Annotated in this window: 53 protein-coding genes (1 of these 53 only partly in view); 25 read left to right on the forward strand and 28 right to left on the reverse strand. The window is 66.4% G+C overall.

Features of this window, described 5'->3' with window-relative positions:
• Positions 1-449, reverse strand: a 449-nt coding sequence (locus KHO22_RS16110) for a transposase (protein ID WP_211948158.1), incomplete at its 3' end; no start/stop codon positions are given.
• Positions 450-543: 94 nt separating this feature from the next.
• Here KHO22_RS16110 and KHO22_RS16115 point away from each other — a divergent pair.
• Positions 544-1,767 (forward strand): MFS transporter, encoded by a 1,224-nt coding sequence (locus KHO22_RS16115; protein WP_211948159.1) that lies wholly within the window; start codon positions 544-546, stop codon positions 1,765-1,767.
• Between the two features lie 6 nt (positions 1,768-1,773).
• Here the strand turns inward: KHO22_RS16115 and chrA are convergent, their stop codons facing one another.
• The gene (chrA, locus tag KHO22_RS16120) at positions 1,774-3,033 is read right to left on the reverse strand and encodes a chromate efflux transporter (RefSeq protein ID WP_211948160.1); all 1,260 of its coding nucleotides are present in this window, start codon (positions 3,031-3,033) and stop codon (positions 1,774-1,776) included.
• Between the two features lie 229 nt (positions 3,034-3,262).
• Between chrA and KHO22_RS16125 the strand changes: the two genes are divergently transcribed.
• A complete protein-coding gene (locus KHO22_RS16125) occupies positions 3,263-4,819 on the forward strand; it encodes a methyl-accepting chemotaxis protein (RefSeq protein ID WP_211948161.1) in 1,557 nt (518 codons plus the stop codon).
• A gap of 131 nt (positions 4,820-4,950) precedes the next feature.
• Positions 4,951-5,202 carry a GlsB/YeaQ/YmgE family stress response membrane protein gene (locus KHO22_RS16130; RefSeq protein WP_211948162.1) on the forward strand — a complete coding sequence of 84 codons (252 nt, stop codon included), beginning with the start codon at positions 4,951-4,953 and terminating at the stop codon, positions 5,200-5,202.
• On the opposite strand, the gene KHO22_RS16135 is transcribed toward KHO22_RS16130, so the two are convergent.
• Entirely contained in the window at positions 5,175-8,333 is a 3,159-nt protein-coding gene (locus KHO22_RS16135) for a transglycosylase domain-containing protein (protein WP_211948163.1), read from the reverse strand. The genes KHO22_RS16130 and KHO22_RS16135 overlap by 28 nt on opposite strands.
• 208 nt (positions 8,334-8,541) lie before the next feature.
• Positions 8,542-9,591 carry an aldo/keto reductase gene (locus KHO22_RS16140; RefSeq protein WP_230426894.1) on the reverse strand — a complete coding sequence of 350 codons (1,050 nt, stop codon included), beginning with the start codon at positions 9,589-9,591 and terminating at the stop codon, positions 8,542-8,544.
• Positions 9,592-10,158: 567 nt separating this feature from the next.
• Here KHO22_RS16140 and KHO22_RS16145 point away from each other — a divergent pair.
• The 4 genes from KHO22_RS16145 to KHO22_RS16160 all read left to right on the forward strand — a co-directional run bounded on the left by KHO22_RS16145 (position 10,159) and on the right by KHO22_RS16160 (position 16,551).
• The gene (locus tag KHO22_RS16145) at positions 10,159-11,508 is read left to right on the forward strand and encodes an HlyD family secretion protein (RefSeq protein WP_211948164.1); all 1,350 of its coding nucleotides are present in this window, start codon (positions 10,159-10,161) and stop codon (positions 11,506-11,508) included.
• Positions 11,509-11,641: 133 nt separating this feature from the next.
• Positions 11,642-12,934, forward strand: a complete 1,293-nt coding sequence (locus KHO22_RS16150; RefSeq protein ID WP_420839611.1) for a hypothetical protein — start codon at positions 11,642-11,644, stop codon at positions 12,932-12,934.
• A gap of 2 nt (positions 12,935-12,936) precedes the next feature.
• Entirely contained in the window at positions 12,937-14,916 is a 1,980-nt protein-coding gene (locus KHO22_RS16155) for a glycosyltransferase (protein WP_211948165.1), read from the forward strand.
• A 6-nt stretch (positions 14,917-14,922) separates the two neighbouring features.
• Positions 14,923-16,551: an efflux transporter outer membrane subunit gene (locus tag KHO22_RS16160; RefSeq protein WP_211948166.1), complete on the forward strand. Its 1,629-nt coding sequence runs from the start codon at positions 14,923-14,925 to the stop codon at positions 16,549-16,551.
• 88 nt (positions 16,552-16,639) lie between these two features.
• On the opposite strand, the gene KHO22_RS16165 is transcribed toward KHO22_RS16160, so the two are convergent.
• On the reverse strand, positions 16,640-16,894 hold the full coding sequence (locus KHO22_RS16165) for a hypothetical protein (protein WP_211948167.1): 255 nt from the start codon (positions 16,892-16,894) through the stop codon (positions 16,640-16,642).
• A 399-nt stretch (positions 16,895-17,293) separates the two neighbouring features.
• Here KHO22_RS16165 and KHO22_RS16170 point away from each other — a divergent pair, with 399 nt between their 5' ends.
• Positions 17,294-17,707: a YybH family protein gene (locus KHO22_RS16170; protein WP_211948168.1), complete on the forward strand. Its 414-nt coding sequence runs from the start codon at positions 17,294-17,296 to the stop codon at positions 17,705-17,707.
• An 18-nt stretch (positions 17,708-17,725) separates the two neighbouring features.
• Here the strand turns inward: KHO22_RS16170 and KHO22_RS16175 are convergent, their stop codons facing one another.
• Positions 17,726-18,433 carry an intradiol ring-cleavage dioxygenase gene (locus KHO22_RS16175; RefSeq protein WP_211948169.1) on the reverse strand — a complete coding sequence of 236 codons (708 nt, stop codon included), beginning with the start codon at positions 18,431-18,433 and terminating at the stop codon, positions 17,726-17,728.
• Positions 18,434-18,613: 180 nt separating this feature from the next.
• Here KHO22_RS16175 and KHO22_RS16180 point away from each other — a divergent pair, with 180 nt between their 5' ends.
• On the forward strand, positions 18,614-18,937 hold the full coding sequence (locus KHO22_RS16180; RefSeq protein WP_211948170.1) for a BrnT family toxin: 324 nt from the start codon (positions 18,614-18,616) through the stop codon (positions 18,935-18,937).
• Positions 18,867-19,133 carry a BrnA antitoxin family protein gene (locus tag KHO22_RS16185; protein ID WP_211948171.1) on the forward strand — a complete coding sequence of 89 codons (267 nt, stop codon included), beginning with the start codon at positions 18,867-18,869 and terminating at the stop codon, positions 19,131-19,133. The genes KHO22_RS16180 and KHO22_RS16185 overlap by 71 nt, the downstream gene beginning before the upstream one ends.
• 217 nt (positions 19,134-19,350) lie before the next feature.
• On the opposite strand, the gene argG is transcribed toward KHO22_RS16185, so the two are convergent.
• Positions 19,351-20,676 carry an argininosuccinate synthase gene (gene argG / locus KHO22_RS16190; protein ID WP_211948172.1) on the reverse strand — a complete coding sequence of 442 codons (1,326 nt, stop codon included), beginning with the start codon at positions 20,674-20,676 and terminating at the stop codon, positions 19,351-19,353.
• A 270-nt stretch (positions 20,677-20,946) separates the two neighbouring features.
• Between argG and KHO22_RS16195 the strand changes: the two genes are divergently transcribed.
• From KHO22_RS16195 to KHO22_RS16205, 3 genes are read left to right on the forward strand one after another with little or no spacing between them, the layout of a single operon-like run.
• Positions 20,947-22,104 (forward strand): CaiB/BaiF CoA transferase family protein, encoded by a 1,158-nt coding sequence (locus KHO22_RS16195; protein ID WP_211948173.1) that lies wholly within the window; start codon positions 20,947-20,949, stop codon positions 22,102-22,104.
• A gap of 47 nt (positions 22,105-22,151) precedes the next feature.
• Positions 22,152-23,120 (forward strand): Bug family tripartite tricarboxylate transporter substrate binding protein, encoded by a 969-nt coding sequence (locus KHO22_RS16200; RefSeq protein ID WP_211948174.1) that lies wholly within the window; start codon positions 22,152-22,154, stop codon positions 23,118-23,120.
• Positions 23,121-23,133: 13 nt separating this feature from the next.
• The gene (locus KHO22_RS16205) at positions 23,134-23,928 is read left to right on the forward strand and encodes an enoyl-CoA hydratase (protein WP_211948175.1); all 795 of its coding nucleotides are present in this window, start codon (positions 23,134-23,136) and stop codon (positions 23,926-23,928) included.
• Between the two features lie 34 nt (positions 23,929-23,962).
• On the opposite strand, the gene KHO22_RS16210 is transcribed toward KHO22_RS16205, so the two are convergent.
• Complete coding sequence (locus KHO22_RS16210) at positions 23,963-24,898, reverse strand: LysR family transcriptional regulator (protein WP_211948176.1); 936 nt, start codon at positions 24,896-24,898, stop codon at positions 23,963-23,965.
• A 258-nt stretch (positions 24,899-25,156) separates the two neighbouring features.
• Here KHO22_RS16210 and KHO22_RS16215 point away from each other — a divergent pair, with 258 nt between their 5' ends.
• The 3 genes from KHO22_RS16215 to KHO22_RS16225 all read left to right on the forward strand — a co-directional run bounded on the left by KHO22_RS16215 (position 25,157) and on the right by KHO22_RS16225 (position 26,591).
• A complete protein-coding gene (locus KHO22_RS16215; RefSeq protein WP_211948177.1) occupies positions 25,157-25,594 on the forward strand; it encodes a VOC family protein in 438 nt (145 codons plus the stop codon).
• A gap of 103 nt (positions 25,595-25,697) precedes the next feature.
• Positions 25,698-25,901, forward strand: coding sequence for a SlyX family protein (locus tag KHO22_RS16220; protein ID WP_211948178.1), 204 nt, complete (start codon positions 25,698-25,700; stop codon positions 25,899-25,901).
• Positions 25,902-26,018: 117 nt separating this feature from the next.
• Positions 26,019-26,591: a DUF1439 domain-containing protein gene (locus KHO22_RS16225; protein WP_211948179.1), complete on the forward strand. Its 573-nt coding sequence runs from the start codon at positions 26,019-26,021 to the stop codon at positions 26,589-26,591.
• Positions 26,592-26,684: 93 nt separating this feature from the next.
• Here the strand turns inward: KHO22_RS16225 and KHO22_RS16230 are convergent, their stop codons facing one another.
• The 5 genes from KHO22_RS16230 to KHO22_RS16250 form a co-directional block, all read right to left on the reverse strand.
• Positions 26,685-27,584 carry a DMT family transporter gene (locus KHO22_RS16230; protein WP_211948180.1) on the reverse strand — a complete coding sequence of 300 codons (900 nt, stop codon included), beginning with the start codon at positions 27,582-27,584 and terminating at the stop codon, positions 26,685-26,687.
• A 344-nt stretch (positions 27,585-27,928) separates the two neighbouring features.
• Positions 27,929-28,750: an NAD-dependent protein deacetylase gene (locus KHO22_RS16235; RefSeq protein ID WP_211948181.1), complete on the reverse strand. Its 822-nt coding sequence runs from the start codon at positions 28,748-28,750 to the stop codon at positions 27,929-27,931.
• A complete protein-coding gene (locus KHO22_RS16240) occupies positions 28,747-28,944 on the reverse strand; it encodes an oxidoreductase-like domain-containing protein (protein ID WP_230426896.1) in 198 nt (65 codons plus the stop codon). The genes KHO22_RS16235 and KHO22_RS16240 overlap by 4 nt, the downstream gene beginning before the upstream one ends.
• A 153-nt stretch (positions 28,945-29,097) precedes the next feature.
• Positions 29,098-29,424 carry a hypothetical protein gene (locus KHO22_RS16245; protein WP_211948182.1) on the reverse strand — a complete coding sequence of 109 codons (327 nt, stop codon included), beginning with the start codon at positions 29,422-29,424 and terminating at the stop codon, positions 29,098-29,100.
• 42 nt (positions 29,425-29,466) lie between these two features.
• The gene (locus KHO22_RS16250) at positions 29,467-29,703 is read right to left on the reverse strand and encodes a hypothetical protein (protein WP_211948183.1); all 237 of its coding nucleotides are present in this window, start codon (positions 29,701-29,703) and stop codon (positions 29,467-29,469) included.
• Positions 29,704-29,946: 243 nt separating this feature from the next.
• Here KHO22_RS16250 and KHO22_RS16255 point away from each other — a divergent pair, with 243 nt between their 5' ends.
• Positions 29,947-32,241 carry a patatin-like phospholipase family protein gene (locus KHO22_RS16255; RefSeq protein WP_211948184.1) on the forward strand — a complete coding sequence of 765 codons (2,295 nt, stop codon included), beginning with the start codon at positions 29,947-29,949 and terminating at the stop codon, positions 32,239-32,241.
• Positions 32,242-32,540: 299 nt separating this feature from the next.
• The gene (locus KHO22_RS16260; RefSeq protein WP_211948185.1) at positions 32,541-34,478 is read left to right on the forward strand and encodes a putative Ig domain-containing protein; all 1,938 of its coding nucleotides are present in this window, start codon (positions 32,541-32,543) and stop codon (positions 34,476-34,478) included.
• A 51-nt stretch (positions 34,479-34,529) separates the two neighbouring features.
• Here the strand turns inward: KHO22_RS16260 and KHO22_RS16265 are convergent, their stop codons facing one another.
• Both KHO22_RS16265 and KHO22_RS16270 read right to left on the reverse strand, forming a co-directional pair.
• A complete protein-coding gene (locus KHO22_RS16265; protein ID WP_211948186.1) occupies positions 34,530-35,219 on the reverse strand; it encodes a potassium channel family protein in 690 nt (229 codons plus the stop codon).
• 19 nt (positions 35,220-35,238) lie between these two features.
• Positions 35,239-35,916, reverse strand: coding sequence for a carbonic anhydrase (locus KHO22_RS16270; RefSeq protein ID WP_211948187.1), 678 nt, complete (start codon positions 35,914-35,916; stop codon positions 35,239-35,241).
• Positions 35,917-36,295: 379 nt separating this feature from the next.
• Between KHO22_RS16270 and KHO22_RS16275 the strand changes: the two genes are divergently transcribed.
• Positions 36,296-37,051 carry a hypothetical protein gene (locus tag KHO22_RS16275; protein WP_211948188.1) on the forward strand — a complete coding sequence of 252 codons (756 nt, stop codon included), beginning with the start codon at positions 36,296-36,298 and terminating at the stop codon, positions 37,049-37,051.
• Between the two features lie 39 nt (positions 37,052-37,090).
• On the opposite strand, the gene KHO22_RS16280 is transcribed toward KHO22_RS16275, so the two are convergent.
• On the reverse strand, positions 37,091-38,536 hold the full coding sequence (locus tag KHO22_RS16280) for an IS1182 family transposase (protein WP_211948189.1): 1,446 nt from the start codon (positions 38,534-38,536) through the stop codon (positions 37,091-37,093).
• 36 nt (positions 38,537-38,572) lie between these two features.
• On the opposite strand from KHO22_RS16280, the gene KHO22_RS16285 reads away from it, so the two are divergent.
• Positions 38,573-38,758, forward strand: coding sequence for a hypothetical protein (locus KHO22_RS16285; protein ID WP_211948190.1), 186 nt, complete (start codon positions 38,573-38,575; stop codon positions 38,756-38,758).
• A gap of 145 nt (positions 38,759-38,903) precedes the next feature.
• On the opposite strand, the gene KHO22_RS16290 is transcribed toward KHO22_RS16285, so the two are convergent.
• The 12 genes from KHO22_RS16290 to KHO22_RS16345 form a co-directional block, all read right to left on the reverse strand.
• Entirely contained in the window at positions 38,904-40,463 is a 1,560-nt protein-coding gene (locus KHO22_RS16290; RefSeq protein WP_211948191.1) for a sensor domain-containing diguanylate cyclase, read from the reverse strand.
• Between the two features lie 380 nt (positions 40,464-40,843).
• Positions 40,844-41,284, reverse strand: a complete 441-nt coding sequence (locus KHO22_RS16295; protein WP_211948192.1) for a MaoC family dehydratase — start codon at positions 41,282-41,284, stop codon at positions 40,844-40,846.
• Positions 41,285-41,491: 207 nt separating this feature from the next.
• On the reverse strand, positions 41,492-42,556 hold the full coding sequence (locus KHO22_RS16300) for a phosphotransferase (RefSeq protein WP_211948193.1): 1,065 nt from the start codon (positions 42,554-42,556) through the stop codon (positions 41,492-41,494).
• Positions 42,549-43,745, reverse strand: coding sequence for an acyl-CoA dehydrogenase family protein (locus KHO22_RS16305; RefSeq protein WP_211948194.1), 1,197 nt, complete (start codon positions 43,743-43,745; stop codon positions 42,549-42,551). The genes KHO22_RS16300 and KHO22_RS16305 overlap by 8 nt, the downstream gene beginning before the upstream one ends.
• An 11-nt stretch (positions 43,746-43,756) precedes the next feature.
• Positions 43,757-44,548, reverse strand: a complete 792-nt coding sequence (locus KHO22_RS16310) for an SDR family NAD(P)-dependent oxidoreductase (protein WP_211948195.1) — start codon at positions 44,546-44,548, stop codon at positions 43,757-43,759.
• Positions 44,549-44,592: 44 nt separating this feature from the next.
• Positions 44,593-46,059 (reverse strand): NAD(P)(+) transhydrogenase (Re/Si-specific) subunit beta, encoded by a 1,467-nt coding sequence (locus tag KHO22_RS16315; RefSeq protein WP_211948196.1) that lies wholly within the window; start codon positions 46,057-46,059, stop codon positions 44,593-44,595.
• A complete protein-coding gene (locus KHO22_RS16320; protein WP_211948197.1) occupies positions 46,056-46,412 on the reverse strand; it encodes an NAD(P) transhydrogenase subunit alpha part 2 in 357 nt (118 codons plus the stop codon). Before KHO22_RS16320 ends, KHO22_RS16315 begins: the two co-directional genes overlap by 4 nt.
• A gap of 10 nt (positions 46,413-46,422) precedes the next feature.
• A complete protein-coding gene (locus KHO22_RS16325; protein ID WP_211948198.1) occupies positions 46,423-47,541 on the reverse strand; it encodes a Re/Si-specific NAD(P)(+) transhydrogenase subunit alpha in 1,119 nt (372 codons plus the stop codon).
• Positions 47,542-47,652: 111 nt separating this feature from the next.
• Entirely contained in the window at positions 47,653-48,447 is a 795-nt protein-coding gene (locus KHO22_RS16330; RefSeq protein ID WP_211948347.1) for a TauD/TfdA dioxygenase family protein, read from the reverse strand.
• Between the two features lie 27 nt (positions 48,448-48,474).
• Positions 48,475-49,446, reverse strand: a complete 972-nt coding sequence (locus KHO22_RS16335) for a zinc-binding dehydrogenase (RefSeq protein WP_211948199.1) — start codon at positions 49,444-49,446, stop codon at positions 48,475-48,477.
• Between the two features lie 64 nt (positions 49,447-49,510).
• The gene (locus KHO22_RS16340) at positions 49,511-49,876 is read right to left on the reverse strand and encodes a hypothetical protein (protein WP_211948200.1); all 366 of its coding nucleotides are present in this window, start codon (positions 49,874-49,876) and stop codon (positions 49,511-49,513) included.
• On the reverse strand, positions 49,866-50,327 hold the full coding sequence (locus tag KHO22_RS16345; protein WP_211948201.1) for a hypothetical protein: 462 nt from the start codon (positions 50,325-50,327) through the stop codon (positions 49,866-49,868). The genes KHO22_RS16340 and KHO22_RS16345 overlap by 11 nt, the downstream gene beginning before the upstream one ends.
• A gap of 207 nt (positions 50,328-50,534) precedes the next feature.
• Here KHO22_RS16345 and KHO22_RS16350 point away from each other — a divergent pair, with 207 nt between their 5' ends.
• The 5 genes from KHO22_RS16350 to KHO22_RS16370 form a co-directional block, all read left to right on the forward strand.
• On the forward strand, positions 50,535-50,825 hold the full coding sequence (locus tag KHO22_RS16350) for a UxaA family hydrolase (RefSeq protein ID WP_211948202.1): 291 nt from the start codon (positions 50,535-50,537) through the stop codon (positions 50,823-50,825).
• A gap of 5 nt (positions 50,826-50,830) precedes the next feature.
• Positions 50,831-51,985 carry a UxaA family hydrolase gene (locus KHO22_RS16355; RefSeq protein ID WP_211948203.1) on the forward strand — a complete coding sequence of 385 codons (1,155 nt, stop codon included), beginning with the start codon at positions 50,831-50,833 and terminating at the stop codon, positions 51,983-51,985.
• Between the two features lie 6 nt (positions 51,986-51,991).
• Complete coding sequence (locus KHO22_RS16360; RefSeq protein ID WP_211948204.1) at positions 51,992-52,696, forward strand: GntR family transcriptional regulator; 705 nt, start codon at positions 51,992-51,994, stop codon at positions 52,694-52,696.
• Positions 52,693-53,727, forward strand: coding sequence for an Ldh family oxidoreductase (locus tag KHO22_RS16365; protein WP_211948205.1), 1,035 nt, complete (start codon positions 52,693-52,695; stop codon positions 53,725-53,727). Before KHO22_RS16360 ends, KHO22_RS16365 begins: the two co-directional genes overlap by 4 nt.
• A gap of 98 nt (positions 53,728-53,825) precedes the next feature.
• Positions 53,826-56,976: the 5' portion of an indolepyruvate ferredoxin oxidoreductase family protein gene (locus tag KHO22_RS16370; RefSeq protein WP_211948206.1), read on the forward strand. 416 nt of this gene lie beyond the right edge of the window; only the first 3,151 of its 3,567 coding nucleotides appear in the window; it begins with the start codon at positions 53,826-53,828; its stop codon lies off the right edge, out of view.

Consider the following 56,976-nt stretch of genomic DNA (forward strand, 5'->3'; position numbering starts at 1 on the left):
GTGGCATCCACGATCGTGCCGCTGTTGAGCTTTACGCCCCTGGTTTGCAGCACCCGGCCAACTTCGGCAAACAGCTTCTCACCCAGCTTATGCTCTTCGAGCAGGTGGCGGAAGTTGAGCATCGTCGTGGCATCAGGCACCGACTCGCACCCCAGGTCGATGCGTGCAAAGCCGCGCAGGCTCGGAATGTCATACAGCGCCTCTTCGCAGGCCTCGTCGGCCAGATTGAACCAATGCTGGATGAAATGGATCCGCAGCATGCGCTCAAGGCCGATCGGCGGACGGCCGTTGCCGCGTTTCGGGTAGTACGGCTCGACCACAGCGCACAGATCGACCCAAGGCACGATCGCATTCATCGTTTCGAGAAACTCTTCGCGCCTCGTGCGTTTGCGACGTGTCTCGAATCCCGCGCCCTGATCGGCTGCCACTGCCAGCGTCATCTGCTTCATCGTCTGGTTCTGCCTTTCCCGTCGAATTTCCTACCTATAACGCTTCGCGTCCCTTAGCGGTGGACTTATTCAGCTTTGCCTTAGAGGCGTGCCGATGCGAGCCGCCCTTGCCGACGTCGTCCTGCCGCGGGGTGCCGACCCCGTTGCCCTGACGCTGCTGGCGGGCCGCGCCCTGCGCGGCATCTGCGATGGCTTTGTCGCCGTCCTGCTGCCGGCCTACCTGCTGGCGCTCGGCTTCGATCCGCTCGCGGTCGGGCTGATCGGCAGTGCCACGCTGGCGGGGTCAGCACTGGCGACGATCCTGGTCGGCATGCTCGGGCACCGCTATCCGCTGCGGCGCATGCTGACGCTGGCCGCGGCGCTGATGGTGGCGACCGGCATCGGCTTTGCCGGGCTGTCCTCGCTGTGGCCGCTGGTGATCGTCGCCTTTGTCGGCACGATCAATCCCGGCTCGGGCGATGTCAGCCTGTTCCTGCCGCTGGAGCACGCACGCCTGGCGGATGCGGCCGGCCCGCAGGCGCGCACCGCGCTGTTTGCGCGCTACAGCCTGAGCGGTTCGCTGGCATCGGCCTTCGGTGCGCTGGCGGCGGCGCTGCCGGGCTGGGTGGCGGGGCACGGCATGCTTGCGCCACTCGGGGCCATGCGCGCGATGTTCCTGCTGTACGCGCTGGTGGGAGGCGCGTTGTGGTGGCTCTATGGCCGCTTGCCCGCGCGCGACCCGCATGCGGATGCCCCGCGCGTGCCGCTGGGCGCATCGCGCGGCATCGTCATGCGCCTGGCGTTGCTGTTCAGCGTGGACGCCTTCGCCGGCGGGCTCGTGGTCAACGCCCTGCTGTCGCTCTGGCTGATGCAGCGCTTCGGCCTGTCGCCGGGCGACGCGGGCCGCTTCTTCTTCTGGGCCGGGCTGTTGTCGGCGGGCTCGCAGCTCGTGGCCGTGCCGCTGGCGCGCCGCTTCGGCCTGCTGAACACCATGGTGTTCACGCACATCCCGTCCAGCCTGTGCCTGATCGCGGCGGCCATGGCCCCGGCGCTGGTGCCCGCGCTGGCCCTGCTGCTGGCCCGCAGCGCGCTGTCCCAGATGGATGTACCGACCCGCACTGCCTACGTGATGGCGGTGGTAACGCCACCCGAGCGGCCGGCGGCGGCCAGCCTGACGGCAGTGCCGAGAAGCCTGGCCGCCGCGCTGGGGCCCACCCTGGCGGGAGCGATGCTGGCCGCGGGCTGGGCTGCCGCCCCGCTGGTGGCCTGCGGCCTGCTCAAGATCGGCTATGACCTTGCCCTGCTGCGGGCATTCCGGCGCGTCGAGCCCGAGCGGTAGCCGGCACTACAGCCCTGCCGCCCACCCTGCGACAGCGGCCACCGCCACCACCAGCCACGGCGGCAGCCGCCAGAACACCAGTGCCACCAGCGCGACCACGGCCAGCCCGAAATCGAGCGGCGCGTGGACCGCGCTGGTCCAGACCGGCTGGTACAGCGCGGCCAGCAGCAGGCCGACCACTCCGGCGTTCACGCCGCCCAGCGCTGCCTGGGCACGGCGGCTGCGGCGCAGGCTTTCCCAGAACGGCAGCACGCCGACCACCAGCAGCATGCCGGGCAGGAAGATGGCCACCAGGCACAGCAACCCGCCGGCCCAGCCGGACGGCTCGATGTCCATGGCCGCGCCGAGGAAGGCGGCGAACGTGAACAGCGGCCCGGGCATGGCCTGCACCACGCCGTAGCCGGCCAGGAAGGCATCGCGCCCGACCCACCCGGTGGGTACCACCGCCGCGTCGAGCAGGGGCAGCACCACGTGGCCGCCGCCGAAGACCAGCGCCCCGGCGCGGAAGAACGCATCGAGCATCTGCAGGCCACCCGCGCCCGCGCCCGCGTGCCGCGCAAGCAGTGGCAGGCCGGCCATCAGCACGGCAAAGAGCACCAGGGCGGCAAGGCCCGCGCGGTGGCTCACGGGCATCGGCAAGGGATCGTGCGCGTGGCCGGCTTGCGGGCGGATCAGCACGAGGCCGGCGATCGCCGTGGCGGCAATGACCGCGACCTGGATCCACGGCCCGGGCACCGCGACAGCCAGGCACGCCGCCATCGCCATGAGTGTCACCCGCAGCGTGTCCGGGCACAGGCTGCGCGCCATGCCCCAGAATGCCTGCGCCACCACCGCCACGGCCACCAGCTTGAGGCCATGCAGCAGCCCCGCCGGAACGCCGGCGCCCCACGCCGACAGTCCCTGCGCGAACAGGATCATGGCCACTGCCGACGGCAGCGTGAAGCCGGTCCATGCCGCGAGCGCGCCGGCATAACCGGCGCGCGACAGCCCGAGTGCCAGCCCCACCTGGCTGCTGGCCGGGCCGGGCAGGAACTGGCACAGACCAACGAGATCGGCGTAGGCACGCTCGCTCATCCAGCGCCTGCGCGTGACGAACTCCTCGCGAAAGTACGCCAGGTGCGCCACCGGTCCGCCGAACGAGGTCAGTCCGAGCCGCAGGAACACCAGGAAGACCGACAGCGCACCGTGATGGTGCGTGCCGCTGTCACCGTCGCTGCTCTCCACTGCATCGGATTGCGTCATCGGGTCGCGTGGCGCCGCTGCCATGCCCTCTCCTTGCCGGAATGTTTGCGATCCGCGCGCCGCGGACCGACGCCGATTGTAGCGAGGCCCGGAGGCTTTGCCGTGACGATGCCGGCACTTCCGGACAAACCGAATCAACCCTGCAGGGTTCAGGGGAGGTTTTACCCCAATCAAGTTAGACACGGGCGTGCCGATATGGCGGTGACGGACGCCATAAGTCCGACTACACCGTGCAAAGGGAGGAATGAAAGCAATGCTGCAGAACTTGAGTCTGAGGAAGAAGCTCTTGCTGCCACTGGTGCTGAGCTGGGTGTGCCTGCTCGGCATCACGCTGTGGAATGCATGGCAGATGCGCGCGTTGCGCCTGGAGGAGCGCCGCCTGGACCTGGTCCATGTCACCGACACCGCCATGTCGGTGGCAGCCGAGTACGAAGCACAGGCCAGGGCCGGCAAGATGCCGCAGGCCGAAGCCCAGCAGCAGGCGCTGGAACGCGTGCGCGCCATGCGCTTTGGCGCCGACGGCTACTTCACGCTGATGCGCTCGGACACCGAAGTGCTGATGCATCCGTTCAAGCCCGAGATGAACGGCAAGAAGATGGAGGACATGAAGGACGCCAACGGCACCTACCTGTTCCGCGAGATGGCCGACATCGCCAAAGGTCCCGGCAAGGGCTTCGTCGAATACCTGTGGGCCAAGCCCGGCGCCGAAGAACCGCAGCCCAAGCTCAGCTACGTGGCCAACTTCCGGCCGTGGGAATGGAACTTCATCGGCGGGCTGTACCTGGACGACATCCGCGCCGAGTTCCGCCTCGCACTGTACAAGGCGCTCGCCCTGCTGCTCGGCGTGGGCGCGCTGATGACGGTGGTCATGCTGCGCGTGGCAGGCAGCCTGCAGAAGCAGCTCGGCGGAGAGCCCGCGCTCACCTCGCTGATTGCCGCACGCATTGCCGAGGGCAACCTGGCCACCGCGGTCGACGTGCGTCCCGGCGACGAGCACAGCGTGCTGTTCGCCATGCAGCAGATGCAGTCGCGCCTGACTGGCGCGATCGGCAGCATCCGCGGCTCGGCTGACTCGATCGCCGGCGCGGCCAAGCAGATTGCCGCGGGCAACTCCGACCTGTCGCGCCGCAGCGAGGAACAGGCGGCTTCGCTGGAGGAAACCGCGGCCAGCATGGAGCAGCTCACCAGCACCGTGCGCCAGAGCGCCGACAACGCCCGCCAGGCCAGCCGCCTGGCCGAGGGCGCGTCGGAGATCGCCGTGCGCGGCGGCGGCATCGTCAGCCAGGTGGTGACGACCATGGGCGACATCAAGCAAGCGTCGGGCAAGGTGGTCGACATCATTGCCGTGATCGAGGGCATCGCGTTCCAGACCAATATCCTGGCGCTGAACGCCGCGGTGGAAGCCGCGCGCGCCGGCGAGCAGGGCCGCGGCTTCGCCGTGGTGGCCGGCGAGGTGCGCACGCTGGCGCAGCGCAGCGCCACGGCCGCCAAGGAGATCAAGGCGCTGATCGGCAACTCGGCGCAGCGCGTGGAAGACGGCGCCGTACTGGTGGAGGGCGCCGGCAAGGCGATGGACGAGATCGTCGAGGCGGTCAAGCGCGTCACCGACCTGATGGGCGAAATGCGGGCGGCGACCGAGGAACAGACCGCCGGCATCGAGCAGGTCAACCAGGCGGTATCGCAGATGGACCAGATGGCGCAGCAGAATGCCGCGCTGGTCGAAGAAGCCGCGGCGGCCGCGTCCTCGCTGGAAGACCAGGCCGCCGCCCTGCACCACGCGGTGGGCCAGTTCAGGCTCGCAGGTGGCTGAGCGGCTGAGCGGCTAACGACCTGTAACAGTGCGGCCATGCCACCTGCCATGGCCGCGTGTATCATGAATCGCAGCGGACTGCGTTAGCGGACTAGCGCCGCCGCGATCCCTTCCACACGCAGGAGCAGATCATGATGGCATTCCTTGGCACCGTGTTCGTTGGCCTCATCGTGGGACTGATCGCTCGGGCCATCAAGCCAGGCGACGACAAGATGGGCTGGATCATGACGATCGTGCTGGGCATTCTGGGCTCGGTGGTGGCCGGGTTCGTGGGCCGCTCGATGGGCTGGTACCAGCCGGGCCAGCCTGTCGGCTGGATCGCGTCGGTGATCGGCGCGATCGTGCTGCTCGTGCTCTACGGCATGGTGCGCCGCAGAGGCTGATCGATCTTCACGACGTCGGCCGAGGCGGTCGCGCCTTCCGGCGGCGGCGCCTGGGCCTCGCTGCGCGGCAGGTGGATCTCCTGCGACCAGTCACGGCAGCGCAGCAGCGCCTGTTCACCGCCCGGCACTGCCATGGACGCCACCTGCGGCGCCAGGTAGCGCAGCACCCGTACCGCCAGCGCGCTGGTGAAGCTGTAGCGCGCGGCATAAGGCTCCCTCACGTTGAGGGTCACGGTGCCAAAGAAGCGCTCGCCGAGCGTGAAGACGAACGTGGCCGAACGGTTGACCGAACGCGACGAGATCAGCCGCCCGCCGGGGCCATAGGTCTGGAAGCGCTGGTCGCCGGTACCGGTCTTGCCGGCGATGGCGATCGGCTTGCCACCCTTGCCCGGCGCCACGAATGCTCCGGCAATCGACTTGGCCGTGCCGCGCTCGACCACGTCCAGCATCGAACGCCGCACCAGCGCCGTGATCTCCGGTGCCAGCAGGCGCTTGCCCGGCTCGGGCTGCAGCACGTAGCGGCTCTCATAGGGTGTATTGGCGGCGAAGTCCAGGCTGCGCACGGTCGCGGTCTGCGTCGCCATGCCGTCGTTCAGGATGATGCCGGCCAGTTCCGCGAGTGCGGCCGGGCGGTCACCGGACGCGCCGATCGCGGTGGCGTACGAAGGCGTCAGCGAATCGAACGGGTAGCCGAGCCGATGCCAGCGCCTGGCGATACGCTCGAAGGCCTCCTGCTCCAGCAGCGTGCGGATGCGGTTGTCCTGCCCGTACTTGCTGTGCGAGCGGAACAGCCAGCGGTACACGTACTGGCGCTGGTCCTTGCTGGCGCCCAGGATCTGCGACAGCGTGGCGTCCGGGTTCTTGCCCATGTACTCCACCATCCACAGTTCGAGCGGATGGACGCGCGACAGGTAGCCACGGTCATTGAGGTTGAACTTGTCCTGGCCGTACTTGCGGTACAGCGCCGCCAGGTCCTCGCCAGCGAGCTGCTTGGCCGTCATGTGCGTGCGAATGATGCGCTCGAAACTTTCCTCGTCGAGGTCCGGGCGCACGCTGAGCAGCGTCACCGACATGCGCACCGCCGTATAGTGCGGCGTGCTCACGCGCACGCGCCCGAGCAGCGTGGCCAGGCGCTGGTCGGCGTCCTTGCCGCGGTAGCGCTGGTAGAAACCCGTCATGTAGGCGCTGCCTTCCTGGTCGGCAAAGCGTTCCAGGTAGACGCGCCGTTCGGGTGCGTTGCGGTCTTCGAAAATATCGCTCATGTCCACGTTGCTGCCGTGGAACAGCTCATAGCGCACGATGTCGCGCATCATGCGGATGAACACCAGGTTGACCGAGTGCTGGAAGCCCACGCGCACGGTCATGATGCGCTCGCCTTCCCACTTCTCGAAGTTGGTGAAGCTCTGCAACCCCCCGCCGGTGTAGAAGCCCTCGCCGGCGCTGCCCGAATACTTGCGTTCCATGGCGGCGTCCAGCATGGCCGCCAGCGTGCGGTCCTGCGGCGCGCGCGCCTTGGAAAGGTAATCGATCGCCCAGCGGCTCAGGGCGTCCTGCCTGGCCACCTTCACGCCGGCCAGTTCTTCCTTGCTCATGCCGGCATAGCGCGCATGCAATTCGCTGAGTATCTCCAGGTAGGTCACCAGGGTGCGCAGCTTGGCCGTGGAGCCCAGGTTGAGCCGGGCGCCGCTGTTGATGTCGAACGGCTGGTCGATATTGTCGGCCTGCACGCGCACCACGCTGGCATTGCCCACGCGCTCGAACAGCGTGAAGCTCGCCATCAGCTTGGACGGATCGTCCTGGTCGCGCAGCAGGTTGTGGCCGTACAGCCCCATGGCACGCGCGACGTTCTTGTCGCTCATGCGCAGGAGCGTATCGGTGACGACGCGCTGGGCCTCGCGGTTGATGGTGCTGTCCACGGTCACGTCCAGGCGGTCCATGTCGTAGCGGCTGTCCACGCCGGTCAGGCGCCCGATGTCGGCCCGCACGCGGTTGACCGCCTTGCGCGTCACGAACGGCTCCCGGTCGGGCCTGGCCGGCGGTGCGGCCTTGTCCAGCGACTGCCGCAGTGCAGCGTCGCGCAGTTCGGGCGTAATGATGCCGTTGGCGGCCAGCAGGCGCAGGTAGCTGCCGGTGAGCGCGTCGAGATTGGTATCGTCGCGCCGCAGGTGGTAGGACGGGCGGCGCTGCGAGATGACCAGCGACAGGGCGCGCTTGTAGGCCTGGGCCTGACGGTCGGTCGGCGCGCGCGGGTCCATCTCTTTCATCAGGCGGTTGGCTTCGCCAAAGTCCTCGCCGTACCAGACCCAGAGCGCATCGCCGATGCCATTGACTTCGCCGAACCCGATCCGCGCGGACAGCGGCACGGTATTGAGGTAGTCCAGGACGATGCGTTCGCGCGCACGCTGCGTATCGGGTCCGTCCAGGTAGGCGCGCAGCGACGCGGACGCCATCTGCCGGAACTTCTCCGGAATGGACTGGGTCCGGCCTTCGGGCGAGTGCCGGTATTTTTCGATCTGCGTGGCAAGCGTACTGCCGCCCGGCGAGTCGTGCGAATGGTCGGCCAGCCGGATCGCCCGGTCGATCACGGCGCGCGACAGGCGCTTCCAGTCCAGCGCCGGATTCATGCTCGGGTATTCGGGATTGAGCAGGCCCTGGTTCTCGACGTACAGCAGTGAACTCACCAGCACCGGGGGCACTGCGGCGAAATCGTCGTACTGGCGCTGCGGATAACGCTCGAACGCCAGCGTCATGCCATTGCAGTCGCGCAGCACCAGGCCGGCCTGGTTCTTTTCACGGTAAGGCGGGAAGATGCCCTGGTCCATCAGGCGGACCATTTCGGGCGACATGCGCGCCTGTTCGGCGGGCACGAAGCCGCGCTCGCCAAGCCGTTGCGCAAACAGCGGCAGCCGGCCATAACCCATGCGGTCGTCGTACGGTCCGGAATGCGGGAAGCGGATGCTGTCGCTTGCGCCGGGCTGCACCTCGTAGGTCAGCTGGCTGGCAAAGCGACCCAGATAGCGCGCCTGCCATTGCGAATTGCGCACTTCATTGGAAACAAGGCTATAAACGACATATCCGCCCCCACAGAGGGCGACTGCCAAGCCAGCGAAGATCCAGCCACGTCGTGCCACGTTTTGGCCATCCCGTTCTACCGGCACCCTCGGCGCGGTCTTCACGCCGGTCCCAAGTGCAAGGGTGGCGGGCCGCTGCCGTGAACCCGCCTAGCTCAATATTAGTAGGAACACGCGCGCGGCGCTGCCTGTGCGTGGCCTCTTGCGCGGCTGTTGCCACAAAGCATCGCCGGCATCGGGCCACGCATCGTCCACTTGCGCGCTGGTGTCAGGCGGATGGCGCTTCGGCGACGCGTACCGGCCGGCCGCCGAACGGGTAGTTCGGGTCGTTGTAGCCATGCGTCGAGGCATGGCCCGGCGGGACGAGATCGTCGACCATGGCCTCTTCTTCCGGCGAAATGGTCACGTTCAGCGCGCCGAAATAATCTTCGAACTGGGCCAGCGTGCGCGGCCCGGCGATCACGGACGAAATGATCGGATTGGCCAGCACCCAGGCCGTGGCGAACTGTCCCGGCGTGAGCCCGCGCGCCTCGGCATGCACCTTGAGCTGCTGCGCGATCCGCAGCGATTCCTCGCGGAATTCGGTTTCCATCATGCGGCGGTCGGCGCGGCCCGCGCGCGTGCCGGTGGCGGGCGCCTGGCCCGGCAGGTATTTGCCGGTCAGCACACCGCGCGCAATCGGACTGTACGGCACCACACCGAGTCCGTAGTGCTCGCACGCCGGCAGGATTTCCACTTCCGGCATGCGGTTGAGCAGGTTGTAGTACGGCTGGCACGCCACGGGACGCGGCACGCCGAGCTGGTCGCACAGCCGCGCGATCTCCGCAATGCGCCAGCCGCGGAAGTTCGACACGGCCCAGTAGCGGATCTTGCCCGCACGCACGAGGTCACCCACGGCGCGCACCGCTTCCTCGAGGTTCTCGCCCGCGTAGTCGCGATGCAGGTAGAGGACATCGAGATAGTCCGTAGCCAGGCGGCGCAGGCTTTCCTCGACTTCGCGCAGGATCCACACGCGCGAATAGTGCGAATGGTTGGGACCCGGCCGCATCGGATTGCCCAGCTTGGTGGCCAGCACCCAATCGTGCCGGCCGCCTGTCAGCAGGCGTCCTACCATCTGCTCGGATGCGCCCTTGCTGTAGACGTCCGCGGTGTCGATGAAGTTCACGCCGTGTTCGCGCGCGCTGCCGACAATGCGCGCCGCTTCGGCTTCGTCGGTCTGGTCGGCGAACATCATGGTGCCCAGGCACAGTGCCGAGACCTTGAGGTTGCTGGCGCCAAGGCGGCGGTATGGCATGTCGGGCGTGGCAATGGCAGGCATGAAAAGTTCCCTGTTGCTTGGATCGATGTCCGGATTGGTGATATTCGCGGCAGTGCGCCGGCCTTGCATTCTGCCGCGATTGCGGCAATCGCGCAGACAGTCGATACGAAATATCCATCGCATCCGCGCAGCCGATGTCCGCGATGAATCGCGCCGGCGATCTGCGCCGCGATAAGTGGTGTGACATGCAGCCCTTACACATTTTTACAGCATATAGGCGGCAACTTGCATAGCCTTGAAACGCTCCGGGCAGCAACGTGGCAATGCAACATGTCCGGGGATCAATGGCGTTTCGCGCCTCGCCGGCGTTTCGCGCCTCGCTCTTCCTGCTCGCAAAATTCACTGCGGTGATGGCGCGGGCAACTCCAGGACCGGCTTGCCCGGTCCGATACGCAGGTCCGTCTCGTGCCGATACAGGCTCCGGGACGCGATGCATAAAAAATGTGTTGGGGGATGACGACTGCGCTTGCGCGCCAGCCTTCGGGCCACGCGCGGGGAGAGCGCTTGCCCATGCTGCCCGGTGCCTGCCGAGGCGGCACGGACCAGCTTTTTTTGCCAGAGGAAACCATGGACAAGAAGCCCGAGAAGCCGGACCCGAAATCCACGAGCCTGTTGCCGACGAAGATGCTGCAGTCGCGTCTGTCGCGGCAGGAAGAAGCCCTGGTGCGCCGACGAAGCCGCGAGATCGGCCTGCGTCCGCTATGGCAGATCGCCCCGCGCCTGGCCAGCTACGGGATGGTCGCGTTCATCATCTGGATCATCCTGTCGGTGATGTTTCCGCCCGTGTTCAACCGGTCTTCGGAACGCGCCGTCGTCAACAGCCCCGTGAATCTCGTGACCACGCCCGTCGAAGGCGTCATCACCCGCCAGGCGGTCGCGGTGGGCGGCACGTTCGCGGCCGGAGAGCCGCTGATGACGCTGCAGAACTCCAACCTCGACCGCGCGTTGCTGACGGAGCTGACCGGCAAGCAGCTCGACAACCAGACCCGCCTCGAAGCAGCCAAGGCCAAGCTGGCCGCGGACCAGACCCGGCTGGCATCGACCGGCCAGGACATCCAGCGCTATCAGTCGGCGGCGCAGCGTGAACACTCGGCGCGCGTCAAGGGCATTGAAGCGAAGCTGGCCGTCGCGCGCCAGCAGATCGACCAGCAGGAAGACGTGGTCAACCGCAACCAGGCCATGCAATGGGCCGGCGCGGTCAGCGAGGCTTATACCGATGCCTCGCGCAACCAGCTGACCGTGCTGTCGGGCCAGCGCGATGCCATCCAGGCGGAGCTGGAGAGCGCGCGCGGCAGCAGCGAGGCGGCGCGCAGCAAGGTCTACATGAGCAGCGCGGACGGCGCCGTCGGTGCGCTCGTGCAGCGCCAGGATGAACTGCGCGCCAGCATTACGCAGCTGCAGTCTGAGATCACCCAGCTCCAGGAGTATGGCGAATCCGTCGACAAGATGGTCCGCACCGAACAGGACCGGCTGGAGCGCGTGTCCAACCTGGAAATCAAGGCCTATGCGGGCGGCGTGGTCGAAGACGTGCTCGCGCCTCCGGGCACGCGCGTCGCGGCGGGCGCCACGCTGATGCGCACGACCAACTGCAGCCAACCGCGCGTGGTCGCGGTGTTCCCGCGCAGCCTGAGCAAGGACCTGCTGCCCGGCGCACGCGTCACGGTGAATGTCGATGGCGTGGCCACCCCGGTGCCGGGCTCCGTCGCCGAAGTCCTGCCGCGCGCGCCGGATGGCGACCAGGCACGCTACTTCGTGCCGTTCCCGCCGATCGAGAAGAACGAGGTGTACCTGATCGCCCGCCTCGACAAGCCGCTGCCGGACCTTCGCGCGACCGGCACGCACCAGACCGACCGCTGCGCGCTGGGCCACTGGGCCAAGGTCAGCCTGAACCGCTCCTGGCTGCGCAGCCTGATCTGATCCGATCAACCAGGGTAGAACGAGCGCCCGCAGGATGGAGTTCACCGTGCAGCGTTATCCGATTCCACGCTTGCCTGCCTGCAGTCCGCCGCGCCGTGGCAACCGCCGCGGCCGGCTGCTGGCAGCGGCGCTGATGGCTTGCTCCGCATTGAGCACGGCCATGGCAGCGCCTCCCACCCCTTCCGCCCCGCCGGCACGCGAGCAGCTGCTGCGCGACGGCTGCAAGGCGCTGGCCGCGCGCGTGGCCGCCGTGCCGGGCAAGGGCCCGGTGATGGTCGGCAGCTACGAGCCCGCCCCCGGCGGCGAGCCACTGCCGCCACCGCTGCAGCAATCGGCCTTTGTCTACGACAATGCGCTGGCAGGCGTAGCGCTGATCGCGTGCGGCCAGCCCGACGCCGCGCGCCGCATCGCCGACGGCGTGGTGGCGGGCGTCACGCGTGACCGGCACTACCACGACGGCCGCGTACGCAATGCCTATCGCGCCGGCGCCGTACCGGACGGACCGGTGCCGATGCCGGGCTGGTGGGACGCGCCGAGCAAGCGCTGGTTCGAGGACGCCTACCAGGTCGGCACCGCAACGGGCAACGTCGCGTGGGCGGCGCTGCTGCTGCTGGCCACCTACGAATCCACCCATGAGCGCCGCTACCTCGACTCCGCCGCGACGCTGATGGCCTGGGTCGACAAGCAGACCTACGGCAGCGAGAGCCCGGCTGGCTATATCGGCGGCTTCTTCGGGCATGAACCGACGCCGCGGCGCCAGGGCTGGAAATCGACCGAACACAATGTCGATGCCTATGCCGCGTTCCACTGGCTCGCCTTGCGCACCAGCGACCCGCGCTGGGACACGGCCGCGCAGCGCGCGCGCCGCTTCGTCGAGGCGATGTGGCAAGCGGGCGAGGGCCGCTTCGCCATCGGCACGCGCGATGACGGGCACTCGCTCAACGGCGAGCCGTCGGCACTCGATGCCTCGCTGTGGCCGCTGATCGCGGTGCCCGAGTCGGCGGCGTCGTGGCGGCGCGCGCTGGACTGGGCGCGCGCGCACCACACGGTGGGCGGCGGCTATGGCTTCAAGGCGCGGCCCGACGGCGTATGGACCGAGGGCACGGGCCAGGCTGCGCTGGTGCTGCGCGCCAGCGGCCGCGACGACGAGACCCGTTCACTGTGGCCGCTGCTGCTGGCGCAGCGCGCGCCGTCCGGCATGCTGTTCGCCACGCCGCAACCACGCATCAGCACCGGCCTGTCGATCGGCCCGGATTCGACCACCGAGGATTTCTACTACTTCCACCTGCCACACCTGGGCGCGACTGCCTGGGCCGTGCTGGCGGCCGCCGGCTGGAACCCGTTCCAGCCCGGCGGCGCCTGCCCGGCCTGCAGGACCGGCACCGCACAGGCGCAGGCCCCACCCGACGACATCCGCAGGGAGTGACGATGTTCGCCTACTTTCTTGAAAACCGCATGCTGGTAGAGATCAACGCCGGCGCCTTCCTGATCGCGGTGCTGTGCCTGCGCGGCGACCGCCACCGCGCCACCGACCGGTGGCTGTTCGGCGCCGCGGCGGCGGTGCTGCTGATGGTCTACTACGTGTGGCGCTTCTCGCAGACGCTGCCCGAATTGCGCATGGATTTCCCGAGCCTGTGGGCGCATGTGTTCTTCGGCTTCGAGACGCTGACCATCGCCTATACGCTGATCTCCATTGTCACGCTCACGCGTACGTCGGATCACAGCGCCGACGCCGACGCCAGCGAAGCCGCGCTGCGGCGCAACCGCCGGGCGCCCGCGGTGGACATCTTCATCGCCACCTACAACGAAGGCCTGGAGGTGCTCGAGAAGACCATCGTCTCGGCGCAGGCGATCGACTACCCGAACTTCCGCGTCTGGGTGCTCGACGATACGCGGCGCGACTGGCTGAAGGACTACTGCAAGCGCGTCGGCGTCAACTACGTGACGCGGCCCGACAACACCCATGCCAAGGCCGGCAACCTCAACAACGGCCTGCAGCACAGCACGGCGCAGCCGGATGGGGGCGCGCCGTTCATCATGGTGCTGGACGCGGACTTCGCGCCCAACCGCAATATCCTGCTGCGCACCGTCGGCCTGTTCAGGGACCCGCAGGTCGGCGTGGTGCAGACACCGCAGTTCTACTACAACGCCGACCCCATCCAGTACAACCTGCGCTCGACCGAATGCTGGGTCGACGAGCAGCGCGCCTTCTTCGACATCATGCAGCCGGCCAAGGACGCGTGGGGCACGGCGTTCTGCATCGGCACCTCGTTCGTGGTGCGGCGCGAGGCGCTGGAAGCCATCGGCGGCTTCCCGACCGGCACCGTCACGGAAGACATCCACCTGACGTACCGGCTCATGCCGCACGGCTACGTCACTCGCTGGCTCAACGAACGGCTGAGCGTGGGCCTGTCCGCCGAGGGCCTGCCCGAATACATCAGCCAACGCAGCCGCTGGGGCCTGGGCACGATCCAGGTGGCGCTGACCGCCGACGGGCCGCTGCGCGGGCGCGGCTACACAGGCTTGCAGCGCCTGCACTATGTGCACGGCCTGCTGCACTGGATCAGCCGGCCGTTCACGCTGATGCTGCTGGCCGGACCGCTGCTGTACTGGTACCTGGACGTGCCCACGCTGTATGGCGATCCGCTGCAGTTCCTGGCCTACGGCGTGCCGGCCCTGTTGCTGTACTGGGCCTACAGCATCTGGGTGACGGGTTCGCGCGCGATGCCGATCTTTACTGAAGTCACGCAGATCGTCGCCGCGGCCGCGGTCACCGCCACACTGGCCAGCGCGGTGATCAAGCCCTTCGGCCGGCCATTCAAGGTCACCAACAAGGGACTCGACCGCTCGAAGGTGGTCGTGCACGGCAAGTTCGCCGCGCTCTATGGCGCGCTGTTCGTGCTGGCCGGCATGGGGCTGGCACGCGCCGTGGCAGCCGATGCCGGCGCGCAGGGGGTGGCGTTCAACGTCATGTGGACCGTCGTATCGATGGTGCTTTACCTGGCGTCGCTGCTGGTCTGCTTCGAGCTGCCGCGGCCGCGCAAGGAAGAGCGCTTTCCGTACCAGGCACGCGCCCTGCTTCGGCTGCACGGTACGGATGGCACGGCACGCGAGTTCGCCGGCGTCACGCGGGACCTCTCCTGCAACGGAGCGGCACTGCTGTGCCCGCACGCGGCAGCCGCACCGGACGGTGCCGAGGGCGCCTTCTGGCTGGCGCCACTGGGCTGGGTGCCATGCCGCGTCGCCCGCACGCGCAAGGGGCTCATCGGCGTGGCGCTGCGGCCCGACATGGCCGCCCGGCACCGCCTGATCCGCCTGCTGTTCAGCGAACCCGCCCACAACATCGCATACCAGGGCCGCCCTCGCGTCGCCATCGCGCAACTGCTGCGCCGCGCCTTTGCCGGTTGACCACGGATGAACTCTATGAAATCACGACAGATGCGGACCTTCTTCCCTTTGCGGCGCATTGCGGCGGCCACTGTTCCCCTTGCCCTCGCGGCCTGCACGCTGGAGCCCACCTATCAGCGGCCCGACCAGCCGGTGCCCAATGCCTGGCCTACCGGACCTGCCTATGCCCAGGGCACGGGCGCTCAGGCGCAGGCGCAGGGACAGGGACAGGGACAGCAGACGCCAGCCCGGACGCAAACGGAAACGCAGACGCCCGCAGCCAGCCTCGGCTGGGAAGACTTCTTCACCGATGCGCGCCTGCGCCGGCTGATTGAATTGTCTCTGGCGAACAACCGCGACCTGCGCATGGCGACACTGGCCATCGACCAGGCGCGCGCGCAGTACCGCATCCAGCGCGCGGCGCAGTTCCCGTCGATCAACGCCAGTGCAGGCATGGTGGCATCGCGCGTGCCCGGCACGTTGCGCGCGCCGGGACAGCCATCGGTCCTCCATGCCTACACGGCCGGCGTTGGCTTCAATGCCTTCGAACTCGATGTATTCGGCCGCGTGCGCAGCCTCAAGCATGAGGCGCTGGAACAATACCTGGCGGTGCAGGAAGTGCGCCGCAGCGCGCAGATCAGCCTGGTGGCGGAAGTCGCGAGTGCCTACCTGACGCTGCAGGCCGACAAGGAACTGCTGAAGATCTCGCAGGAGACGTTCGACGTGCAGCAGTCCGCCGTGCAGATGGTCGAGCGCAGCAAGCGTGCCGGCGGCATGGCGCAGATCGACATGCACCGCGCGCAGACGCAGCTCGAAACGGCGCGCGTGGGCGTGGAGCAGTACACACGCCAGGTCGCACAGGACGAGAACGCACTGGCGGTGCTGGTGGGCACGCAATTGCCGGAAGACCTGCCGCCGCCACAGCCGTTCGAGAACACCTCATTCGTCGCCGAGCTGCCGGCCGGCCTGCCGTCGGCGCTGCTTGAGCAAAGGCCCGACATCATGGCCGCCGAGCACCAGCTCAAAGCCGCCAATGCCGACATCGGCGCGGCCCGTGCGGCGTTCTTCCCGAGCATCTCGCTGACGGCGGCGATCGGCGTGGCCAGCGCCGCACTGTCCGGACTGTTCTCGGGCGGCATGGCATGGGCGTTCGCTCCGTCGATCACCATGCCGATCTTCAACGGCGGTGCCAACCAGGCCAGGCTCGATGCGTCCAGGGTGCAAAAGGACATCAACGTCGCCGCATATGAAAAGACGATCCAGCAGGCCTTCCGCGAAGTCGCCGACGGACTCGCCGCGCGCGGGACGTACGATCGCGAAGCCGCGGCGCAGGAAACGCTCGCGCGCGAGATCGGCGAGACGCGGCGCTTGTCGGAAATGCGGTTCCGCAATGGCGTGGATGACTACTTCCCGGTCTTCGACGCGCAGCGCCAGCTTTATTCGGCGCAGCAGTCGCTGGTCACCATCCGGCTTGCGCGGCTGACCAGCCGCGTCGATCTCTACAAGGCACTGGGTGGAGGCTGGTCACAGCGTACGGCAACGGCGGATACGTCGGCCCCGCAGTCGGCCCCGCAGTCGGCCCCGCGATCGGCCCCACAATCGGCAACGCCGGTGGCAGCCGGCGTGACTGTCGGGACCGGCACGGCTTCCCGTTAGACAGCGCAGAGACCATGCAAAGCGGGCACCGGCGAAAATCGCCGGTGCCCGCCGTGACAGATCGTCTGTGCCGTTAGCTCACGCCATTTCAATAGCGCGGAGCGGTGGATGACGTACCACCTGAGGTGGCGCCACTGGACGAGCCCGCCCCGGACGACGTGCCCGGCGCCATGCCATAACCTCGCGGACGCCCACCCGAGTTGTCTGTGACCGAGCCCGAGCCCGACACCGTGCCGGAACCCGAACCCGACCCCGAACCGGTCGCCGTGCCGGTCGCGCTGCAACCTGCCAGCGTGCCAAGGGTGGTTGCCACCATCATGCAAACCAGTATCTTCTTGCTCATGCTTACCTCCATCAAAGCCATGGCAACCGGCCGGCAGGCCTGGCTCAACCCGGGCCTGCCCTTCGCGCCGGTCCTGTGTTGGACCAAGGCAACTGCCATACCAGCACAAGCGCCGGCTCCAGATCCCGCATATGTGCTTTGCCTTGCCTCTTGCGGGTCAAGTCATGCTTCCGCACGCAACGTAATAACTGCCTTCGATGTAGAAAATTCATCATGTGCGTGACGCCGTGGCGGCAAAGGCGCGCAGAGGGACGATCTTCCGAACCGGAGGCGCCGGTACATACCTTGCATCGCAAACAAGACCGGTTCGGCGGCAAAGCGGCATCGGTGACGGACCCGTCCGCCAGATGCACTACCATGCCCAGCTTGACCGTGCACCGAGGCACCAGCGAGGCAAACATGAATTCCGCAGACGACGAACGCGCCATCCGTGAACTGGTACAGAACTGGTTCTCCGCCAGCCAGCGCGGCGATACCGACACCGTGTTGAGCCTGATGACAGACGACGTCGTCTTCATGGTTCCCGGACAGGAGCCCTTCGGCAAGCGCGCGTTCGCGCAGGCCTCGGCGGGCATGAAATCCGTGCGGATGGAGGGCAGCTACGACATCCGCGAAGTGCAGGTGATGGGCGACTGGGCCTACCTGCGCAACTTCATCGAACTGACCGTGACCCCGCCCGGTGGCGAGGCGGTGCACCGCTCCGGCTATACGCTCACGCTGTTGCGCCGGGAAGCCGACGGCAACTGGCGGCTTTGCCGCGATGCCAACCTGCTCGCGGGCAGCGCGCCGGCCGCACCGAAGGACACGGAATAGGCCCCCAGGCAGATCCCGCTACAGGGAGGATCTCGCGCCCCTGCCCTGGGCGGCACCGCGCGCAATCCCCACGACGAACTCCCCATCCAGCCCTTCCGCCGCACTGCGTACCCGCACCAGCGGCGGCGCGCTGCCTGCGATCGGATCCTGCGCGTTCACGCGCGTCGGCACCCCGCGCGCGCGGTACGCCGGATGGCTGCCCAGCACCTCGCGATTGAGTGCATCGCTGAAGTAGAGCTGGCTGGTCAGCACCTCGGTGTTCGCCAGCAGCACCTTGAAGTGGATATGCACGGCACGCGGCCGGTACCAGCCGGGATAGATGGTGACAAAGGCCGCTGCACCGTCAGCACCGGTCCGCTGCACGCCGCGCAGGAAGCGCGTGGCATCGCGTGGTCCGTCTTCCCCGCTGTAGCTCCCGTCGGCATCGCAATGCCAGATGCTGACCAGCGCGCCTGGCACCGCGGCACAGCCGCGGTCTGCGTCGACAAGGGTCAGCCGCAGACGCAGCGGCTGGCCGGGACGGCCGTCACGGATGTCGCTGCGCAGCTGCGCATCGCCGAGATAGAAGGGGCCTTCGGTGGCTGCCGGGGTCAGCAGGCAGGCGGCAGGCGCGCTCTGCGCCGCGCTGGCGGTCCGCAGGCCGGCCATGGCCGCAAGGCCGCCAATCTCGCCGAGGAAATGGCGGCGCGTGGTCTTTGCGGGGCGGTCGGGAGGCGATGTGGTCATGTGAGGCTCCCCTCGGGCATGGTCACACCAGTCTATGCGCCCGAACATTCAGACAGAAGCCCCTGTCGTGACCAGACGTCGGGCCTTATGCTCCTGCGGGGCCTGGGCCTTGAGGATCACAAATGCCGAGTGGCCTGGAATTCGTTGCACCATACATTTTATGTAGCTACAATAAATAGCATGCACACGACCTACGATCCTGGCAAGGACGTGGCCAACAAGATCAAGCACGGTGTATCGCTGGCGCTGGCTGTTGCCATCGACTGGTCCGCGGTCTGGTGTGCTCCGGACAACCGCCGGGATTACGGCGAGTTGCGCGAAATCGGCTACGCGGCGATCGATTGCCGCCTCTACTGCGTGGTGTTTACGCAGCGCGGCAACATTGTCCGGGTAATCAGCCTGCGCAAGGCAAACAACCGCGAGATCGAACGCTATGAGCAAGCTACTTCGAAATACCCCTCAGGAAGAGGCAGCGATTGCGCGTGGGATCGCAGCCGACACTGACACCTTCGTCCCCGGCGACGAGCAGTTCGAGCAGATGAAGCCACGGCGCGGCCGCCCGAAGCTGGAGGTACGCAAGGAGCTCGTCAGCGTCCGCTACGACGTCGAGGTCCTGGAAGCTTTCCGCGCCATGGGCGACGGGTGGCAGACACGCATGAACGACGCCCTGCGCGACTGGCTGCGCACGCATCGGCCATAGCCCCCCTCGGATGGCCCTTCTTGGGCGGCCATGGCCGGCGCCACGCAGAATTGACCAATTCGCCCTGGCTGTTATGCCTGTGTTGACACAGATGGCGCCTTGATTTCGGATGGCGGGCTGGCTTGAGGGCTATCTGAAGAACAAAAAAACCGGCACCCCAGAGTGCCGGTTTTTTCATGCCGCTGCGTCATCGCGCAGCACCATCACAGCCGCCCGATCAGTCTTCCAGCTTCGGCAGCGAAGCACTGACCGACGACGTCAGCAGCCCCGCCTTCGCATACGTCTGCAGCTTCTCGCGGGTATCCACGATATCCAGCGTACGCATGGTCAGCTGGCCGATACGGTCCAGCGGGGTGAACATCGACTCGCCCTTTTCCATGGTCAGCCGTTCCGGCTTGTAGGTCAGGTTCGGCGACGTGGTATTGACGATCGAGTAGTCATTGCCGCGACGCAGTTCGATGGTGACTTCGCCGGTGACGGCGCCAGCCACCCAGCGCTGCGCGGTTTCGCGCAGCATGATGGCCTGCGGGTCGAACCAGCGGCCCTGGTACAGCAGGCGGCCCAGGCGGCGGCCGTTGTCGCGGTACTGCTCGATGGTGTCTTCGTTGTGGATGCCGGTGATCAGGCGCTCGTAGGCGATGAACAGCAGCGCCAGGCCCGGGGCTTCGTAGATGCCGCGGCTCTTGGCTTCGATGATGCGGTTCTCGATCTGGTCGCTCATGCCCAGGCCATGGCGGCCGCCGATGCGGTTGGCTTCCATGAACAGGTCGACGGCGTTGGCGAAGGTCTTGCCGTTCAGCGCGACCGGCTGGCCTTCTTCGAAGCGCACGGTGACTTCCTCGCGCTTGACTTCGACGTCGTCGCGCCAGAACTGCACGCCCATGATCGGCTGCACGATGCGGATGCCCGAGTCCAGGTGCTCAAGGTCCTTGGCCTCGTGCGTGGCGCCCAGCATGTTGGAGTCGGTGGAGTACGCCTTCTCGGCCGACATCTTGTAGTCGAAGCCGTTCTGGCGCATGAACTCCGACATCTCGGCGCGGCCGCCCAGTTCGTCGATGAACTGCTGGTCCAGCCACGGCTTGTAGATCTGCAGGCCGGGGTTGGTCAGCAGGCCGTAGCGGTAGAAACGCTCGATGTCGTTGCCCTTGAACGTGCTGCCATCGCCCCAGATATTGACGCCATCTTCCTTCATCGCGGCGACCAGCATGGTGCCGGTGACGGCGCGGCCGATCGGGGTCGTGTTGAAGTAGGTGATGCCGGCGGTCGAAATGTGGAAGGCACCGCACTGCAGTGCGGCAATGCCTTCGGCGACCAGCTGGGTGCGGCAGTCGACCAGGCGGGCTTCCTCGGCGCCGTAGGCCTTGGCGCGGCGCGGAATGTCGTCGTAGTCCGGCTCGTCGGGCTGGCCCAGGTTGGCGGTGTAGGCGTAGGGGATGGCGCCCTTCTGGCGCATCCAGAGAAGCGCCGCGCTGGTGTCCAGGCCGCCAGAGAACGCAATGCCGACGCGCTGGCCGGAGGGAATGTGCTGAAGGATGGTAGTCATCGCCAGTAAATCTATGTGAATTTGTCGGCTCTTTGAGCGGCTTTCGGCCGGGGCCGGAAGCACAGGGACTGCGGCCGGCCGAGTCACGCGCCGCGTCAGGTGCCAAACGCGAATTGTGACACGGCAGCGGGCTGGCGCCAAACCCGGCGTCCTGACAGGCCATGCCGGACCGTTCAAAACCGGCGAACGCGCCCTTAAAAACTCTCGACTGGTTCGGCCCGGGGCCCCTCCCTATACTGCGCCGCATTGTCTTGCGAATGCGGAGTTGTCATGCTTCAACGCGCCCTTGAAGGCGTCCGGGTCCTGGACCTGTCGCGCATCCTGGCCGGCCCCTGGTGCACCCAGAACCTGGCCGACCTCGGCGCCGCGGTGACCAAGGTCGAACACCCCGAGCGCGGCGACGATACGCGCGGCTGGGGGCCGCCCTACCTGCAGGCGGCCGATGGCAGCGACGCGCGGCTGTCCGCCTACTTCATCAGCTGCAACCGCGGCAAGCGCTCGGTGGCGATCGACTACGGCACGCCCGAAGGCGCCGCGCAGGTGCGCGAGCTGGCCCGCCAGGCCGACGTGCTGGTGGAGAACTACAAGGTCGGGACGCTGCGGCGCTACGGGCTGGACTACGACAGCCTCAAGGCGATCAACCCGCGGCTGGTCTACCTGTCGATCACCGGCTTCGGCCAGGACGGCCCGATGGCCGACAAGCCCGGCTACGACTACGTGTTCCAGGGCATGGGCGGGCTGATGAGCTACACCGGCCAGCCCGACGGCAGCCCCGGTGCCGCCCCGCTGCGCACTGGGGTGGCGGTGGTGGACCTGAGCACCGGCATGTACGCGACCTCGGCCGTGCTGGCGGCGCTGTACCAGCGCCAGGCCACCGGGGTCGGCCAGCACCTGGACATCGCGCTGCTCGACGTGGCCGTGGCGCTCAACGCCAACCAGGGCGCCAACTACCTGGTGTCCGGCGAGAACCCGCAGCGCACGGGCAATGCGCATCCCAACTGCGCGCCATACGAAGTGTTCCGCTGCGCGGACGGCTACCTGATTCTCGCCATCGGCAACGACGGCCAGTTCGCGCGCTTCTGCACGGTCGCCGGCTTGCCCGGGCTTGCGCGGGACGCGCGCTACGCCACCAATTCCGCACGCATCGAACACCTGCCGCAACTGCGCGCCTTGCTGACGGAGATCTTCCCGACACGCACGCGCGCCGCATGGACCGGGGCGTTCGATGCCGCCGGCGTGCCGTGGGGCCCGATCCACACCATGGAAGAGGTCTTCGCGCATCCGCAGGTGCGGCACCGCGGGCTGCAGCAGGTCGCCCGGCACCCCGTGATGGGCGACCTGCCGATGGTGCGCAACCCGATGCTGGCCGGCCAGACCGGACCGCTGCAGCCGCCGCCCCTGCTGGGCGAGCACACCGCGGCGGCCTGACGCCGCCGGGCCATACAGAACCGATACCCCTGACACGGAGACACCCGATGAAACCCACCCTTACCGCCGTCGCCCTGCTGGCCGGCCTTGGCCTGGCAAGCACCGCGCAGGCTGCCTGGCCCGACCGCCCGATCAAGCTGATCGTGCCCTACGCGGCCGGCGGGACCACCGACATCATTGCGCGCATCGTCGGCACGCGGCTGGGCCCGGTGATCGGCCAGCCCGTAGTCGTGGAAAACCGCCCCGGCGCCGGCGGCGCGGTGGGCAGTGCCTATGCGGCCAAGCAGCCGGCCGATGGCTACACGCTGGTGATGGAGGTGGAAAGCTCGCACGCGGTGAACCCGAACGTGTACCTGAAGACCGCCTATGACCCGGTGAAGGACTTCGCCCCGGTCAGCAACCTGGCCGACGTGCCCAACGTGCTGGTCGTGAACCCGGCCTTTCCGGCCACCGACCTGGCGGCCTTCATCAGGCTGCTGAAGGCCAACCCGGGCAAGTATTCGTTCGGCTCGTCCGGCAACGGCGGCCTGAGCCACATGAACGGTGAGCTGTTCATGAACGAAACCGGCACGCGCATGCTGCACGTGCCCTACAAGGGCCTGGGCCCGGCGCTCAACGACGCGGTGGCGGGCCAGATCCAGGTCGTCTTCGACAATATCCCGTCCTCGTCGGGACTGATCCAGGGCGGCAAGCTCAAGCCGCTGGCCGTGGCGGCAACGCAGCGGCTGAAGGTGCTGCCGAACGTGCCGACCTATGCCGAAGCCGGCCTGGGCGCCATGAACAATCCGTCGTGGTTCGGCCTGGGCGCCCCTGCCGGCACGCCGGCACCGATCCTCGACAAGCTCAACGACGCCGTGCGCCAGGTGCTGGCCGAGCCGGAGGTGATCGCCGCCATCGAGAAGCAGGGCGCGATTCCGGCATGGACCTCGCGCAAGGCCTTCGCCGACCTGATCCGTTCGCAGAACGCGCATTGGAAGAAGGTGGTCGAGGACATCCACTTCACCAAGCTGCAATAAGGAACGCGCCATCATGAGCGAACACGCATCCCCCGCATCCCCCGCATCCAATAGGCACGCCGGCGTCGAGATCGACGAGCGCGGCGTGGCCACGCTGACCATCCGTGAAGCGGGCTCGCTGAATATCCTCGGCACGCCGGTGATCGCGGACCTGACCCGTGCGATCGGTGCGCTGGCCGCCAGCGACGCCGTGCGCGTGCTGGTGGTGCGCGGCGCGGGCGAAAAGGGCTTTATCGGCGGTGCCGACATCAAGGAGATGGCGGCGCTGACACGCGCAAGCGCCGAGGCCTTCATCAGCGGCCTGCGAGGCCTGTGCGACGCGCTGCGGCACTTCCCGGCACCGGTGATAGCGCGCATGCCGGGCTGGTGCCTGGGCGGCGGGCTGGAGCTGGCGCTGGCCTGCGATCTGCGCATTGCCGCGGACAATGCCCAGCTCGGCATGCCCGAGGTCAAGGTCGGCATTCCGTCCGTGATCCACGCCGCGCTGATGCCGCGGCTGGTCGGCAACGCACGCGCCGCGTGGATGCTGCTGACGGGCGAACTGTGCGGTGCGGAAGAAGCGCTGTCGTGGGGGCTGGTGAACCGCGTGGTGCCGCTGGCCGGACTGGATGCGGAAGTCGAACGCGTCGCGGCGCTGTTCGCGGGCTTCGGCCCGCAGGTCGTGCGCCAACAGAAGCGCCTGCTGCGCGAATGGGAAGAAGCGCCGCTCGACGTATCGATCGACAACAGCGTGGCGGAGTTTGGCCGCGCGTTCGATACGGGCGAGCCGCAACATCACATGGCGACGTTCCTCAACCGCAAGCGGTAAAGCGCAGCAGCGTGGTCACTACGGAGCGGTCGCATTACGGAGCGGTCGCCGCGACCGCTCCGCCTTCGCGCGTCGCCGCCACGCGCGGATCGTTCAGCAGGAACTGCACGAATGCGGCGGCAAACCCGGGCAGCTTGCCATCGGCGCGCACGATCAGGTTCAGTTCGCGCAGCGCCCAGGGCTCGGCCAGCCGCACCCCCACCACGCGCGCTTCGCGCAACGCCGCCGCCGCGACACTGCGCGGCACCAGCGCCACCCCGACGCCCGCCTCCGCCAGCGACAGCACCGCGTCGAAGCTGTGCGCGTGCAGGCGCACGTTGGGGCTCTTGCCCGCGCGCTGCGCCATGTCGCGCAGGAACAGGAAGTTGCTGCTGGTGCGGCTCATGCAGACGAAATCGAACGCCAGCGACGCACCGAAACGCACCTCCGCCTCGCGCGCCAGCGGATGGTCTGCCGCCACGGCGAGGATCAGCTCATCGACGGCATAGCGGACCGAGCGCACGCCGGTCGTATCGAAGTCCCCGGCAAGAATCCCGATGTCCGCTTCGTGCGCCGCCACCGCCGTCAGGATGGCCTGGCTCGCGCGCTCCTCAAGGTCGATATTCACGTCCGGGTTCGCCGCCAGGAAGCGGCTCACGCTCGGGATGATGAATCCGTTGAGCGAACTGCTGTTGGCCAGCAGGCGGATGTGTCCCTTGAGGCCGGCGGAAAAACGCCCGACCTCGCCATGCATGCGTTCCACGCCCAGCAGCAGTTCGCGCACATGCACCAGCAGCGTCTCGCCCGCCGGCGTCAGCTCCATGCCGCGCGCATTGCGCACGAACAGCGGCGTGCCCATCGCGTGCTCCAGGTTCTTCAGCCGGTAACTCGCCGCCGAAGCCGTGATGTGCGTGGCCGACGCGCCGCCGGACAGGCTTTGTGCATCCGCAATAGCCTGGAACAGGCGCAGGTCGGTGAGTTCGTAACGCAATGCAACCCCATTTGTCTGTCGGTGCCCGCCGTGCCAGATTGGAGATAGCCGGGCGCGGCCATTCTATGCCATGGCATCGGCCGCAGTCGGCCCCGCCGGGCCCTGGCAAAGCGATGTGGACGTCGTCCATTTTCTTTGCTAAGGTATTGTGGACGGCGTACACAAACGCAGTGCTGCCGATCATGACCGGTGCCGCGGGCCCGGGTCCAGACTGATTCCCAAGGCTGTCCGCCAGGACCGCCAAACCAGGAGATGTCCATGCTAGTCCAGCCTTATCTGTTCTTCGAAGGCCGTTGCGAGGAAGCACTCGAGTTCTACAAGAAGACGATCGGCGCCAAGCCCGGCATGCTGATGCGGTTCAAGGACAACCCAGAAAAGGACAAGGCAGCCGCCAGCGAAGGCTGCGCTCCCACGCCCGATATGGATGAGAAGGTGATGCACGCCGAGTTCACGGTCGGCGACAGCCTGATCATGGTGTCCGACGGCCGCTGCTCGGGCAAGCCACAGTTCCAGGGTGTCGCGCTGTCGATCTCCTATGAAGATGTGTCCGCGCTGGAAAAAGCCTTCAACGGCCTGACCGAAGGCGGACAGGTGATGATGCCGCTCTCCCAGACCTTCTTCGCCGAGAAATTCGGCATGGTGACGGACCGCTTCGGCGTGCTGTGGATGCTGATCAAGCCCGCGCCGCACCAGTAAGGGCATTAACCGGCTGACTGTTCCGGCAGGACCCGGGCGCCGCGCCTCGCTTACAATGCGCGGCTCGGCGCCCTTGCCGGAGATGAAGCCGGAGACACACGCCATGGATGACCGCCTCATAGAACTTGAAATCAAGCTCGCCTTCCAGGAAGACCTGCTCGAAACGCTGAACCTGACCGTCGCGCGCCAGCAGCAACAGCTCGACCTGCTCCAGGAGCAGTTCCGCGCGCTTTACCAGCAGGTGCACAGCGCCCCGTCGACCGCTGCCGAGTCCAACCCGCAGCACGAGATTCCCCCGCACTATTGAAGCCGATGCCGTACACGGCGGCGGCGTTGCCCATGCGCCGGAACGTTGCGGTGCCGATCCGTGTCTGACAGGCACCTACGCAGACAACGTTGCGCCAATGCGCGCACCCATCGCCACATGCGCCTTCATCGACGCCCTCTTCGACGCCTAATGCTCGCCGCGGCGGCCCTTGCCGTGGCCACCGCCACCGCCGCCCACGCCGGCTACAACATCTGGACCGGCGAATACACCTTCACAAAGCAGGAACTGCAGCAGGCCGTCGACAAGCGCTTCCCGGCCACGCTGCGCTACGCGCAGGTGGTCAGCGTGCAGCTCACCCACCCGCGCCTGGTGCTTGACGACGCCAACAACCGCATCACCACGCAGATGGATGCCCAGCTCACCAATGGGCTGGCCGCAGCGCCGCCCGTCAACGGCACGCTCTCGCTGAACAGTGGCCTGCGCTACGACAAGACCCAGCGCGCCGTGCTGCTGGACAACCCCACGGTGCAGGACGTGCAGGTGCAGGGCATGGCGCTGTACAGGGAGCAGCTCAATGCCATTGGCGCGGTGGTCGCCCAGCAGCTGCTGAAGGATTACCCCATCTATACGTTCAAGCCCGACGAATTGCGTTTCGGCGGCAAGGAAGTCGAGCCCGGCGCGATCAAGGTGGACCCCGAGGGCATCCGCGTCGAGGTGAAGGATCGATAGCGCGTCACGCCGGTAGCTTCGAGCACAAGACAGCCACCGGCGCCCTGCCCGGCAAGCTGCTGCGAGGCAAGCCCGCGGCCTGAGCCACGACGGTCAGTGTTCCGGCCTGCGCCGGAACACCACCGCCAGCCCCGCCAGGATGGCACCCATCCCGGCGAGCGCCATCGGCGCCAGCCGGTTGCCCAGCAGCAGATAGTCGAACACGGCCGTGCCCGCCGGCACGAGGTAGAACAGGCTCGTCACGTTGACGAGGTTGCCGGCCCGGATCAAGCGGTAGAACAGCAGCGTCGCGGCCACGGAAATCACCAGCGCCAGCCACAGCAGCGGCACGAAGAACGCCAGCGTGGCGTCGAACGCGAACGGCTGGAACGTCAGGCACAGCAGGCAGGCCACGGTACTCACGCCATATTGCAACGGCAGGACCTGCGCGGGGGTGCCGGCAAGGCGCTTCTGCAGGATCGCGCCCGCCGTCACGCTCATCAGCGAGGCCAGCGCGAACAGCACGCCGGCCGGCGACAGCCGCGCCATCAGCAGGCTGTCTGCCACCACCATCGCCAGGCCCGCAAGCGCGAGTGCCAGTCCGGCGATCCGCGCCGCGCCAAAGCGCCGTTCCGTCAGCAGCAGCGTGAGCATCGGTTGCGCGCCGAGGATGGTGGCCAGCACGCCCGGCGTCAGGCCGCGCTCCAGCGCCAGGAAATAGCCGATGGAATAGCCGGCGATCATCAGCAAGCCCGCGAGCGCGCACAGCCAGCGTTCGCCGCGCGGCGGCAGCAGGGGCCCGCGGGCGAGCGCGATGGCGACGAGCACGGCAAGCGCCAGCGCGAAGCGCAGCGTCAGCAGCGCGAACGGCGTGGCATGGTCGAGCGCCCAGCGGGCGAAGATGGCGCCGCTGCTCCACAGCAGCACGAAAAGGGGCGTGGCGCCCAGCGAGGCCAGCGAGCGCTGGCCGGAAGCGGCACCGGTCTGTGCCGCCAGGTTGTTGTCAATGCGCATGGTGTTGCACCTGTCGAATGCATGGCAGGCTCCGGCACGCGCGCGTGCCATCGGCGCGATGGCGCGCCAACGGTGGCAGATACCGGAGACGTCAGGAGGTGCTGCGGGTAGAACCCGTCAGCCGAGCAATGCCGGCGGCGGAGGCGCGCCGGCGGTCGCCGGGGGTGGCGATGCGACAGGAGGCGGGGAAGCGACCGAGATCACCGCAGCCAGGCCGCGTGCGCGCGCGCCGGCCGCAAGGGCAGACGGGGCGTGGCGATGGCGGGCTGCGTTCATGGGATCGGAAGCGTGGAAAACAGAAAATGCAATGAGACGATGCTAGCGGCCGCAGGCGCGCCGGTCAATCACCCGGCCGCCGCGAGTTGCGCCGTCAGTTCGGACAACGCCTGCGCGCATGGCGCTTCGACCTTGAGGGCAAGCATCGGATCGGCACGCGTCACGCCAAGATTGACCGCGGCCACCGGCTTGTCCATCTGGCCGGCCCAGACGCAGAAGCGATAGCCCGAATACACCGTCAGCGACGAGCCGACCACGAGCACCGCGTCCGACTGCGCCAATGCCGCGCGCGCGTCATCCACGCGATCGCGCGGGACAGATTCACCGAAGAAGACCACGTCGGGCTTGAGCAGGCCGTCGCAGCGCTCGCACGACGGCACGCGGAAATGCGCGAACAGCGGCGATTCGAAATGGGCATCGCCGTCGGCGGCGGGCTCGGCCATCACATCGCGCAACGCGCCGTTCTGCTCGGCCAGCCACCGCTGCACGTTGGCGCGGTCATGGCGCGTGCCGCAGGACAGGCAGATCGCGCTGCCAATGCTGCCGTGCAGTTCGATCACGTCCTCGCTGCCGGCGCGCTGGTGCAGGCCGTCCACGTTCTGCGTGACCAGACGCGTCACGTGCCCTTGGCCGGCAAGCGCCACCAGCGCGTGATGGCCGGCATTGGGCTGTGCGCCGGCCGCCACGGGCCAGCCGATCATGCTGCGCGCCCAGTAGCGCTGGCGCGCCGCGTGCGAGCCCAGGAAGGCCTGCAGCGTGATCGGCTGCGAACGCTGCCACTGTCCGTTCGCGTCGCGGTAGCCCGGAATGCCCGAGTCGGTGCTGATGCCCGCGCCGGTCAGCACGAACAGGCGCGGATGCTGCCGCACGAAGTCGCCGAGCGCGCTCAAGTGGGCGAATCCTCCGTGGACTGGCGGGCCGCCTGGCGCGATTCCCACGCCTTCAGCTCGTCGCGATACCGCTCCAGTTCCTGGTAGTAGTAATCGAAGATGCAGGGGTCGCAGCCGGAGCCGCAGCATTCGTCGTCGCCGGGCCGCTCGGGCGGCAAGGGACGGGGGTCGTCTTGATCGGGATGGTCGGGCACGGAACAGCTCGAAGTCGCAAGGCCGGCAACGCCGGCGTTGCCGACAGTATATGCCCGGGCTGGAAAGCGAGCCGGAGTGATGCCAGAGTGATGCCAGAGTGATGCCAGAGTGATGCCAGAGTGATGCCAGAGTAATGCCTGCGCCACAGCCGGCTAGTGATTCAGCAAGCCGTTCCCCACGGGGATGACCAGCCTGTCGCTGCCCAGGCATGCGATATCGTCGCCCGCCAGCCAGCGCGACACGACGTCCGTCAGTTTGCAGCCGATGCGCGCAAGTTCGGCCGCGTCGGCCATGTAGACCGCATCGATCACGTCCTGGTCGAACTGCAGCGCCGCGCCGTGACGCGGGCGGCCACCCGAACCTGGCGGCTCCGCCTGCCAGTTCACCTCCACCTGGCTGCCGCAGCCGGCGCTGTACTGCGCCGACATGGGAAAGAGGCGACAGGTATGCTCGCGCGCCCAATCGACGAGTGCAGTCATGGCGGTTCCCCTCCTTCGGGCGCCGGCATGCCGGCTGGCCGCTCAGCGGCTCAACACATGGTAGAGCCAGTCGTGCGCGCGCCTGGGAATCCCCAGGCCCCGGGCGTCCAGTGGCTGCCCGCTCACTCGCAATTCGCCCCCGTGAAGGGCGTCCACCGCCGTCTGGGCGTCCGGATAGCGTCCGACGACGCCATTGCCCAACATCAGCATCCAGTCTCTTTCCCGAGGAATCAGGGTCAGTTGTCCCGCGGCGGTCTGGTAAAAGAAATAACCGTGCATTCGGTCCCCAGAGCCTTGCCCGTTCCATAGATGGTAGCCGTTCCGCTCGCGCGGCGCCTGGCATGTTGTGGTGCGGCGCGGCGATCTGAACGCTTCCGCGGGCCATGATGAATTGTTTCGACGGTGGGTTCGGGTCCGCGGGCTTTGCGCCAAGATATCCCCAAGCATGGCTGGCCCGTCACTGGGATGTCTCTCCGGCCGGGCGACCCGAGCCGTACCTCCCGGCGTCTGCGGACCTGTCCCATGAACGTTGCGACTCGATCCCTGTTGGCTGCGCTGCCTGCTGCCGCACTGTTGCTGGTGCTGGGCAGTGCGCGTGCAGCCGAAGCCACGGATCAGCCAACGCCGGCACCCGGCCCGCCGCCTGCCACCACGCCGGCGTCACCGCCCGCGGTGCCACCTCCCGGCCTGGGCCGCCCCCGCATCTGCCTGGTGCTGTCGGGCGGCGGTGCGCGTGGCGCGGCGCATATCGGCGTGCTCAAGGTGCTGGAAGAGATGCGCGTGCCGGTGGACTGCATCGCCGGTACCAGCATGGGCTCTCTCGTCGGCGGCGCCTATGCCAGCGGCATGGCGCCGGGCGATATGGAAACGCTCGTGGCCGGTCTGTCGACCGCGAAGATCTTCAAGGAGCGCCCGCCGCGCCAGGACCTGACGGTGCGCCGCAAGCTCGACGACTACACCAACCTGTTCACGCCCGAGATCGGCATCAAGGACGGCAAGATCCAGCTGCCCAAGGGCGCAGTATCGGGCGTGCAGCTCGAGACGGTGCTGCGGCAACTGGCCAAGGTGCCGGGCTACCGTGACTTCGACCGCCTGCCGATACCCTACCGCGCCGTGGCCACCGACCTGGTCGCGGGCACGCCGGTCGTGTTCAGCAAGGGCGAACTCGCCCAGGTGATGCGCGCCAGCATGTCCGTGCCCGGTGCCGTGGCGCCGGCCGAGTACGAGGGGCACTTGCTGGTGGACGGCGGCCTGACGGACAACATGCCGGTGGACGTGGCGCGCACGATGGGCGCCGACATCGTGATTGCCGTCAACCTGGGCACGCCGCTGATGCGGCGCGACGAGCTGAACTCGATCCTCGGCGTCACGGGGCAGATGCTCAACATCCTGACCGAGCAGAATGTGCGCAGCTCGCTGGCCCTGCTCAAGCCCACCGACGTGCTGATCCTGCCCGAGCTGGGTGATTTCTCGGCCAGCGATTTCGACCACCTGACCAACACCATTCCCATCGGCGAAGCCGCCGCGCGCAAGGTGGCCGACCGCCTCGCGCCGCTGGCGCTGCCCCCTGAGCAGTATGCAGCGCTGCGCACGCGCCAGCAGGCCCTGGAGCCGCCGGACCTGCGGCCGGTCGATGAAATCCGCTTTGCGCCGCTGGAGCGGGTCAATCCCGCCTATGCCGCATCGGTGATGGAAACCAAGCCCGGACAACCGATCGACCAGGCACAGCTCGACCTCGACATGCGCCGCCTGTTCGGCACCGGCGACTTCGAACATGTGAACTACGGCTTCCTGGAAGAGCCTGGCAGGCACATCATGGCCGTCGATGCCGTCGAAAAGACCTACGGCCCGAACTACCTGCGCTTCGGCCTGGGACTGAACACGGACTTCCGCGGCGATGCGTTCTTCAACCTGGTCGCCAGCCACCGGCGCCCCTGGATCAATTCGCTCGGCGCCGAATGGCGCAATGACTTGCAGGTCGGCCAGACCAGCGCGCTGCACAGCGAGTTCTACCAGCCGCTGAACACGCGCCAGTACTTCTTCGTGGCACCGCGCATCGACCTGGAGCGCCGTCCCGTCAACATCTTCCAGGGCACTACCCGGATTGCCCAATACGACGTGCGCAGCTACAGCGCTTCGCTGGACTTCGGCAGCCAGTTCACCAAATACGGCGAAGCCCGTATCGGCGTGCAGGCCGGTACCTTGGACGCCTCGCTCAGTACAGGCCCCGCGCAGCTGTCACCGGGGAACGGCCATATCCGGACGGGGGCCATTACCGGGCGCATCTTCCTGGACCAGCTTGACAGCACTTCCTTCCCGCGCAGCGGCTACGCGGGCTGGCTCAAGCTCTATGCGTCCCAGCCGGGACTGGGCGCCAACGACGCCTACGTCAAGGGTACGATCGACGGCACCTACGCCTTCTCGTTCGGCAACAGCACGTTCAATCTGGGCTTCAAGGCGGGCAGCAAGATCGGCGACAACCCGCTGCCGCGCTATGACCTGTTCCAGTGGGGCGGCTTCCTGCAGCAGTCCGGCTACACCACCGGCCAGCTGCTCGGCGGCAACCTGCAGTTCGCGCGCATCGTCTACTACAACAAGCTGGTGCGGCAGAGCCTGCTGGAAGGTGTCTATGCCGGCATGTCGCTGGAAGCCGGCCGCGTCGGCGAGCCGCTGGTGCCGGGCAGTCCCACGGGCATCCTGAAGTCAGGCTCGATCTTCCTTGCGCTCGACAGCCCGGTCGGCCCCCTCTATCTCGCGTACGGCCGTGCGACGGCAGGCGTCTACAGCTTCTATCTGTTCCTCGGCAAGCCTTATTGAGCCGACGGCAAAGCGCGTCGCATTGTCGCTCAGGGATGCCCCACTAAAGTTGTATGTAATGTCTTAATACATAAACTATAATGTTCCTGTCGTTGAGACCCCCATCTTGACTGACGCCCCTTCCCCATCGCCGCCGCAAGCGGCGATTTTTTTGCTCATCACCGGTCTGCGGGGCGAAGGTGGGGATCTCGGAACGGAACATCGCTGGCAGCGCGCATCGGGGCTTCCTTGTCTTCCCCCGCTGCGCCGCGGCACTGTGATCTATGCTGGTTGCATCAGATGACCTGCCGGAGTCCGAGATGGCAAATCTGCGCTGGCTGGCAACTCTGCTCATGCCTCTGGCAATCGCGGTGACCGGGTGCAGCAATGGCGACAGTAGTGGCGGCGGCAATACCAATGCGCTCGCGCCTCCAGCCGGCCTGGTCGAGCGCGACGAATCGCCGATCTACGCTGTAGGCGTTCCGGTGGTCCCGGAAACGGCGAGCAACAGCGGGGGCGCCATCACCCAATGCACGGTGTCTCCGCCACTTCCTCCGGGCCTGAGCCTCGATCCGCAGAACTGTACGATCAGCGGCACGCCTGCCGGCAGCAGCCATGCCACGGTCTACACGGTCACCGCGAGCAACGCCGCGGGCAGCACCACCACCCGGGTCGAAATCGAGATCAAGGACGCTCCCATCGCGCCGGACGGCCTGGACTACCTGGACCGGTCGGTCATTTACCCGACCAATGCCCCGATCACGCCCAACACGCCGATCAGTACGGGGGGCGAGATCACGCAATACAGCGTGTCACCGGCACTGCCGGCGGGCCTTGCCATTGACCCGCAGACCGGCACCATTACCGGCATCCCCACGACAGTGACCGCAGCGGCGGTCTATACGGTGACGGGCGCCAACAGCGTGGACAGTGTCGAGGCCCTGCTGACCATCGAAGTGGTTGCGGTAGCCGTGCCGCCGGCCGGCCTCGTCTATGCGGATCCGCTGCCCGAATACATTGTCGGCGTGCCGATCACGTACAACGAGCCCGTGTACTCCGGTGGCGAGGCCACCCAGTTTTCGGTATCCCCCGCCTTGCCGGCAGGATTGAGCCTCAACACGCAGACCGGGGTCATCAGCGGCACGCCGACTGTCGAGCAGGCCCAGACGACGTTCTTCGTTACCGCCAGCAATAGTGCCGGCAGCGTCACCACGCAGTTCACCATCACGGTGGCCGCGCCCCAGGTCGGTGAGTGGCTGCCCGCCGATGCCATGAATCAGGGGCGCGCCCGGCATACGGCCACGCGATTGCCCGACGGGCGAGTCCTGGTGGCGGGTGGAAACAGGAAGCAGGCGCTGTCCTCTTCCGAGTTGTTCGACCCGTCCACAAACGGCTGGACACGGACCGACAGCCTTGCGCGGAGCCGGCAAGCGCACTCCGCCACGCTTCTGCCCGACGGGCGGGTCCTGGTGGCGGGGGGATTCGGCACTGGTGGAGGTAACGCACTCAATTCGGCCGAACTCTACGACCCGGCCACCGGTAGATGGTCGCAGACCGGCAGCATGGGCCAGCAGCGCGATAGTCATACCGCCACGCTGTTGCGCGATGGCCGTGTGCTGGTGGCAGGCGGCGAGGGTCAGGGCAGCAGTCAAGGAGGACTGGCTTCCGCCGAACTCTACGACCCGGCCACAGGCACCTGGACGCAGACCGGCAGTCTCGCCCAGGCACGCGAGCAACACACGGCGACGCTGTTGCCCGACGGCAGGGTCCTGATAGCCGGCGGCGAGGCACCCGGTGGCGTCGCGCCGGCTTCGGCTGAACTGTACGATCCTGCGACGGGAACCTGGTCCCCAACCGGCAGCATGAACCAGGCCCGCGATGCCTACGCCGCCGCGCAGCTCAGCGACGGCAGGGTGCTCGCAGTCGGGGGATTCGATGGCACCCGAGCGCTCGCAACCGCTGAACTCTACGATCCGGCGACGGGTACGTGGTCAACGACAGGCGGCTTGCGACAGGCACGCGACTTCCATACCGCCACGCTCATGGCCAGCGGCCGAGTGCTGGTGGCTGGCGGTATCGAATCCAGCGACCTGTTCGCCAGCGAAGTGTACGACCCCACGACTGGAAGCTGGTCCCAGGTCGGCAGTCTCGAGCAAATGCGCGAGCGGCACACGGCAACGTTGCTGGCGGACGGCAGGGTTCTCGTCGCGGGTGGAACCGGACGCGGGATATTGTCCTACACCGAATTGTTTCACTAGCTTGGGGGCACCAAGGTCCGCAGGGTGGCCCGGCCATGCGAGGCCGTTCTCCTAGGATTTGTCGTTGGTGTAACTCTCTCGCGGAGGATAAACGCCGGCAAGGCGGGCGATCAGGATTGCGACGAACAAGCTGCCGGTGATCTGTTCCACCATGCACATGCCGCGTGCCGGGCGCGTGAGTGGCGTGATGTCGCCGAAGCCTGTGCTCGTGAGGACGGTGATGCTGAAGTAAAGCGCGTCGGCATAAACGAGCCGGCCCGGTTGCCCGACGATCAGGTACGACTGCGGATAAAAGAATCCGATACTCGCGTAGACGTACGCCCAGAGGACACCGATCAACAGATATGCCGCGGCGGCGCCAAACAGCTTGTCCGGCGTCATGATCCTGGGCTGGAACACGTAGCGGAGGAGATACGCGACAGTGATGAAGTAGAGCACAGCGCTGAATAGCCAGGACACAGCGAGGCTGCTGTCGTCATCGTGCCACAGGCCGAGGTACTGGAACCACATGGCCGGAATGGCAAGCAACAGCACGATCACGAACGACAGGGTCGTGCGGCCGACTGCCGCGACGGTCGCCAGCAGGAGGAACATATTGACGACGTTCAGGACGAGGCGGCCACTGTCGCTCGGCGGCACAAACGACACCGCGCCGATGAGCGTGAGCAACACCACAAAGAGCCAGAAACAGCGCTGGTAGAAAATGCGGGACAGCGCTTCGCGCGTGGTGCGGATGGCCATGCTGATATCGTCCCCGCTTTCACCGCACGCGCGAGGCAAGGCGCGAAGCCAGCCGCTCGGCCAGCGCGCGGTCAATGACCTCGAACGAACGGCTCGCCCGCTCGTAGGCGTACATGTCGCCGGTCGCTATGTCGAACCACCAGCCGCTCAATACCAGCGCCCCGGCCATGACTTGCTGGCGCACGATCGGGTAAGTCATCAGATGCTCGATCTGCACCAGGACATTGAGTTGCGACAGTTGGTCGTGCGGCTTCAGGCTGTCATCGAGCGGACCTTCATGTTCGAGGCGAAACGCCGCGTTGCTGGCGTGATAGAGCCATTTATCGAGATTCGGTGCTTTCAGCTTCGGGTTGCGTGAATAGACAGCTTTCATGGCGCCGCATTCGGAATGCCCGCACACGACAATATTCGCGACTTTCAGCACCAACACCGCGTACTCGATTGCGCTTGCCTCGCAGAGGTCGCCGGTCGAGACCCCTTCCGCAGTTGCCGGCGGTATCAGATTGCCGACGTTGCGCATCGTAAAGAGATCGCCGGGATGAGTCGATGCGAGCAGGTCCGGAACAACCCGGCTGTCCGAGCACGTGATGAAGAGTGCGTCAGGCGTTTGCGCGAGCGCGAGCTTGCTGAACTGTTCTGCGTACCGCGGTAGCATCTTCTCGCGAAATTCGACAATGCCCATGATGAGTTTGCGCATGGCGTGCTTCCGACAGTCCTGAAAGTTGTACCGGCACATGCTCGCTACGGGCCTGAGGCGGCGAGTCCCGAGGTATTCGCGCACACCGGATGTCATGAGGTCGGTGCGGAAACAGACACAGGCCAGGACGGACTATCGTCGTATTGTCGAGGAGAGGTCTGAAGGCGATCGCTGATCATCGGCCCGCTTCTCTATCGATTCGGTCGTTGTCGACCGAGGGCTGACTCACTGAGAGTGGCCGGTCAGCTCCGGCTGCCCAGCTGAGATGCGGCGGTCTCTGACCGACCCAAAGCGGCCCTCTGGAATGTGTGAAAGGAGACGTTCAAGAAGCAAAGCTCGCCAGATACTGCTTGCTCGTCAAGCATAGTTAGGGGACGACGTGATCATCTCAAGCCGAATTGCCGAGAGTGAAGGTGTGGCTATACCGATAGGCATGTTTGCCGTCACCTATAAAAAACATCTGCCATCGATAATGGTCGCGATTGGAGCCTGTGGCGGCTTCGCGGCTCAACTTGCCGTTTGGCGTACCCTGATTCAGCCGTTTAACCGCAATCCGGGTGACTTCCTGGTTCACGCACAAACCAAATCAAACGAGTCGTTCATTCTTGGCGAATCAATCAACCACTTTCTCTTCGTCACTCGTCCGGATCGTCTGTCATTCCTTAGTACTGCGGCGGGGGGGCTTCAGGACAATCATGAACTCCCCAACATTAGCGAACTGGCCGCTCACGTGATGCAAACCATGGGGAGAGAAACGTTTGGTATCCCGCGATACCCTGGCCCCGGTCAGTATATGGAAGAACCGCGTGCAGCTTTGAACAGGACCTTTGGCATTGTTGCTTCCTACTTTCTGAAGGATGGCCACCCTCCCAAGAACTGGCCTGCGTTGTTGGGCTTAATCGCTCGGCGCATCATTGATACGCATAAGCACGTTCTACCGCCCGCTAGTGCCGTCAAGATGTTGCTGGAGTCGGCGGTTCCCATGTCAAAAATCGACCGAGGCCGTGTGGAAACGTCTCCCGAATCGCATCAATGCGCGTGCCCTCCGGGGCGGGGCTTGCCTTATCGAATTTTTGCCCAACCTGGTCGTCGGACGATGTCGGAACGGGTGCGAACAACGTTAGTGGGCCCCTGAGGGTGATCTTCGGCCCATTTCTTGAGCGCAAATGGGCGCTTACGCACCCACCAGGCGCATGGCCTTCATTGTTTTCGAGAACCCGAGAATTCGAAGGACGCGCTTCAGGTTGTACGCCAGAACATGAAGGCTCATTTCCGTACCTACATTCGGTAGCGTGCGCGTCAGGAAGTGCGTGTAGCCCATCCAATGTTTGAAGGTTCCGAAGACATGCTCGACGGTTCGCCTGCGAACCGTCATTGCATCCGGCGTCTTGTCGAGCCGGCGCTGGACAGCCTCCAGCACTTCCTCATGCTCCCATCTGGAGATGCGCCGGTACGGACTAGGCGTGCATTGAGACCGCATGGTGCACTGAGGACAAGCACTACTCCAATAGCGGCGTAGCTGTAGTCCATGCTCTTCTCTGGTGAAGCGGTATATCGCACGTTCACCGGCGGGACATTGATATTCATCGTCTCGGGCAATGTAGATGAAGTCTGCCCGAACGAATCGACCACCCACCTTCGCGCTGGACCTCGCTGGCTTGGGCAAGATGGCAGCAATGCCCGTATCCGTGCACGCCTTGATCTCCAGCGCACTGAAGTAGCCACGATCAGCTATGGCTTTAAGCCTGGCCTTACCCATCGCATCGCGAGCGGCTCGAGCCATCGAACTGAGTTGCGCCCGATCACTGCCAATATTGGTGACCTCATGGGCGACGATCAGATGGTGCTTGGCATCCACGGCCATCTGTACGTTGTAGCCGACCATTCCAGAGCCCTTGCCACTCGTCGCCATCGAGCGCGCATCGGGATCGGTCATCGAGATCTGTCCATCTGGCAACGTCTTGAGCTCTTCCTTTATCTGGTCAAGGCTATGCATCTGCTGGCGCAGTTGCGCGATCTTCTCGCGCAGTCGAGTTGTCTTGAGTTCTATCTCCGCTGGCTGCGTGCGATCCGCAGTCTCCAGCGCGCCCAGATACCGCTGGATGCTTTCCTCTATTTGCTGCTGGCGCTTGTCGACCTTGCCAGCAGTGAAATTGCGGTCCCGAGTGTTGACTGCCTTGAACTTGCTGCCGTCGATGGCGACCAGGGCCTGTGAGAACAACTTAAGATCGCGGCACAGAACAACGAAGCGACGGCAGACATTGCGAATGCCAGTGCTGTTATCCCGGCGAAAGTCTGCAATCGTCTTGAAGTCCGGCGCCAGTCGACCGGTAAGCCACATCAGCTCTATATTGCGTTGGCATTCGCGCTCCAGACGGCGGCTGGACTGGACCCGGTTGAGGTAGCCATAGATGTATATCTTCAACAGGACTGCAGGATGATATGAGGGGCGACCTGTAGTCGAAGGTTTGGCACCTTCGAACCCGAGCGACTCGAGATCCAACTCTTCAACAAATGCGTCGATGATCCTGGCGGGGTTGTCCTCGGCGATGAAATCATCGAGGCATTCTGGAAGCAGTGAAGCTTGCTTGCGGTCCTCTCCCTCTATGAATCGCTTCATCCGATCCCCCAGTCTGAATGCGTTGACTCAGTCTAGGTGATCGAGACGTTTTCACACAGCCTCGACCCATCTACGATGAATGGAATCGAGTTCGGCATCGACTGGAAGCTCAAGGAAAAATGGAGCAACCGAGCGTTAGATGTTAAGGATACGCAGGCGCAAAACGAACTGCTGGCTGAAATTCTGCAGGCGATGCCAGTGAGCCTCGAGTCGCAGGAATAACACGAAAGGCCAGCGCGGCTAGGACACCGACTCGCACGGGGAATTCATCGTTCCCAACGACTGCTATCGGGCACGCTTCCATTTGACCGCTTCTGGCCGAACACGGCCGCAGGACCCTTTCAGGACTGACTTGTTCTTGATTAAGTTAGCGGTTACGAAACGCGGTTCCTGCGCTGGCCACAGAGACCCGGTTGCGTCCATTCTTCTTGGACTGGTACAACGCCTGGTCGGCGCGGGCGAGCGCAGCATCCATGCCGTCGTTCGCGGCGAGTTCGTCCGACGTAATCTGGGCGACTCCGACGCTGGTGGTGATCGCGATGGTCTGGCCTTTGAACTTCACCGGTTCGGCGGCAATGCTGGCGCGAATACGCTCGGCCGTCTCCATGGCCCCCTCCAGGGAAGTATGCGCCAGGGCGGCGACGAATTCCTCGCCGCCGAAGCGGGCGGCGATGTCCCCTTCACGCAGGGAGCTCCGCAGCAGGTGAGCCACGTGCCGGAGTACGGCATCGCCGCCATCATGTCCGTAGGTGTCGTTGACCCGCTTGAAGAAGTCCAGGTCGAAGGACATCACGCACAGGGCTTGTCCATGGCGCAGCGCCTGGCTGCGCGCGACCCGGGCCCACTCGTCGAAGCGGCGACGGTTCGCCAGGTCGGTCAAGGGATCGTGCAGGGCCTGCCGGGACAGGTGTTCGCGTTGCAGGAACTTGTCGTTCGCATAGTGCAGCAGCATCCACTGCAGGATGGCCATGGCGAGAAACGCGCCGGCGCCCAGCCACGTGCGCAGACGCCAGCCATGCAGGAAGGCCTTGTCGGATGCGGCCACCACCAGCACCCATTTGCCCTGGTTGATGTTCAGGAACACACCGTGCCGGCGCGCGCCGTCGATGAGCGAGACGAAGCGGTGTGCCCGCAACGCTGTATCGCCGGCCAGGACCATCTGACTTGCGATGGACGCGTCCGCATGACCGGGAAGGGGCGCGTACCCACCCATCCGGGCTAGCACGTGACCGCTGTCTCGGTCGACCACGGTCACGACACCTCCGGCGCCGAGGTCAAAGCCCCGTATCCCGATTTGCAGGTACTGCCGTTCCAGGGTGGCATTGGCGAGATAGCCAATGACGCCGCCGAGGTAGCGGCCCTCTGCGTCGTACACGGCGCGATAGGTGAGGAAGCCTCGGGAATCCGAACGGCTGCCATTGCCACGCCAGAAAAAAAGCCCCTCGTTCACGCCCGGCTGGCGAAGGTCCCTGGACACGGGGCTATCCCGAAAGCTGTCGAGCGAGAGTGTGGTGCCATCCAGAGCCTCGTCGATCGGGAAGTCACCGCTCCTGGCGATGATGTCGCCTTCTGCGTTGGTGATGAGCAGTGCGTCCAGCCAGCCACGGGTCAGTTCCTGCGCGAGGAACGGCTCGGTGTTGGCAAGGGGGACGTTTTGGTTAAGCAGCACCGCGTCGCCAACCACACGCAACTGATAGCGCATGGCCTGGAATCTGGCATCGAATTGCTCCGCCCTCAGCAAGGCGGTGTTGCGCAGGATGCGTACGGTGTCACCCTCGATCCGCGCCCGGTCAAACGACAGGTAGGCACCGATGGATGCCGCCTGGACGAGCAGGAAAAGCAACACGAGACCGCGTCGGACATTCAGGCTCAGGTGACGCTGGCCGTACTCGATAGCCCGGCTCAGCGCCATATTCGCTGCAGCCATTGTCATGCTCCTGTGGTCTCAGAGGATTCCTGAGACGGACTTGGTGGAAAACCCAAGGTACAGCTTGCGGGCAAATCGATCTTCACTTGTCGTGCCAAGGCCATTGCCTTCGATGACAGTGGTAGTTCCGAGCCTGCACAAAGCCGCGCAGGATCAACACTGGTCTACTCGGGCCGACGCCTCCGTCTCGCCACCTCCGTTGCAATGGCGGCCCTTGCAGCACTTGAACCGCTGGCAGCAAGCATCCATGCCGCACATCTCGATTCCATGCGGATGGAGAAGAAGCCTCTGCGGCAGTTCGCACACGGAGCGGTTCTCCGGTTGGACGCATCGCGTTCCGGACGAGCCATTGACTTCGCGGGGCAAGCGACGCGGTTGCGCTATCGCATGCGCGGCTTTGCCGATGTCGGCATGACCAGCGCATCTCCATCGACGACGATCCTGTCCTGGACCTTGCCGACCGTGCTGAGTGCGACGCGCTGTTTCTCCGGATGAAGGCCCGTGACCGTGACGGTGACCTGCACGGTTTCGCCGGGCCTCACCGGCGCCTTGAAGCGTACGTTCTGGCTCAGGTAGATCGTGCCCGGGCCGGGCAGGCGATTGGCCAGCGCCGCCGAGATTACGCTTGCGGTCAGCATGCCGTGGGCAATGCGTCCGCCAAAGGGGGTTGTCTTCGCAAAATCCTCGTCGAGGTGTACGGCGTTGGTATCGCCGGAGGCGGCGGCAAACAGTTCGATGTCGGCTTCCGTGATGGTCTTGGCAAAGCTCGCGGTCATGCCGAGCTGCAGATCCTCGTAGTCATAGCCGTTCAATGCGTTCACGATGTTTTCCCTGGTCCATCCTTCAGCGAATCCTCAAGCCCCACGCTTGCGACGCACAGCTACTTTGCATGCCGTCACAGGCTGACCTCGCCAGTATCTGGCGTCCCCGGCTTCCATGCTTGGCCCGCTGGGACATGCGCTTGCCAATCTGCGACAGGGTGATGATCGGGTTATCGGCCCTGGCAGGCGCCAGAACCCCCAACGAATTCATCCCCTCACCCGTTCCGCCTGTTCCCAGGCCAATTCAGCCACCCGTGCAAAGCGCTCGCCCATGGCATGCGCCTCGGCACTGGAAGCCGTACCGCGTGCAGCGCGCCCCTTGACCCCATGCAGGATCGCCGCGAAGCGGAACATATTGAAGGCGATGTAGAAGTCCAGGTCACCGATGCCGTTACGCCCGGTGCGGCGGCAATACGCCTGCACGTACGCCGCCTCATCCGGCAATCCCTGCGCCGCCAGGTCGCGCCCTGCGATGCCGCCCAGGATATCGGGCGGCATGCGGAACATCATGGCGTGGTAGGCAAAGTCGGCAAGCGGATCGCCCAGTGTCGACAGCTCCCAATCCAGCACGGCCAGTACGCGTGGCTCGGTGGGATGGAAGATCAGGTTGTCGGCCCGGAAGTCGCCGTGGGTGATGGCAACGTCGTCGGTGGCGGGCAGGTGCCGCGGCAGCCAGTCGACCAGCCGGTCCATCGCCGGATGCCGGCCGGCCAGTTCGTCGTTCAGGTACTGCCCCGACCAGCGCGCCACCTGGCGCGCGACATAGCCGCCCGCCTTGCCGTAGTCACCGAGCCCGACGGCCTTCGGGTCGATCGTATGCAGCCTGGCCAGCGTCGCGTTCATCGCATCCATGTACGCGGCGCGCTCGTCGCGCGGCACATCGGCGAAGCCCGCATCCCAGAAGATCCGGCCTTCGACCAGGTCCATCACGAAGAACCAGCTGCCGATCACCGCATCGTCGGTGCAGAGTCCGTGGATGCGGGGCACCGGAAAGCCCGCCTGTCCCAGCGCCGCCATCACGCGCGCTTCCCGTTCCACCGCGTGCGCGCCCTTTAGCAGTTCGCCGGGCGGCTTGCGCCGCAGCACATAGCTGTGCCCCGGCGTGCGCAGGCGGTAGGTGGGGTTGGATTGCCCGCCCTTGAACTGGTCGACCGTCAGCGGCCCGGCATAGCCCTCGACGTTCTGCGCCATCCAGCGCTCCAGCGCCGCCTGGTCGAAGCGGTGCTGTTCGCGCACCGGCACCGTGCCGGCGAAGTCGTGCGCGTCAGCCATGGCTCGCCTCGCCGCTCAGGGCCGTGCGCTTGATCATCTTCGCCAGCGACCACTTGTGGACTTCGGTGGGGCCGTCATAGATGCGGAAGGCGCGCACTTCGCGGAACACCTGCTCGACGATCGAATCGCGAGACACGCCCGATCCGCCCATGACCTGCACGCAGCGGTCCGCGACGCGGTAGACCGCCTCGGACACCGCCACCTTGGCCATCGAACTTTCAGTGGTGCCGAGCACGCCGCCATCGAGCACGCCGGCGCACCAGTCGATCATCAGCGCCGCCTGCTGCAGGTCGATCAGGTTCTCGGCCAGCATGAAGCCCACGCCTTCATGGTCGATCAGCAGCTTGCCGAACGCCTTGCGCCGGGTCGCGTAGTCCGTGGCGATCTCGTGCGCGCGCGTGGCGCAACCATGCCAGCGCATGCAGTGCGACAACCGCGCCGGCGACAGCCGTACCTGCGCATAACGGAAGCCTTCGTTGACCTCGCCGAGCACCTGGCTGGCCGGCACGCGCAGATTGTCGATGACGATCAGCGCATGGCCGCCCGGCATCGAATTGTCGATGGTGTCCAGCACGCGTTCGATGCGGATGGCGGGATCCGGCAAGTCCACCAGGAACATGGTCGACTGGACCTTGTCGTCGCCGCCCGTGCGCGCCATCACGATGCCGACCGAGGCGCCTTGCGCGCCGGTGATGAACATCTTGCGGCCGTTGATGACCCAGTGGTCGCCCTGCTGCACGGCAATGGTCTGCAGCATGGACGGATCGGAGCCCGCGCCGCCGTCTTCGGCCGGCTCGGTCATGAAGAAGGCCGAGCGCGCCTCGCCGCTCACGAGCTTGTCGAGGAAGCGCCGCTTCTGTTCCGGCGTGCCGACCTTGCCGAGCAGGTACATATTGCCCTCGTCCGGCGCCATCGTATTGACGGCCACGGGGCCCAGCGGCGACAGCGCGGAGCGCTTGAGCACCGCGGCCGTCTCGAGCTGCGTCAGGTGGCTGCCGTCGGGCAGGATGTGCGGCGTCATGACGCCGGCTTCGCGGGCTTTGGCGCGCAGCTCGTGTACCAGGTCCTCGGTCGGACCGTGGCCGGCGTTGCGGGGATCGCGCTCGTAGGGCGCGACAACGTCGCGCACGAAGGCCTCGACACGGTCGGCGATGGCCTTGCTGCGCTCGGTGGGACAGGGAGTGAACATGGAAGCTTGCCTCAAAGCGAGTTGATGGAATGGCCGCCGTCGACGGGCAGCACCGTGCCGGTCATGAAGTCGGAGGCGTCGGAGGCCAGCAGCAGCAGCGCGCCGTCGAGCTGGCGCGGCTGCCCGAGCCGGCGCTGGGGGATGCGCCGGATCAGCGCCTGTCCGCTTTCCGTCTCAAAGAAGCTGCGGTTGATCTCGGTCTCGAAGTAGCCCGGCGCGAGCGCATTGACACGGATGCCATGGCGCGCCCACTCCAGCGCCAGCGAGCGCGTGAGGTGGATCAGCCCCGCCTTGGCGGCGGTGTACGCCGGCACCTGCTGCGCCACGCGCAGGCCGAGGATCGAGGCGATGTTGATGATGCTGCCGCCCGTTTCGGTGTCGCGCATCATGCGGGCGGCGCGCTGGGCGACGCGCCAGGCGCCGTTCAGGTTGGTGTCGATGACGCTTTGCCACTGCGCCTCGTCCACCTCCATGGCCGCGCCCGTGGTGGCGATGCCGGCGCTGTTGACGACGATCTGCACTGGCCCGAGCTCGCGCCGCGCGCCCTCGAATGCCGCATCGACCCAGGTGGGATCCCTCACGTCGAGCGCGACCACGCACCCCTGTCCGCCCTGCTTGCGCAGTTCGGCCAGCAGCGCCTCGCCTTCGCCCACGCGCCGTCCGGCCAATGCCACCTTGCAGCCCGCGCGCGACAGGGTCTTCGCGAAATGCAGGCCAAGCCCGCTGAAGGCGCCGGTGACCATTGCCACCTTGCCCTCCAGGTCGGCAAACGGTTCCAGGCCGCGCCCATCGTGCTGCTTCATTGCCATGTCTCCTGTGTGCTGTGATATCCGCGTGGCGGCTCCGCTTACGCGGCCTTGACCATGTCCTCGACTACCTTCTTGGCGTCGCCGAACACCATCATGGTCTTGTCCATGTAGAACAGTTCGTTGTCCAGCCCGGCGTAGCCGGCGGCCATCGAACGCTTGTTGACGATGATGGTCTTGGCCTTGTAGGCCTCCAGGATCGGCATGCCCGCGATCGGCGACTTCGGGTCGGTCTTGGCCGATGGATTCACCACGTCGTTGGCGCCGAGCACCAGCACCACGTCGGCCTGGCCGAACTCGCTGTTGATGTCTTCCATCTCGAAGACCTGGTCGTAGGGCACCTCGGCCTCGGCCAGCAGCACGTTCATGTGGCCCGGCATGCGGCCCGCCACCGGGTGGATCGCATACTTCACGGTCACGCCCTTCTCGGTCAGCTTCTCGGTCAGTTCCTTCAGTGCGTGCTGGGCACGCGCCACGGCCAGGCCGTAGCCGGGCACGATGATGACGGTCTCGGCATTGCCCATCAGGAAGGAGGCATCGTCGGCCGAACCCGACTTCACATTGCGCTGGGCCTGCGAGCCGGCCGCGCCTGCCGCCGTCGCTTCGCTGCCGAAGCCGCCCAGGATCACGTTGAAGAACGAGCGGTTCATCGCCTTGCACATGATGTACGAGAGGATGGCACCGGACGAACCCACCAGCGAGCCTGCGATGATCAGCATCGGGTTGTTCAGCGAGAAGCCGATGCCCGCCGCCGCCCAGCCCGAATACGAGTTCAGCATCGACACCACCACCGGCATGTCGGCACCGCCGATCGGGATGATGATCAGCACGCCGAGCACGAAGGCAATGGCCAGCATCACCAGGAACGGCATCCAGTCCTGCGTCATGAAGAACGCAATGCCGAAGCCGACCATCGCGACCGCCAGCGCCAGGTTCAGCATGTGCTGGCCGGGGAAGACCACCGGTGCGCCCTGGAACAGGCGGAACTTGTAGCGCCCGGCCAGCTTGCCGAACGCGATCACCGAACCGGAGAACGTGATGGCACCGACGAAGCAGCCGATGAACAGCTCGATGCGGTTGCCCAGCGGGATCTCATGCGAGCCCGCCGCTGCGATGCCAAAGGCCGCTGGCTCCGCCACGGCCGCCACGGCGATGCAAACCGCGGCCAGGCCGATCAGCGAGTGCATCGCCGCCACCAGCTCCGGCATCTTGGTCATCTCGACCTTCTTCGCCACATAGGCGCCGATACCACCGCCGACGACCAGTCCCGCGAGAATCAGTGCCAGGCCCGAACCTGCGCCCGCGCCGCCGCCGGCAGCGAGGAACTCGCTCTTGAGCTTGGCAATCAGCGCCACCGTGGTAAGCGCCGCCAGCGCCATGCCGATCATGCCGAAGGCATTGCCCTTGCGGGCCGAAGCCGGGTGTGACAAGCCCTTCAGCGCCTGGATGAAGCAGACCGACGCACCCAGGTAGAACAGCGTCACCATATTCATGGACAGGGCATTCATCGCGGCATCTCCACCAGTTCGCCGCCGGCATGCGCCGGGGCCTTCGCTTCGGCCTTCACCTTGGGGGCCTTCTTGCGGAACATCTCGAGCATGCGCTGCGTGACCAGGAAGCCGCCGAACACATTGACCGCGGCCAGTGCCACCGCCAGCGTGCCCATCGTGCGGCCAACGCCGCCCTCGGTCAGGCCGGCTGCCAGCATGGCACCGACGATGATGATGGCCGAGATTGCATTGGTGACCGCCATCAGCGGCGTATGCAAGGCGGGCGTGACTGTCCAGACCACGTGGTAGCCCACGTAGATCGCCAGCACGAAGATGATCAGGTTGATCACCGTGTGGTTCACCATTTCCATCAAACTCTCCTTAACAGGCCAGGGCCTCTTCTTCCTGCCGTGTCATCAGGCAGGCGGCGACGATGTCGTCTTCCGGGTTGAGCGTGAACTGGCCTTCCTTGTCGATGACGAGCTTGAGGAAGTCCAGCACGTTGCGGGCATAGAGCGCCGAGGCGTCGGCCGCGACCATGCTGGCGAGATTGGTGTGTCCAATCAGGGTGACGCCATGGCGTTCGACCACTTCGTCGGCCACGGTCAGCGGGCAGTTGCCGCCTTGCGCGGCGGCCAGGTCGACCACCACCGAGCCCGGCTTCATCTGCTGCACGGTTGCTTCCTGCAGCAGCACCGGTGCCTTGCGGCCCGGGATCAGCGCGGTGGTGATGATGATGTCGGCCTGCCTGGCGCGCTCGTGCACCAGTTCGGCCTGGCGGCGCATCCAGTCCGGCGGCATCGGCCGGGCATAGCCGCCCACGCCCTGTGCGATTTCGCGCTCTTCGTCGGTGATGAACGGGACGTCCAGGAACTTGCCGCCGAGCGATTCGATCTGCTCCTTCACGGCGGGGCGCACGTCCGAGGCCTCGATCACCGCGCCCAGGCGCTTGGCCGTGGCAATGGCCTGCAGGCCGGCCACGCCGGCGCCGAGGATCAGCACGCGTGCCGCCTTGACGGTGCCCGCGGCGGTCATCAGCATCGGCATGAAGCGCTGGTAGTGGTGCGCGGCGACCAGCACGGCCTTGTAGCCGGCGATATTGGCCTGCGAGGAGAGCACGTCCATGCTCTGCGCGCGCGTGGTGCGCGGCGCGGCTTCGAGCGCGAACGCCGTGATGCCGGCGGCGGCCATGCGCACCTTGTTCTCGGCATCGAACGGATTGAGCATGCCAACCAGCACCGCCCCCGGCTTCATGTGCGCCAGCTCGGTGATCTCGGGCGCGCGCACCTTCAGCACCAGTTGCGCGCCGAGCGCCTCGACGGCGCTGCCGATGGCGGCGCCTGCGGCCTCATAGGCGGCATCCGGCTGGCTGGCCCGTAATCCGGCACCGGCCTGCACCACGACCTGATGGCCCTGTGCGACGTATTTCTTGACCGTCTCTGGCGTGGCGGCGACGCGCGCCTCCCCCGCCCGGGTCTCAGTCGGGATCCCTATCTGCATGCTTCACTCTCCTGTGGTCCGCGCCGTCCCGCGCCGTCCCGCGGGTCAGTGCGCCGGGCAACTCGCCACCGGCCAACAGCGGCCGGGGCGGTGCCGGTATGGTGGTGCCGCTCAGCGGGGCACGTCGCCTTCGAGCGTCACGCGGTTGAGCACGCGTTCGGCATTGCCGTAGTCATGCACGGCGTAGTGCATGGTGTTGCGGTTGTCCCACATCACCACATCGCCTTCCTGCCACATGTGGCGGTAGACGTTGTCCGGCGTGGTGGAGTGTTCGTACAGGAAGTCGAGCAGCGGGCGGCTTTCCGCCTCGGTCATGCCTTCGATGCACAGGGCCGTATCCGGGTGACCGACGTACAGCGCCTTGCGGCCGGTTTCCGGATGCGTGCGCACGATGGGATGAACCGCCGTCGGCACCTTGTCCGAGCCGGTCATCCTGGCCAGGCGGCCGCCGCTGAAAGTGGCGCGCAGCCCTTCGATCAGGCGCTTCAGGGTAGGAGACAGACGCTCGTACGACAGGTACTGGTTGCACCACATGGTGTCCCCCCCCACCGGGATGGTGACGGCCGACAGGATGGAGATCTTCGGCGGCACGGCGGTGTAGATCGAATCGGAGTGCCACGCTTCGGTGGAGGCAGTCTCCTTGGGGATCTTGGTGACCTGGAACAGTTCCGGAAACTCCGCCAGTCCCTTCAGCAAGGGGTTGCCCTGGACCGGCGTGCCCCACAGGCGCGCGAACGCCACCTGTGCCGCCGGCTGCAGGAACTGGCCGCGGAAGACGAGCATGCCGTGCTCCAGGAAGGCCTGATGCAGGACCTCGAAGGTGGCGTCGTTGATCGGGTCGTTCAGGTTCACGCCGGTGATGGCGGCGCCCACGGACCCCGTCAACGGCTTGATTTGAATCGTCATCATGTCTCCTCGTTTCGTCTGATTGGATCAGTCGACCAGCAGCACGATCTTGCCGACGTGCTGGTCCTGCTTCATGTATTCGTGGGCCGTGCCGATGTCGGTCATGGCAAAGGTGCGGTCGATCGGCAGCCGTACGCGGCCGGCGCGCAGGAAGGGCAGCATGTCGCGCGCGCAGGCCTGGATGCATTCCAGCCGCTCCTGCTCGGTGCGGGTACGGAACGTCACGCCGATCAGCTGCAGGCGCTTGAGCCAGAGCGTCGACAGGTCGATCTGGGCCGTGGCCGAACCGAGCCGCGCGATATTCACCAGCCGGCCCTTGACGGCAAGGCTCTTCATATTGGCTTCGAAGACCGGGCCGCCGACCGTGTCGATGATGATGTCGACACCCTTGTTGCCGGTCGCCGCCATGACCGCTTCGACCTGGTCGTCCTTCGACGAATCGATGCCGACGTCCACGCCGTACTGGCTGATCTTGTCCAGCTTGGCCGCCGAACGCGAAGTGGCGATGACGGGCTTGGCGCCCATCAGCGCGGCGATCTGGATCGCGGCCAACGCCACGCCGCCCGAAGCGCCGTTGATCAGCACCGACTCGCCAGCCTTGAGCTGCCCGTTCACCACCAGCGCATCGTGCGCGGTGATGAACACATTGGGGAACGCCGCGGCGTCGATCCACGACATGCCGTCCGGCACCGCGATCAGCGCCATCGGGTCGGCAATGACATATTCGGCCTGGCAGCCACGGCCATGGCCCATCACGCGGTCGCCCTTGCGCCAGCCGCTCACGCCTTCGCCGACGTCAGCCACTTCGCCGGCGAACTCGACGCCTGTGGTGATGGTATTGCCGCTGCGCAGCTCCTTGGCCTGGTTGATTTCCCCGCGGTTCAGGCCCGATGCACGGACCCTCACCAGCACCTGGCCCGCTGCCACGACGGGTACGGGAATATCCTGCACTTCGACCTTGCCGCCCTCCGGGCCTGGTACTACGCGGACTGCCTTCACTGTTGGCTCCTTGTCTGACTCTGTCGTTGTCTGTTGATCTGTCTGCGGCTCACGCGTTGCCGCTTCACGTCGCGCCAAGCGCCGACGCGCGGATCAGCGCAAGCTGCGCCAGCGCGCGTTCGGCCGCGGCCTCGCCGCCGGCATGGTTGCCCCGCACGAACGGCGGGCGGCTGTCCTCGATGGCCACAAGCGCCGCAAGCGGCTTTTCCGCCGCCACCGCGAGCCGCCGGAATTCATTGACGGTCAGCAGGTAGCTGTGGAATACGTCCTGCTGCGACGGCGTGGTGCCCAGCTTGTGCAGCAGGATGTTCAGCCAGTTCGTGCCAGCGAGCATCGCGGCTTCGATGATCATCTCGTAGTCGGTGGGCTCGCACTTCTGCATCGATGCCTCAATGCGGCGTGCGATTGCCATGTGCGCTTCAATGTCCATGTGCGCCTCCTTCCGTGCGCCGGGCCAGCGCGCCCAGGCATCGCTGCAGCGCCGCGTCGCAGCTCTGCGCAATCGCCGGCGTCGGCACCAGGCCTTCACGCAGGCAGGGATCGCGGTAGTGCTCGATCTGCTCCATGTCTTCCATCATTGCCGCGATGTCCGCCGGCACCGGCGCCTCCACCTTGGGACGGCCGACATGCAGCACGTCGCCAAGCGGGCGGAACGCCGCCTTCAGGTTGCCGTCCGGCTGGGGCACCAGATAGACCCCCGGCTGCGTCGCAAACATGTCGTCGTCGAGCGTGATTCCGGCCTGGTGCAGTGCTGCATTGACCGCATGCGTACCCGCCGTCATGCCTGCCCAGAACCACAGTTCGAAATCCTCGAGCGGATCCAGGCGTTCACGCAGTGCCTGGAGCTTCGCAATCTTCACGAGGTGTGATGCCACCTTCATGCCTGTCCTCTTTGGTTGGGAGCCGGCGCCGCATCCAGGCGGCTCCGTTGCTATGACGATAGACAGGCGCGTCTTCGATGTCAACAACTTCTATATAGGACTTCTACGTACGAGTAGTGGTTTTCTCGGGGATAGGCCTGTTTGTCCTTGACTAAGCGTGGCGCGATTCTCTACATTGGATCTCAACACCTATACAGGAGTTCATCAATGCCCAGAGCCATCGTACTCAACCCGGCCGACAATGTGGCCACCCTGCTGGACGCCGGCCAAGCCGGTGACGCCTGCGCCCTGGAAGGCGAGCGAACCGGAAAGCTGGTCCTGCTGCAGGACGTTCCGTTCGGCCACAAGGTGTGCGTCACCGAGACCTCGCCGGGCCAGGAAATCCTCAAGTACGGCCAGGTAATCGGCCGCGCCAGCCACGCGATCCGGGCCGGCGAGCATATGCACGTTCACAACATCGAGTCGGCGCGCGCGCGCGGCGACCTGCACAAGGGCTAAGACAGATGGCAACCACCTTTCTCGGATACCCGCGCGAAAACGGCGCGGTCGGCGTGCGCAACTGGGTCGCGGTCGTCTCCGTCATGGACAACTGCAACCCGGTGACGCGCACCATTGCGCGCACCGTGGGCGGCTGCATCCCGGTCACCACGCTGTTCGTGCGCGGCCAGTTCGGCGCCGACCTGGATTTCGCCTTCGAATCGCTGGCGGGCCTGGGCCGCAATCCCAATATCGCCGCGGTGCTGCTGGTGGGCCTGGAGCCGTCTTCCACCGAAGAAGTCGCGCGCCGCATCCAGGCCACCGGCAAGCCCGTCGAGCAGGTCCACCTGCAGCCCAACGGCACCGTCGACTGCATTGCCGAAGGCACGCGCAAGGCCACGCGGCTTTCGCTGCAGGCATCGCGCGCGCGCCGCGTGCCTTGCCCGGTGTCGTCGCTGGTGATCGGCGTGGAATGCGGCGGATCGGATACCACTTCGGGCCTGAGCTGCAATCCGGTGATCGGCCGCATGGCCGACCTCGTGATCGCGGAGGGCGGCACGGTGATCATCTCCGAGACGTCCGAGTTCATCGGCGCCGACCACCTGTTCGCCGATCGGGCGACCGACGGGCGCGTGCGCGAGGCCTTTGTCAGCGCGGTGCGCAATATGGAAAACCTGGCCATTGCGCGCGGCGTCGACATGCGCGAGGACCAGCCCTCGCCCGACAACAAGCGCGGCGGCCTGACTACGGTCGAGGAAAAAGCGCTCGGCGCCCTGGCCAAGGCCGGCACCTCGCCGCTGGTGGGCGTGCTGCGCTATGGCGAGGCACCGCAGAAGAAGGGACTGCATTTCATGGACGCCCCGGCCGCGGCAGTGGAAAATCTGACTGCGCTTGCCGCCGGCGGGTGCCAGCTCACCTTCTTCGGCACCGGAGTGGGCAATCCGATCGGCAGCATGGTGGCACCGACCGTCAAGGTGTGCGGCAACGTCAATACGCTGCGCACCATGGCCGACAACATTGACTTCGACGTCAGCGGGATCCTGCAGCACGGAGAGAAAATCTCGGACCTTGGCGATCAGCTCTATGCCTATGCGATGGACGTCGCATCCGGCACGCAGCTGACCAGCGAAGTGCTCGATATCCGGGAGACCGCGATCAGTCGATTCGCACTGAGCCTCTGAGCAACCATGACCAAACTCAACAGCGTCTCCGACGCGATCATCCGCTCCATTGAATCCGGCGCCCTGCGCGAAGGCGACCGCCTGCCCTCAGAAGGCGAGCTGGCCGCGATCCATGGCGTGAGCGTCGGGACCATTCAGAAGGCGCTGATCCGTTTGACGCACTCGGGACTGATCACGCGCGAGCAGGGCCGCGGCACCTTCGTGTCCGGCACGCGCGTGGCGCCCGCCGATGTCCGCTACCTGCGCTTTCGCGATGAAGACGGCAACGAACTGCCGTCCTACGTCCACGCGCGTTCGGTCAAGCGCATCAAGCGCAAGGGCCCGTGGTCGGACTTCCTCGAAGGCGACGGCTACGTGCGCATCGAGCGCGTGATCAATGTCGGCGGCCGCTTCGACCTGTACAGCGAATTCTGGCTGCGCGAGGAAGACTTCGCGCAACTGGGCGGCCTGGACCGCGAGGCGCTGGAGAAGAACCTGCGCGAACTGATCGGCCAGCGGCTCTCGCTGCCGACCTTGCGCGTGGACCAGTGGATCCGCTTCGGCCCGGCGCCGGCAATCGCCGCGCGCGAGCTGGGGCTCGACGCCGAGTCGCCTGCTTTCATCATGGAAATGCGCGGCTACACGCTGCGCGACCAGCCGCTCTATTACCAGTCGGTCTACGCCGCGCCGTTCACCGAGCGGCTGATGATCGTACGGGAGAAATCTTCATGACCATTCGATGGAGCGCCCAAAGCCTGGAGCGCTGGACGTCCGCGGTATTCGAATCGTGCGGCGTGGCGCCCGAGCATGCCGTGCAGGCCGCCACCGCGCTGGTGCGCAGCGAACTGCGCGGCTACAAGACCCATGGCATGACGCGCGTGCCGTCCTATGTCGAGCGCCTGCGCGCCGGTGACTTCAACCCGCGCGCCGCCATGTCGCACCGTACTTTCCCCGGCGGCATCGTGCTGGATGCCGATGGGGCCATGGGGCAGGTCGCCGGGCCGCAAGCCGTGCGGCTGGGCCTCGAAGCGCTGGCATCGAGTGCCAGCGTACTGGTTGCCGTGCAGTCGTGCGGCCACCTCGGCGCACTGGGCATCCACGCGCTGCTCGCGGCCGAAGCCGGCGCGTTCTGCATCGTCGGACAGCGCACGCCGCCCATGCTCGGCATGGAAGGCTTTGCCCGCCCCGCCATCGGGCACAACCCCATCGCCTTCGGCTGCCCGTTGCCGGGCCAGGCACCGATCGTGTTCGACGTGGCCTGCAGCGTCGCCGCGCGCGGCCACATCCTGCTCGCCGCGCGTGAAGGCAAACCCATTCCGGAAGGCTGGGCGCTGGACTCCGACGGCAAGCCGACCACCGACGCGCAGCGTGCATTGGCCGGCTCGCTGCTGCCGACCGGCGGCCACAAGGGCATCGGCATCGCCATGATGGTCGAATGCCTGGCAGGCGCGCTGTCCGCTACCGCGGGTTCGCTTGCCCCCGAGCGCAACAGCGTCGGCAGCGGCGGCGCGGTCGGACGCCAGGGCGGCTTTGTCTGGCTGGTCCGCCCCGAGGCATTCGCCGGCCAGGACCTGTTCGCCGACTACATGGCGCAATGGACTGGCAATTACCTCGCTGCCGGTGGCGGCGACGCAAGGCTCCCCGGCCATCGCGGCGACACACTCGAACGGGAGGGCCGCGAGCGCGGCATTGCCCTGCCCGATGCGATTGCGCGCGAGCTGGGCGAACTCGGCCGCACCCTGGCCATCCCGTTCCCGGCCTAGCCGGATCCGCGACGACATCAACGCGATATCAACAGTATCCGGGCCACCGGCAGACGCCGGCCGCCCCTACCCCACAACCACACAGGCTGAATCCGCCCATGAACGCCCCAATACTCCCCGACGACGCCCGGAAGGCCATGGAAGCCGTGTCGATCGACGACAAGTACGCCCTCGAATCCGGCCGCGCCTTCATGAGCGGCGTGCAGGCCCTGGTGCGCCTGCCGCTGCTCCAGCGCCGGCGCGATGCGCTGGCCGGCCACAACACCGCGGCGTTCATTTCCGGCTACCGCGGATCGCCGCTCGGCAACTATGACCAGGCCATGTGGCGGGCCAAAAAGTACCTGGCCGACAACCACGTGGTGTTCAAACCCGGCGTCAACGAGGAGCTTGGCGTTACCGCCGTGTGGGGCTCGCAGCAACTCGACTTCGACGCGGACAGCAAGAAGTACGACGGCGTGTTCGGCATCTGGTATGGCAAGGGCCCCGGCGTCGACCGCAGCGGCGATGCGCTCAAGCACGCCAACCTGGCCGGCACCTCGCGCCTGGGCGGCGTGATCGCGCTGGCCGGCGACGACCACGTGTCCAAGAGCAGCACGCTGGCGCACCAGAGCGACCAGACCCTGATCGCCTGCGGCCTGCCGGTGTTCTTCCCGTCGAACGTGCAGGACATCCTGGACCTCGGCGTGCACGCGTTCGCCATGAGCCGCTTCAGTGGCCTGTGGGCCGGCATGAAGACCGTACAGGAGGTGGTGGAATCGGGCGCTTCGGTAGTCACGGACTCGGACCGCGCGCGCATCATCCTGCCGGAAGACTTCGCCATGCCCGAGGGCGGCCTGCATATCCGCTGGCCCGACGATCCGCTGGCGGCCGAGGCGCGCATGATGGAGTTCAAGTGGCCGGCGGCGCTCGCCTACGTGCGCGCCAACCGGCTGAACCGCAACGTCGTCGAAAGCCCCAACGACCGGTTTGGCATCATCGCCAGCGGCAAGGCCTATAGCGACACGCGCCAGGCCCTGCTCGACCTGGGGCTCGACGACGCGGCCTGCCGCGCGTTGGGCGTGCGGGTCCACAAGGTCAGCGTGGTGTGGCCGCTGGAGCCCGACAGCGTGCGCGACTTCGCGCACGGGCTGCGCGAAGTGCTGGTGGTCGAGGAAAAGCGCCCGCTCATCGAACAGCAACTCAAGGACGAGCTTTACCACTATCCCGCCGACGCGCGCCCGGCCGTGTTCGGCAAGTACCAGCATGCCGACGGCGCGGGCGGAGAGTGGAGCCACCGCAAGCCGGCCGAGGACTGGCTGCTGCGCGCCAAGGCCGACCTGTCGCCGGCACTGGTCGCCAAGGCCATCGCGCAGCGTCTCAAGGCGCTGGGCGTGCCCGCCGACGTGGCCGCGCGCATGGATGTGCGCCTGAAGGAAATCGAGGCCAAGGAACGCGCCACGGCCCAGGGCGATTCGCGCAGCGCCGATCGCCTGCCGTGGTTCTGCCCGGGCTGCCCGCACAACACCAGTACCAAGGTGCCGGAAGGCTCGGTGGCCACGGCCGGCATCGGCTGCCACGGCATGGTGGTGTGGATGGACCGTTCGACCACCTCGTGGTCGCAGATGGGTGGCGAAGGCGTGCACTGGATGGGCCAGTCGCCGTTCAGCAAGCGCAACCATATGTTCGCCAACCTTGGCGACGGCACCTACAACCACTCCGGCCTGCTGGCGGTGCGCCAGTCCATCCACGCCGGCGTGAACATGACCTACAAGATCCTGTTCAACAGCGCCGTGGCCATGACCGGCGGACAGCCGGTGGACGGACAGCTCGATGTACCGGCCATGTCGCGCGAACTGGCCGCCGAAGGCGCCCGCCAGATCGTGGTGGTCACGGATGAGCCCGAGAAATACAAGGGCGTCAGCAACCTGGCTGCCGGCGTCACCGTGCGCCATCGCGACGAGCTGGATGCCGTGCAGCGCGAACTGCGCGAAGTGACGGGCGTGACCGCCATCATTTACGACCAGACCTGCGCCACCAAGAAGCGCCGCGAACGCAAGCGCGGCACCATGCCCGACCCCGCCAAGCGCGTGGTGATCAACGAACTGGTGTGCGAAGGCTGCGGCGACTGCTCCGTGGAGAGCAACTGCCTGGCCGTGCAACCGGTGGAGACCGAGTTCGGCCGCAAGCGCAAGGTCAACCAGGACACCTGCAACAAGGACTTTTCCTGCACCAAGGGCTTCTGCCCGAGCTTCGTCACCGTCGAAGGCGGCCAGCTCAGGAAGCCGTCGGCAGGCGGCAAGAACCAGCCCGTCCCGACCGACATCCCCATGCCCGTGCTGCCCGATGCCGCCACGCCCCGGCGCATCGTCGTGGCCGGCATCGGCGGTACCGGCATCGTGACGATCGGCGGCGTGCTGGGCATGGCCGCGCACCTGGAAGGCAAGGGCGTGATCACGCAGGACGCGACCGGCATGGCGCAGATGGGCGGCTCGACCTGGAGCCATATCCAGATCGCCGCGAGTCCCGACGCCTTGCACGCCAGCCGCGTCGACATGGCGATGGCCGACCTGGTGATCGCCTGCGACACGGTGGTGGCCGCCAGCAAGGCCTCGCTCGCCGCCATGTCGACGCAACGGACCTACGTGGTGCTCAACAGCCATGTCACGCCGACCGCCGCGTTCGTGCGCAATCCGGACTGGGATCCGCAGACCGCGGAAGCCGTCGGCCGCATTGCACAGGCAGTCGGCAGCGGCCAGGTTGGCAGCTTCGACGCCGAACAGGTCTCGAAGCAGGTCATGGGCCAGTCCATCTATGCCAACCTGATGATGCTGGGCTACGCCTGGCAGAAGGGCCGCGTGCCGCTGTCGCATGCCGCGCTGATGCGCGCCATCGAACTCAACGGCGTGCAGGTCGACAGCAACAAGGCCGCGTTCGAATGGGGCCGGATGTGCGCGCACGACATGTCGCGCGTCCCGGCGCGTCCCGCCAACGCGCAAGTGATCCAGTTCGTGCGCAAGCCGACGCTGGAAGACCTGCTGGCCCGGCACGTCGAGTTCCTCACCGCCTACCAGAACCGCGCCTATGCCTCGCAGTACGAGGCCCTTGTCGACCGCGTCCGGATCGCCGAGTCCGTCACGGGTGGCACCCGCCTCACCGAAGCCGTGGCGCGCTCGCTGTTCAAGCTGATGGCCTACAAGGACGAGTACGAAGTGGCGCGCCTGCACACCGACGCCGCGTTCCGCAAGCAGATCGAGTCGATGTTCGAAGGCG

The sequence above is a fragment of the Cupriavidus yeoncheonensis genome (genome assembly GCF_905397275.1).
Classification (GTDB): domain Bacteria; phylum Pseudomonadota; class Gammaproteobacteria; order Burkholderiales; family Burkholderiaceae; genus Cupriavidus; species Cupriavidus yeoncheonensis.

Coding starts and splice junctions, on each gene's coding strand:
- KHO22_RS16260 (WP_211948185.1), top strand. CDS start 32,541: ATGGCAAATCTGCGCTGGCTGGCAACTCTGCTCATGCCTCTGGCAATC.
- KHO22_RS16165 (WP_211948167.1), bottom strand. CDS start 16,894: ATGAGCAAGAAGATACTGGTTTGCATGATGGTGGCAACCACCCTTGGC.
- KHO22_RS16170 (WP_211948168.1), top strand. CDS start 17,294: ATGAATTCCGCAGACGACGAACGCGCCATCCGTGAACTGGTACAGAAC.
- KHO22_RS16130 (WP_211948162.1), top strand. CDS start 4,951: ATGATGGCATTCCTTGGCACCGTGTTCGTTGGCCTCATCGTGGGACTG.
- KHO22_RS16340 (WP_211948200.1), bottom strand. CDS start 49,876: ATGGACATTGAAGCGCACATGGCAATCGCACGCCGCATTGAGGCATCG.
- KHO22_RS16325 (WP_211948198.1), bottom strand. CDS start 47,541: ATGCAGATAGGGATCCCGACTGAGACCCGGGCGGGGGAGGCGCGCGTC.
- KHO22_RS16225 (WP_211948179.1), top strand. CDS start 26,019: ATGCGCCTTCATCGACGCCCTCTTCGACGCCTAATGCTCGCCGCGGCG.
- KHO22_RS16270 (WP_211948187.1), bottom strand. CDS start 35,916: ATGCGCAAACTCATCATGGGCATTGTCGAATTTCGCGAGAAGATGCTA.
- KHO22_RS16350 (WP_211948202.1), top strand. CDS start 50,535: ATGCCCAGAGCCATCGTACTCAACCCGGCCGACAATGTGGCCACCCTG.
- KHO22_RS16155 (WP_211948165.1), top strand. CDS start 12,937: ATGTTCGCCTACTTTCTTGAAAACCGCATGCTGGTAGAGATCAACGCC.
- KHO22_RS16145 (WP_211948164.1), top strand. CDS start 10,159: ATGGACAAGAAGCCCGAGAAGCCGGACCCGAAATCCACGAGCCTGTTG.
- KHO22_RS16280 (WP_211948189.1), bottom strand. CDS start 38,536: ATGAAGCGATTCATAGAGGGAGAGGACCGCAAGCAAGCTTCACTGCTT.
- KHO22_RS16255 (WP_211948184.1), top strand. CDS start 29,947: ATGAACGTTGCGACTCGATCCCTGTTGGCTGCGCTGCCTGCTGCCGCA.
- KHO22_RS16330 (WP_211948347.1), bottom strand. CDS start 48,447: ATGACGATTCAAATCAAGCCGTTGACGGGGTCCGTGGGCGCCGCCATC.
- KHO22_RS16140 (WP_230426894.1), bottom strand. CDS start 9,591: ATGCCTGCCATTGCCACGCCCGACATGCCATACCGCCGCCTTGGCGCC.
- KHO22_RS16195 (WP_211948173.1), top strand. CDS start 20,947: ATGCTTCAACGCGCCCTTGAAGGCGTCCGGGTCCTGGACCTGTCGCGC.
- KHO22_RS16320 (WP_211948197.1), bottom strand. CDS start 46,412: ATGGAAATGGTGAACCACACGGTGATCAACCTGATCATCTTCGTGCTG.
- argG (WP_211948172.1), bottom strand. CDS start 20,676: ATGACTACCATCCTTCAGCACATTCCCTCCGGCCAGCGCGTCGGCATT.
- KHO22_RS16300 (WP_211948193.1), bottom strand. CDS start 42,556: ATGGCTGACGCGCACGACTTCGCCGGCACGGTGCCGGTGCGCGAACAG.
- KHO22_RS16215 (WP_211948177.1), top strand. CDS start 25,157: ATGCTAGTCCAGCCTTATCTGTTCTTCGAAGGCCGTTGCGAGGAAGCA.
- KHO22_RS16230 (WP_211948180.1), bottom strand. CDS start 27,584: ATGCGCATTGACAACAACCTGGCGGCACAGACCGGTGCCGCTTCCGGC.
- KHO22_RS16150 (WP_420839611.1), top strand. CDS start 11,642: ATGGCTTGCTCCGCATTGAGCACGGCCATGGCAGCGCCTCCCACCCCT.
- KHO22_RS16250 (WP_211948183.1), bottom strand. CDS start 29,703: ATGCACGGTTATTTCTTTTACCAGACCGCCGCGGGACAACTGACCCTG.
- KHO22_RS16290 (WP_211948191.1), bottom strand. CDS start 40,463: ATGGCTGCAGCGAATATGGCGCTGAGCCGGGCTATCGAGTACGGCCAG.
- KHO22_RS16180 (WP_211948170.1), top strand. CDS start 18,614: ATGCACACGACCTACGATCCTGGCAAGGACGTGGCCAACAAGATCAAG.
- KHO22_RS16185 (WP_211948171.1), top strand. CDS start 18,867: ATGAGCAAGCTACTTCGAAATACCCCTCAGGAAGAGGCAGCGATTGCG.
- KHO22_RS16205 (WP_211948175.1), top strand. CDS start 23,134: ATGAGCGAACACGCATCCCCCGCATCCCCCGCATCCAATAGGCACGCC.
- KHO22_RS16220 (WP_211948178.1), top strand. CDS start 25,698: ATGGATGACCGCCTCATAGAACTTGAAATCAAGCTCGCCTTCCAGGAA.
- KHO22_RS16160 (WP_211948166.1), top strand. CDS start 14,923: ATGAACTCTATGAAATCACGACAGATGCGGACCTTCTTCCCTTTGCGG.
- KHO22_RS16345 (WP_211948201.1), bottom strand. CDS start 50,327: ATGAAGGTGGCATCACACCTCGTGAAGATTGCGAAGCTCCAGGCACTG.
- KHO22_RS16125 (WP_211948161.1), top strand. CDS start 3,263: ATGCTGCAGAACTTGAGTCTGAGGAAGAAGCTCTTGCTGCCACTGGTG.
- KHO22_RS16360 (WP_211948204.1), top strand. CDS start 51,992: ATGACCAAACTCAACAGCGTCTCCGACGCGATCATCCGCTCCATTGAA.
- chrA (WP_211948160.1), bottom strand. CDS start 3,033: ATGGCAGCGGCGCCACGCGACCCGATGACGCAATCCGATGCAGTGGAG.
- KHO22_RS16355 (WP_211948203.1), top strand. CDS start 50,831: ATGGCAACCACCTTTCTCGGATACCCGCGCGAAAACGGCGCGGTCGGC.
- KHO22_RS16200 (WP_211948174.1), top strand. CDS start 22,152: ATGAAACCCACCCTTACCGCCGTCGCCCTGCTGGCCGGCCTTGGCCTG.
- KHO22_RS16315 (WP_211948196.1), bottom strand. CDS start 46,059: ATGAATGCCCTGTCCATGAATATGGTGACGCTGTTCTACCTGGGTGCG.
- KHO22_RS16175 (WP_211948169.1), bottom strand. CDS start 18,433: ATGACCACATCGCCTCCCGACCGCCCCGCAAAGACCACGCGCCGCCAT.
- KHO22_RS16265 (WP_211948186.1), bottom strand. CDS start 35,219: ATGGCCATCCGCACCACGCGCGAAGCGCTGTCCCGCATTTTCTACCAG.
- KHO22_RS16365 (WP_211948205.1), top strand. CDS start 52,693: ATGACCATTCGATGGAGCGCCCAAAGCCTGGAGCGCTGGACGTCCGCG.
- KHO22_RS16305 (WP_211948194.1), bottom strand. CDS start 43,745: ATGTTCACTCCCTGTCCCACCGAGCGCAGCAAGGCCATCGCCGACCGT.
- KHO22_RS16115 (WP_211948159.1), top strand. CDS start 544: ATGCGAGCCGCCCTTGCCGACGTCGTCCTGCCGCGGGGTGCCGACCCC.
- KHO22_RS16310 (WP_211948195.1), bottom strand. CDS start 44,548: ATGAAGCAGCACGATGGGCGCGGCCTGGAACCGTTTGCCGACCTGGAG.
- KHO22_RS16245 (WP_211948182.1), bottom strand. CDS start 29,424: ATGACTGCACTCGTCGATTGGGCGCGCGAGCATACCTGTCGCCTCTTT.